The following is a 54438-nucleotide window of genomic DNA, read 5'->3' on the forward strand; positions in this document are numbered from 1 at the left end:
GTCTCAATCACCGGTGACGCGCGCCCTCTCCCTCCTCCTCGTCCTCGCCGCAACGGCGTTGATCGGCGCGCTCGTCACGACGGATGCGGTACCGCCCGCGCAGGCGGGCGAGACCCAGGTGGTCGTCCAGCTCACGGCGCCACCGCTGGCGCTCGCCCCCGACGATGACGCCGGGCGCCGGATCGACGTCGAGCAGCGCCGCTTCGCGGCGTCGCTGCGGAGCTCGATCCCGAGCGCGGAGGTGTACTGGCGCTATCGGCTGGTCGCGAACGGCGTCTCGGTGGTCCTCCCCCGCAACGAGCTTCCACGCCTCGCAGGCCTCCCCGGCGTGCGCCGCGTCTTCGCGGAGGCGACCTACCACCTGCAGGCCGGCCCCGACGCCGCGACGATCCGCGCACGCGAGCTCCAGGGGCCGACGCTCGCCACGGCGGGCGCCGGGATCAAGATCGGCGTCATCGACGACGGAGTCGACCAGCGCCACCCGTTCTTCGACCCGACCGGCTACCCGATGCCCAACGGCTTCCCCAAGGGCCAACCCGCGTACACGACGGCGAAGGTGATCGTCGCACGCGCGTTCCCGCCCCCGCGGGCGACCTGGCGGCATGCCTCCAAGCCGTTCGACCCCGAGCAGTCGGGGCATGCGACGCACGTCGCCGGGATCGCCGCAGGCAACGCGAACACGCTCGCGGAGGGGACGCGCATCAGCGGGATCGCCCCCCGTGCGTACATCGGCAACTACAAGGCTCTGACGATCCCCACGGACGCCAACGTCGGCCTGGACGGCAACTCGGCGGAGATCGTGGCGGCGATCGAGGCGGCCGTCGCCGACGGCATGGACGTGATCAACCTGTCCATCGGGGAGCCCGAGATCGAGCCGTCCCGGGACCTGGTCGCTCTCGCCCTCGACGCGGCGGCTGCCGCGGGTGTCGTCCCGGTCGTCGCCGCGGGCAACGACTTCGACGACTTCGGGCGTGGATCGCTCTCCTCGCCCGGGAGCGCAGCCGATGCGATCACCGTGGGCGCGACGACGTCCGGCTCCGCACCGGCCATGGCGAGCTTCTCCTCGTCCGGGCCGACCCCGCTCTCCCTGCGGCTCAAGCCCGACGTCGTCGCACCCGGGGCTTCGATCCTCTCGGCCGAGCCCGACGGCTGGCGTCTCTCCTCCGGGACGAGCATGGCCGCCCCGCACGTCGCCGGCGCGGCTGCGCTCCTGCTCCAGCGCCATCCCGACTGGACACCGACACAGCTCAAGGCGGCGCTCACCGCCACCGCACGGCCCATCGGCGCCGGCGACGCCGTCGTCGCGCCGACGCGGGCGGGAGCGGGCCTCGTCGACGTGCGCGCAGCGGACCTGCCACTCGTCCGCGCCACCCCGACGGCGGTCTCCTTCGGGCTCGTCCGGCCGGGGGTGGCCGCGACCGAGAGCGTCGCGGTCGAGGACGCAGGAGGCGGAGGCGGGCCGGCCTGGAGCGTCACGGTGGAGACGACCAACCTCCCGGCGGGCACGGCCCTGACCGCGCCTCCGGAGCTGGCCGTGCCCGGCGCCCTGACGCTCGACCTGGCTCCCGGCGCGAACGAGGGCGAGGTTGCGGGAACCGTCGTCCTCCGCCGCGCGGGCATGGCGCGGCGCGTCCCGTTCTGGGGCAGGGTGGTCGCGCCGCGGCTCGCCTTCGAGGAGGCGACGCCGCTCGTCCGTCCCGGGTCGTACGCAGGCAACACGCGCGGCCGGCCGGCTCGGGTCGATCTCTACCGCTATCCCGAGGTGCCGAACGACGGTCCGGTGTCGAGTCGCCTCGCCGGGCCGGAGCAGGTCTTCCGCGTTCGCCTGACGCGGTCGGTCGCGAACTTCGGGGTCGCGATCACGGCGCGTGGGCCGGGCTCCCAGGTCGAGCCGCGGGTGGTGAAGGACGGCGACGAGAATCGGCTCACGGGCTACGCCGCGCTTCCTCTCAACCACAATCCCTACGTCGACGAGTTCGGCTCGCCCGTGCCCGTCGCGGGCGCCGTCCGCCCCACGTCCGGGACCTACTACGTCGTGTTCGACAGCCCGACGCGCGCGAGCGCAGGGAGCTACCGCTTCCGCTTCTGGACCGACGACACGGCTCCGCCGACGGCGGCGCTCGTCCGTCGTGTCGTGCGCAGGGGCGACCCGATCCGCCTCCGCGTGCGAGACGCCGGCTCGGGAATCGACGTCCGCTCGATCGAGGCGACGCTGGACGGCGACGTCGCGCGCGCGCGCCTGGTGGGACCGGAGATCAGGATCCCCACCGCGACCCTCCGCCCCGGCCGCCATCGCCTCCGCATCGCGCTCTCGGACCATCAGGAGACGCGGAACAACGAGAACGTCGCGCGCATCCTGCCCAACACGCGGACGCTGTCGGTCCCGGTCACGATCCGCGCCCGGTAGCCGCCGCCCGACCTCCGGCCGTTCGCGCGGTGCCCCTGTCGGACAAGTGACTATCGTTTCGAGCGCCGCGATGCGACCGACGAGACGCACCGACGCGGCGGCGGCGGCCCGCGGCCCCGGCGCAACCGCGACGACGAAGCTCCGCCCACCGGCGCCACCGGCGCCGCTGCTGCGCCGCGAGCGCCTCGTCTCCCTGCTCGAGGAGGCCCTCCGGAGACGGCTGACAACGGTCGTCGCCGGTGCCGGCTACGGGAAGTCCACCCTGCTGTCCGCGTGGGCGGCCGACGTCAACTGCGCCTGGTACAGCGCGTCCAGCGACGACGCCTCGCTCGCTGCGTTCGCGCGCGGGATCACGGACGCGCTCAGGCTCCGCGTGCCGGCACTCCCCGGCGACGACGCGGGAGCGGTCACGGCCTCTGCGGGCCCCGGCGCCGAGGAGGACGAGCCCGCCCGCGCGCGTGGCTTTGCCGCAGCCGTCTGCGAGACACTGCAGTCGGAGCTCAGGCGGGACGTCGTGCTCGTCGTCGACGACGTCCACGAGGTGACCTCGCCGGGCGCGATCCAGGTGATCGAGTCACTCTGCCGGCAGGCTCCGCCTCAGCTCCACCTGGTGCTCGCCTCGAGGTCCGAGCTCCCGTTCCCGATCGAGAGGCTTCGCGGACAGGGCAACGTGCTCGAGCTCACGAGCGCCGACCTGAGCTTCGGCGTCGACGAGATCCAGACGCTGCTCACGACCGCGACGGGCCCCGGCGACGCAGCGATCGCGCTGGAGCTGCACCGGGCGACCAGCGGCTGGCCGGCCGCAGTCCGGCTGGCGGTGGAGGCGCTGCGCGGCGTGCCGCCCGGCGGGCGGCGGGCGGCCCTCGAGCGCATTCGCCGGCCGGGCGGTCCCCTGATCGCCTACCTGACCTCCGAGGTCTTCGCCCGGGAGCCGCCCGAGGTCGAGGCGCTCGTGAGGACCGTCGCGCCGCTCGAGCGGTTCACCGCAGGGCTCTGCGAGGCTCTGGGCGTCGCGGACGCAGCGGAGATCCTGCATTCGCTCGCGCGGCGAGGGCTCTTCGTCGAGCTCCAGGGCGACGGCGGCGCGGCGGGGTGGTACGCGCTCGGGTCGCCCGTGCGCGAGTTCGCGCTCTCGCGCCCGGACACCGGTGACGGGGAGGCGCGACGTGTGCAGGGCGAGGCCGCGCGATGGCTCGAGGCCCACGACGAGACGGAGGACGCGCTTCGCTGCTTCGCCGCCGCGGGCGAGGTGATCGAGCTCGCCCGCGTCCTGTCGTCCGAGGGCCCCGCGTTGCTGGCACGCGGGTCCGTCGATGCCGTCCTCGAGGCGGTCGCGCTCGTCCCCCGGGAGCTCAGGACGCCGCCGATCGAGCAGCTCGCGGGCGAGGCGTTCCAGGTCCGCGGCGACTGGGACGAGGCACTGCGCTGCTTCGAGCGGGCCGCGGGTGAGGCCGACCCCCTGCCGCCGGGGCTGGCGTGGCGGATGGGCCTCCTCCGGCATCTCGCGGGGCGGCTCGACGAGGCGTTCGCGGCGTACGGACGGGCCGGAGTCGAGGGCGAGCCACGGGACGTCGCGCTCCTCTACGCGTGGCGTGCGTCGGCGCACTGGCTGCGCGGGGACGCGGACGCCTGCAGGGAGGACGCCGAGAACGCATTCGCCGTCGCGTCGGAGGCCGGCGATCCCAGGGCCCTGGCCGCCGCGCACACCGTCCTGGCGATGCTCGCCGCCCTCGAAGGCGACCGCGCCGGGAACGACGCGCACTACCTCAAAGCCCTCGCGCATGCGGAGGAGGCGGGGGACGTGCTCCAGCTGATCCGCGTGCGGACGAACCGTGGCTCTCGTCACGTCGAGGAGTGCGCGTACGAGGAAGCGATCGCCGAGCTCGATCTGGCGTTGCGCCTCGCGGACCTCGCCGGCTTCGCCGCGTTCCGCGCGCTCGCGCTGAGCAACAGAGGCGAGGCCCTCTCCAAGCTCGGCCGCTTCGACGAGGCTGTCGCGGATCTCGAGGCCGCGAAGGCCCTCTACCAGAGGCTCGGCTCGCGCATGGTCGCGTACCCGCTGGAGAAGCTCGGCGAGGTCTACCGCATGAGGGGCCAGTGGGCGCTCGCCCGGGCCTCCTTCGAGGAGGCCGTCGCGCAGGCCGGGGCCTCCGGTGATGCACAGGGGCTCGTCCCTTCGCTGGCCGGGCTCGCCCGGGTGGTGGCCGCGGACGAGCCGGACGAGGCGAAGCGGCTCGTGGAGCGTGTGCTCGGGCTCGGCGAGGGGTTGAGCCACGTCTACGTCCTGCTGTCTGCCGGCTGGGTCGCGCTGGTGCACGGCGAACGGGGTCGCGCCGCCGAACGGGCGGCGGCCGCCGCAGCGACCGCGCGACGTCGCCGCGACCGGGCAGGGCTGGCGGAGTCGCTCGAGCTCGGCGTGCTCGCCTCACGGCACCCGGCCGGCGAGATCGAGCGCCTCGACGAGGCGGCCGCGATCTGGCGAGACCTGCGCAGCCCGGTGGGCGACGCCCGCGTCGCGCTCGAGATCGCCCTGATCACCGGGGACGCTCACGGCACCTCGAACGCCGACGACCGGCTCCGTGCTCTGGGCGCCCGGGGCTATCGGGCGGCGTTCTCGCGGCTCGTCTCCGCCGACGCCTCTCCACGCGTGCTCGTGCAGTCCCTCGGCCGGTTTCGCGTCACCCGGGGCGGCGAGGTCATACCCCTGGCTGCGTGGCAGTCGCGCAAGGCCCGCGACCTGTTCAAGATGCTCGTCGCGCGGCGCGGCCGACCCACCCCGCGTGAAGCCCTGATGGAGGCGCTCTGGCCGGGGCAGAGCGCGGCTCCGCTGGCCAACCGGCTGTCGGTGCTCCTCAGCACCGTCCGGGCCGTGCTCGACCCCGAGAAGCGTCACGAGCCCGACCATTTCGTCGCAGCCGACCGTAGCTCGGCGCGGCTCCAGCCCGAGCACGTCTCGGTCGACGTCGAGGAGTTTCTCACGGCAGCCGGGGAGGCTCTCGCCCTCCGACGGGCGGGGGTCCCCGAAGCCCACGAGCGGCTCACCGCCGCCGAGGCCGCCTACACGGGCGACTTCCTGGAGGAGGACGCCTACGAGGACTGGGCGCTCCCGCTCCGGGAGGAGTGCCGGGCCATGTACACGGAGGTCGTCCGCGCGCTCGCATCCGATGCGACGTCGCGCGGCGACGCGGACGCGGCAGTCCGGTTCCACCTCCGCGTCCTCGAGCGCGATCCCTACGACGAGCCGGCGCACCTCGGCCTCGTCACGACCCTCGAGGCGGCCGGCCGCCACGGCGAGGCCCGCCGCTGCTTCCGCGCGTACTGCGCGCGGATGGACGAGATCGGGATCGAGTCCGCGCCCTTCCCCGGCGCCGACGGCTGAGCCTCACGCGGCTCTAAGCGAACCTGAAACCCCGCCCCGCACGATGCGCCCGTGCAGGAGACCGAGAGGCGATGACGACCGTGGGGAACGAGCCGCCGGCAGGGGGGTCGCTGGCGGAGACGTTCGTCTTGCGCCTGTGGGAGCCACCGCACCTCGTGCGGCGCGAGGCGGAGGCACTGCGCGGTGTCGTCCGGCACATCCGGAGCGGCCGCTCCACGACCTTCGCGGACGGGGAGTCGCTGCTCGCGTTCCTGCGCGCCGAAGGGCGCGCGGACGAACGCGCCATCGGGGGACAGCCGTGAGGCGACGGGCGGTGGGGGTCGCTCCGTCGCCGTCACGGCGATAGCTCGGAAAAGGCTCGGCGGCGTCTAGGGTCGTTTCGAGCGGGGCTCTTCGATGGTCGGCAGCGCGTCCAGGTCCCGCTGGACGCTCTCGACGAAGTCGTCGTCGTCCGTCTTCACCACGCGGAGCTTCGCCTTGCGCCGCTCGCGGTCACGGCGACGTCGCGCGTCGGCGCCGACGAGGCCCGAGACCCTCGGCCACTCCGCGGCGACGACCACGAGGACGCCGAGGGCGAGCAGGACGATCCACGGCCAGCTCACGACACGGATTCTACGTCACACGGGCCGATCGAGAGCGTCCCGGGCGGCTTCGACACGCGGGCGGGCGGCGCAGCCCTCGAGGTGGTCGTTCACGAGGCCCATCGCCTGCATGAACGCATAGACCGTCGTCGGCCCGACGAACGACCAGCCGCGCCGCTTGAGCTCCTTCGCCAGCGCTCGGGAGGCGTCGGTCTGCGCGAGCCCTTGCAGCTCGGCGTGGGTCATCCGGCTGGGTCTGGCCGCCGGCTCGGGCTCGAACCGCCAGACGAACGCGGCCAGCGAGCCCTCCTCCTCGACGAGCTCGAGAGCCCGACGCGCATTGTTGATCGTCGACTCGATCTTCCCGCGGTGCCGCACGATCGACGCATCCTCGAGGAGCAGCTCGACCTCTCGTGCGCCGAACCGAGCCACGCGACGGAAGTCGAACCCCGCGAACGCCTGCCTGAACGCCTCGCGCTTGCGCAGGATCGTGAGCCACGACAGGCCCGCTTGGAACCCCTCGAGCGAGAGCTTCTCGAACAGTCGCACGTCGTCCACGACCGGCATGCCCCACTCCTCGTCGTGGTAGGAGCGGTAGTCGAGCTGCTCGCCGCCGCCCCACCAGCATCTGGTCACCCCGTGCTCGTCCGTGACGAGCCCGGGGACAGACCCCGCGGGATCAGTCCCCACGGACGACGATCTCCATCGGCAGGCCTGCGAGCGGGACGCCGCCCTCGGCGGTGACGAGCCAGGTGTCCTGCATGTACAGGCAATCCTCGCCGTTCGCCGCGATCGCGTGCGGGTGCATGGACAGCACCATGTTCTCCCTGAGCTCCGTCTCGACCCCCTCCCCCACCTTCGGGAACTCGATCATCGTCATCCCGATCGAATGGCCCGTGACGTGGCCGAGGTGGTAGCCGCGGTCGGAGAACCCCTTCGACACGGCCACGTGCACGTCGTGGCAGCTGGCGCCCGCCCGCATCGCGGTCTTCGCGGCCTCGAAGTACTCGTCGTACGCCTCGGCCATGGCCTTCGTGTCCTCCGACAGCGGCGTGCCCTGGGCCGCCACGGCGCGCGAGACCTCCACCCAGTGCATGCCCGGGCCGGCGACCTCGAGGGACGGCAGCACGAAGTCACCGAGAACCTCCTCCTTGCGGGCGATCTTGAACTCGGGCAGCGCCACCCCCGAGCGTCCCGGTGCGGTGAGCACCATGTTCATCGTCAGCCGGCCGCAGCCCTCGGCGATGAAGTACTCCTCCGCGACGGCCATCACCTCCGCCGCGGTGCGTCCGGGCGCGTACGCGTCCGCCCAGATCTCGAAGCCGCGACGGTTGATCCGCACCGAGTCACGGACGCTGACGAGCTCGGCCTCGCTCTTGACCGCACGCGCCAGGTCGAACTCGACGTCGAAGGGCACGATCTCGAAGCCCTCGAGCGGCCGGTAGTCCCGCACGGTCATCACGTAGTCCAGCCCGTAGACCCCGATTCGCCTCCACCGCGCATCTCTCGCGTACGCCACGATCGCGGCCCCCGGGTGCGGATCGAAGCGCTGCTCGATCAGCGCCGTCCCGTGCTCGCCGACGTAGCGGGCCTCCGCGGGGAACACGACGAAGGGATCGCGCTCGGGCGGCACGACGACGTAGGCGTACCGGTGGACGATCTGGAAGCCGGAGAGATACGTGACCGCCCCCTCGAAGCCCGAGTACTCGCTGCCCGCGACGACCAGGCCGTCGAGCGCGTGCTCGGCCATCGCCGCACGCACGTTCGCGAACCGCCGGTCGAGCTCCGCGGAACCGGTGCCGGCGCCGGTCCGCAGCCCGGCGCCCGCGCTGTTCTCCTCTACTGCTGCCATGAGGCTTCAACCCCCTTGATGAGCGCGGTGATGGTGTCGTGGAGAGGGGTCGGCACCCCCAGCTCGCGCCCGAAGCGCGCGATCCCCCCGTTCAGGAAGTCGATCTCGGTCGCCCTGCGCGCCTCGACGTCCTGCAGCATCGAGGCCTTGTGGCCGTACGCCACGTCCGGGCGCGCGGCGTGGTCGATCAGCTCCTCCGGGTCGGCGTCGAGCTCGATGCCCTGCGCCGCGGCGACCGCCTTGCCCTCGTCGACGAGCCCGGAGACGACGGCGCGGAGATCCGGCCGCTCGCACACCCGCCCATGGGTCAGCCCCGTCAGAGCGCCCATCGGGTTGGTGGCAGCGTTGAAGATCACCTTGCGCCACTGGCCCGGCCGCGCGTCTTCGACCGCGACGGCCGGCATCCCGGCACGCGTGCAGGCGTCGGCGAGCGGCTCGATCGCGTCGACCGCGATCGGCCGTGGCTCGAACGGGCCGAAGGTCGTGTCGCCCTTGACGTCCCACTGCACCACCCCCGGCTCGAGCAGCTTGCCCGCAGGGAAGGTCGTCCCGCGGATCACGCGCTCGACGTGCTCGGAGAGCGTCTCCTCGTTCCCGACCCCGTTCATCACGGAGGCCACCGCCCCCGCCGAGAACACGTCGGCGGTGGCGGAGATCGCCGCGGCGGCGTGCATCGCCTTCGTTGCGACGATCCCGAAGTCGCACGGCGGGATCGCCGCAGGGTCGCTCGTGGCGGTCGGGCGGCCGACGACCTCACCCGCTCCGATCAATTGCAAACCTCTCTTTTTGATAGCAGCGATATGCGCTTTGTTCAAATCGAACGCCCACACCTCCACGTCCGCGAGTGTCGCCAGGTTGGCCGCGAACAGCGAGCCCACTGCACCGCACCCGACCACGCAGATCCTCATGTGCCTCCTCTCTCGGGCCGGGCTCGCGCGAGCCGGGCGAACGTGACCTCCTTGCCCGCCGTGATCCCTGTCGGGCGGAGGATCAGGACGAGCGCCATCAGCGCCCCTACCACGACGATCCGGCTGCCGGAGGGCAGGTCGACGCCCATGGCGCCGTTCTCGGCCTCGGCGAGCAGCGAGTCGAGCCCCGAGACTGCGAGCGCGCCGACGACCGCGCCCCACAGGCTCGTCATCCCGCCGATCACGAGCATCGCCAGGGTGATGAACGTCAGGTCGAGATAGACGGCGTCGACGTTGATCGGCAGGTAGTGCACGTACAGGCCTCCGGCGAAGCCGGCCACGGCGCCCGAGAGCACGAAGGCGATCAGTCGCTGACGGTAGACGGAGATGCCGACCGCGCGAGCGGCCGGCGCGTCGTCGCGGGCTGCCCGCAGCTGGCGCCCGTACCTGCTGATCTGGTACGCGAAGGCGACGACGATCGCCACGACGGCGCCGACCGCGGCCTGCACCGTGTCCGTGGTCTCGGACACGGAGGAGAAGACGTTCAGGCCGGGCCCGATCTTCTCGTAGTAGCGCAGGATGTTGTTCGTGATCTCGAGCACCGCGAACGTCGCGATGCCCGCCGCGAGCCCCGAGAGGCGCATCAAGGGCAGCCCGGCGAGGAGCGCGAAGACCCCGCCGGCAAGCGCGGCGAGCAGGAGCGAGGGGACGTTCCCCACCGTCGTGTCGGCCAAGAAGCCGAACAGGGAGGGCATCGTCGCGGGCTTCTCGGCGACGGGGACGGAGAGCACGCCGGCGGCCCAGGCGCCGATGGCGACGAAGCTGATGTGCCCGAACGAGAGAACGCCCGAGTTGCCGACGAACACGTAGAGCGCCACGACCATCGACACGGACACGAGCGCGTTGATGAAGTAGATCTCGGTCGAGCGCTCGAAGAAGCTGCCGACGACGGCCGTCACGGCGACGAGCGCCGCCGGGGCCAGCACCGGCAGGAACGTCGGGAGGCGCCTCACACCCGCTCCACGGCCCCGCCGGCCCGCGTGAACAGGCCGCCCGGCCGGAGGATGAGGATCACGATCACCAGCCCGAACAGGAACGACGGCAGATACTGGCTCTGCGCGGTGGGCAGCGCGCCGCCGAGCAGGCCGGACGCGTAGCCGATCGCGAAGCCGCCGAGTGTCGCGGAGATGAGCCGGTTCATGCCCCCGAGGACGACACCCGCGAGCACGACGATCGTCTCGCGGAGCGCGAACGTCGACGTCACGAGCGGCTGCTGCACGGTCATCATCACCGCGACGACCGCAGCCAGGATCCCCGAGACCAGCACGGCGGAGCCGATCACCCGGTTGGCGCGGACGCCGAGCAGCCGTGCGGTCTCGAAGTCCATCGACGCCGCGCGCATCTGCAGGCCCACCGTCGTCCTCCCGAGGAACAGCACGAGCGCGACCAGGCAGACGATCGCCGTGACGATCGCGACGACGGTGATCTTCCTCACCTCCGTCCCCCAGATCGTCCAGGGCAGGTTCAACTTCGCGAGCGACGCCGCAGGCTCTCCGAGTGTGTCGTCCGACTGGTCGATCAAGAGCGCGACGGCCTGCAGGAGGAAGGCGACGGCGAACGTCGCGACGAGCATGGTCGCCGCCGACTGCGTCCGCAGCGGGCGGAAGACGACACGATCCATCGCGAGCGACAGCGCGATCACGACGAGGAAGCAGAGCGCGATCCCGCCCCAGACGGGCCAGTCGCGGTCCGAGGCGAACGCGAGGGCGAACGCGCCCGCCATGACGAGCTGCCCGTAGGCGAAGTTGACGAGGCGCAGGACGCCGAAGACGAGGCCGATCCCGACGGCCATCAGCGCGTAGATCGAGCCGATGCCGATTGCGTCGACCTGCACCTGGGGGTCGACGGCGGAGCTCAGGAAGTCGGTGAGCCCGCTGGCGAGGAGCCCGGTCACGAGAGGTACGCCTGGATCATCCGCTCCGTGTCCCCGGCGTCGTCGGGCGTCAGGGTCAGCCGCACCTCGCCGTTCGCGAGCACGAGCGAGCGATCCGAGAGGGCGACCGTGCGCTGGGCGCGCTGCTCCACCAGGAGGATCGCCATCCCGTCCTCCCGGATCGTCTCGAGCGCCCCGAAGACGAGGTCCGTCACGGTCGGCGAGAGGCCGAGCGACGGCTCGTCCAGCAGCAGCACCTCGGGAGCCGAGACGAGCGCCCGCGCGATCGCGAGCTGCTGCTGCTGCCCGCCGGACAGGACGCCCGCATGGCGGCGGCGGAACTCGCCGACGACGGGGAACATCTCGATGACGCGCTCGACGTCCTCGGAGGCGCCGTCCTGCGACCGCCGGCCCGAGAGCCCGAGCCGGAGGTTCTCCTCGACGGTCAGCTCGCCGAAGATCCGTCGGCCCTCCGGGACGAGCGCGACGCCGCTCCGCGCGACGGCCTCCGGCGGCCGCCCGCGCAGCGAGCGGCCGTCCAGCTCGACGTCGCCGCCCGAGGGCCGGACGAGGCCCATGATCGCGTGCAGGGTCGACGACTTCCCCGCGCCGTTCGGGCCGATCAGCCCGACGATCTCCCCCGGCCGGACCTCGAGCGAGACGCCGCGGACGGCGGCGACGCCGCCGTAGCGCACCTCGAGGTCGGAGACGACGAGGCGGGGCGTCGCGCTCAGGACAGCCCCTCGTGGACGGCGCTCTCGCCGAGGTACGCGGCCGAGACGTCGAGGTTGGCGCGGATCTCCGTGGGCGTGCCCTCCGCGAGCGTCCGGCCGTGGTCGAGCACGTGGATCCGCTCGCAGACGTCCATGATCAGCGCCATGTTGTGGTCGATCAGCAGGACCCCGGCGCCGTGGTCGTCGCGCACCGAGCGCACGACCGCCGCGAACTCGGGCACCTCGGCCTCGGGAAGGCCCGCGGCGGGCTCGTCCATGAGGACGAACGTCGGCTCCGTGGCCAGCGCCCGGGCGACGCCGAGACGCCGCTCGACGCCGTGCGCGAGCGCTCCGGCCGGAGCGTCCGCGTGGTCGGCGAGCGCGACGAGGTCGAGCAGCTCGTCCGCCCTCCGCCGCGCCGTGGCAGGCGAGGCACCGACCCCGAGCGCCGCCACCTCGACGTTCTCGCGCACGGTGAGCGAGCGGAAGGCATGGCTGTGCTGGAACGTGCGCGCGAGGCCGTGGCGGCCCCGTCTGCTCGCGCTCCAGCGCGTGACGTCACGGCCGTCCAGCTCGACCGTGCCCGACGACGGCAGGTCGAACCCCGTGAGCAGGTTCACGAGCGTCGACTTCCCCGCACCGTTCGGCCCGATCAGGCCGATCACCTCATGGCGGTGCAGGGTCAGAGACACGCCCTGAACGGCGTGGACGCCCTCGAACGAGCGGGAGACGTCGGCGGCCCGGAGTGCTCCTCCGGGCCGCCGGTCTTCCCGCGCCTGGCTCACCGTGTCGATCGGAGGCCGCCCTAGATCTTCGGGACGACCTTCGCGACGACGGTGCCGATGCGCTTGCCCTTGTTGTTCTGGATCTGGATCACGCGGTACTGCCGGCCGAACACGGTGTGGAACGACGGCGAGAAGCTCACGAGGCCCGACAGCGTCGGGACCTTCCTGAACCTCTCCATCGTGGCCGCGAGGCGGGCGCCGTTCGTCGAGCCGCCCGACCGCCGGATCGCCGTGGCGACGCCGTCGATCGCCGCCGAGCCGGTCACGAACCCGCCCGTGCCCGCCTTGAGGGTCTTCGCGAGCGTGTTGATCCCCTTGACGGGATCGTCGCCGAAGATCGAGGCGAACGTGACGAAGTAGTAGTTCGTCACCTGCGGCTCCTTCGTCACCCAGTAGACCCCGTCACCGGCCCACGAGTTGAGAACAGGCGTGTTGTTGCCGAGCGTGCGGAGCCCCGAGATCATCTGCGGGAGCGCCCCGAATGCCCCGGCCGTCGCCGTCACGATCACGTCGGCGCGGCGGCCGTTCAGCCGCGTCACCGCGTTCGTGATGTTCGTCGAGCCGAGCGACTGGTAGCTCTCCTCGGCGACGATCTTCCCGCCGAGCTGCGTGTAGCGGGCCTTGAAGGCCTTCACGACATCACGGAAGTAGACGATCACGGTGTCGGTCGCGAGGCTTGCGTTCCGCCACCCCTTGCTCCAGGCGTACTCCGCCATCGCGGACCCCTCGTCCTGCGCGACGTTGCCGAACGAGAACGCGAGCCTTCCCTTGGCGCCGAAGCGCTTCGGGCCCATCTGGTCCGTGCCGATGCACGGCGCGACCGCGAGGACGCCCCGGTTGATCGTCTCCTGCACGACGGGAGCGGCGAAGTCGACGTCGCAGGTCGTGAACATCACGTGCGCGCCCCGCGAGAGCAGTCTCGCCGCGCAGGCGCGGGCGATCGCGGGCTTGTTGCCCTGGGTGTCGCACGTCGCGATCCGCAGCTTCCTGCCGTTGACGCCGCCCTTGGCGTTGACCTGGTTCACGCGGATCTTGGCGGCAGCGAGGGCCGGGCCGTCGAACGGCGCCATTGCACCGTTCCCGTCGAATGCCCAGCCGATCACGATCGGGCTGGATGGTGCCGCAGTCGTGGTCGCCGCGGTGATCGCCGCGACCACGGCGAGCGTCGCGAACAGCGCCGCGAGCGCCCCTGTCTTCCTGGGTGTCATCACGCCTCCTGGTGCGCTTGACTTGTTGACTCCGATTCCCGCCAGGGCGCCTCCTTCGCCCGGACGAGGCGGTACAGCGCCGTGTGCAGGGGCACCGGCACTCCGTGCCTTCCGGCCTCGCGGACGAGCGAGCCGGTGATGAGGTCGATTTCGGTCGGCCTGTGCAGTTCGACGTCCTCGAGCATCGACGGATAGTGCGCCGAGCCCCGCCGGGTCGCGAGGACGTTCATCTCCCACGGGTCCTCGTGGAGCTCGATGCCGGCGGCGTCGGCCACCGCCTTGCCCTCGTCGACGAGGTCGTGGACGAGGTGCCCGAGGTCGGTGGGCTCGTCCTCCGCGGCGAAGTGGAAGTCGTGGCGGAGGCCGGTGAGCGCTGCGACGGAGTTGACCGTCGCGTTGAAGATCAGCTTCGACCACTGGGCGGGCCGCAGGTCGGGCAGCACCTCGGCCTTCAGCCCGGCGCGGCGAACCAGCTCACCGGTCTCCTCCACCCGCTCGAGGGGCGTGTCCTCGTAGGGCCCCATCCAGGTGGCGGTGTCGAGGATGTACTCCACCTCGGTGTCGGAGTGCTTCGTGCCGGACATGAACGTGACGGCGGAGACGAGCGGCCAGTCGCCGTGCGCGCGCACGACGTCCTCGGCGCCGAGGCCGTTGAGCGTCGTCATCAGCATCGCGTCCGGGAACCGGCCCTCGAGGGAGGCGGCCGCCTCCTCGAGGCCGTTCGCCTTCGTCGCGATGATCCCGAGGTCGAACGGCTCCAGCTCCTCCGGGTCCGCCGCCGCCGTGACGTCGGCATGGAGGTCGCTGCGCCCGGTGACCCGCAGCCCGTCGCGGTTCAGCGCGTCTGCGTGCTCGCGGCGACGCGTCAACACCGACACCTCGGCGACCTGTGCGAGATGGCCGGCGAAGAGGCTCCCGATCACCCCGGCACCGATCACGCACACCCGCTCGATCACCCATGCCCCTTCCGGAGATACGGCCTCGTGGCGCTGGAGCGCACTGCCCGGGGTGGCACTATGCGACCTGAGCCACTCCGGCCGGGGCCGCCGCCTGGACGCGCGGGATCACCTGGGCGGCGAAGATCTCCTGGTTCTTGATCGCCATCCAGTGCGGGGCGCCGCCTGCGTTGACCGTGATGCCGATCTCCGAGATCCCGGGGCAGATCTTGGTGGTTTCCTCGATCCGCGCGACGATCTCGTCCGGTGTGCCGACCCAGACGTAATCCTCCTCGACGAGCTGCTCGAAGGGCACCTCCGCCAGCTGCTCCATGATCCCCGACGCGTAGAAGCCGTAGCCGGCCTTGCCGAGAGCGTCCGCCGCCGGCTTCTCGTACTCGAGCAGCGGTGAGCTGTTCCCGTAGATGAACTTCGTGACCCAGTCGCGCGCCTCGCGCATCGCGGTATCGCGATCCTCGTCGAGATGACAGGCGTGGATCCAGACGATGTCGGGCTCGTTGCCGTGCTCCGCGCACTTCGCCCGATAGAGGTCGAGCTGCTCCTCGAGAGCCTTGTACGGCAGGAGCGGCGGCACGGCCACGCCCCAGCCGTGCTCTGCGGCGAGCTCGTAGGTCCTGTCCGAGGTGCCGCCCAGGAAGATCCTGAACCTGCGCGTGGGGAACGGCACGATGTGCGAGTCGGCCACCTCGAAGTACTCGCCCTTGTGCGAGAAGCGCTCCTGGCCCAGCGCCGTGAAGAGCAGGTCGACAGCCTCCTCGTAGCGGGGCCGGGCGTGCTCGTCGAGCGGGACCCCGGCCTTCTCGGGGATCCACCCGTGGCCGCGTCCGACGCCCCACTCGTAGCGACCGTCGGTGAGGATGTCGGTGACGGCGATCTCGGACGCCAGCACCATCGGGTTGTGGTACGGCAGGGCGTGCAGCATCGTGCGGAAGTGGATCTGCTTCGTCCGCTGGGCCGCGGCTGCGAAGAGCGCGGTCGGATGCGCCGAGACGGAGAACTTCGGGAAGAAGAAGTGCTCGATCGACGCGTAGCAGTCGTACCCGAGACGGTCGGCGTTCTCGATCTGCTCCAGCACCTCCCCGTAGAGCTGCTGGGGGCTCTTCCCCTCGTGGAGCTGCATCTCCGTGTACAGGCTGAACCGCATCGACTGTCCTCCCCGTGGTGACATGTCAAGTTGACCGAGTATCCCACCCGGCTGACATGACAGTCAACGCCGGGTCTGTTCGCGAGCAGGATTCCGCAGGACGGAATCCTGCCGCTCGGATCCCCGCCTGCGGCGGGGCAGATCCCTGAACAACCATGGGTTCCCCCACATCGAGAAGGAGGGGGCTCGTGCGGGAACCATGGGGCTCCCCCACGTCAGAACTCGGCTCCCTGCCACCGGAGGTCCCGGGCGCTGACCTCGATCGCCGGGATCCTCACGGGGTCGGGCTCCTCGGCCTCGTGCACCGGCGACCAGACGCCCCACGAGCGCCGGTAGTAGAGAAGCGGGGGACCGAGCTCCGGCTGCACGCCGCCGTCCTCGACGAGCGCGAGGAGCACGACGTGATCGCCGACCTCGTGCTCCTCGATGGTCGTGCACTCCGCCCAGGCGAGCACGTCCTCGTGGAGGAGCGGGAGACCCTCCTCCGTCGGCCGCCAGGCGACCTGGGCGAACTTGTCCTCCGCCTTCGACGCGAACAGCAGGCACAGCTCGCTGCGCCCTTCGCCCATGAAGTTCACGACGAAGCCCCGCCGCGCGCGGAGCGCCGCCAGCGTGCGGGAGGCCAGGTCGACGCACACGAGGATCGTGGGCGGGTGCGCCGAGACGCTGCAGACCGCAGTGGTCGTCAGCCCGCGGGGGACGCCGTCGTCGGAGAGGGTGGTGACGATCGCAACCCCCGACGGGAACGACGCCATGACCTCGAAGAACGACTGGCGGTCGAGCGGCATCGCGTCCCCTGGCTTCGCTCGAGCGGCCTCAGCCCGAGACCGCTGTGCACTCGATCTCGATCAGGCAGCCCGGGACGGCGAGCCCGGTGACCCCGACGATCGTCTGTGCGGGGTGCTCTGCGCCCCCCGTCACCTCGTCGATCGCCTGCGTGATCACCTCGTACGCCGTCGGCTCGGTCGTGTAGATCGTGCGCCGGACGACGTCGTCCCACGCGACGCCGGCCGCCCGCAGCGCCACCTCGACGTTCCGCATCGCCTTCACCGTCTGCCCGTGGAGGTCCTCGGCGGCGAGGGAGAAGTCCGCCTCGAGGCCGAGCTGACCCGCGCAGTGGACCACCCGTGTCCCCTCGGCGATCGCGACGTGACTGAACCCCGGGGCGGGATGCAGCTCCGGTGGGTTGACGAGCTCACGTGCCATCGGCACCTCCTGTCGTGCGTCTCACGATTCGGCGCAGCTCGGTGTCGGTCACGAGCCGCTCCTTCTGCGTGCCCAGCTTCTTCACCGCGGCCAGGATCTCGGGGTGGCGGTCGGCGGGGACGTCCAGGCCCAGGCGGTCGAGCGCGATGCGGATCGAGTCGATCCCGCTCTTCTTCCCCAGCACGATGCCACGCTCTGCGCCGACGAGCTCCGAGGAGTACGGCTCGATCGCGGGAGGGTCGTGGAACTGGGCCGCCACGGCGCCGGACTCCCTCGTGAAGAGCGCCTCGCCCGTGACGGCCTTCCACGGCGGCAGCGGCGTGCCCGCGCGCTCGGCGACGAGCCGGGAGAGCGCGCGCGCCTGGGTCAGGTCGAGCCTCGTCGGGATCCCGTACAGCGCCTCGAGCGCCAGCGCGACCTCGACGAGGTCGGCGTTGCCGGCGCGTTCGCCCATGCCGTTGACCGTCCCCTGGACCCAGCTCGCGCCTGCCTGGACGGCGGCGATCGCGGCCGCCGTCCCGAGCCCGAAGTCGTCGTGGCCGTGCCAGTGGACGGGGAGGTCGAGCCGGTCGACGGCCCGCGAGACGAGGAATGCGGCCGCCTCCGGCGTCGCGATGCCGAGGGTGTCGACGACCACCACTTCCGCGGCGCCCGCCTCGACCGCGGCGGTGTACGCCCGGTCGAAGAACTCGAGCTCCGCGCGGGAGGAGTCGACGCCGAAGAAGGCGACCCTGATGCCGTGCTCGGTCGCGAACGAGACCGCGGTGCGGATGCGCTCCAGCATCACGTCCCGCGAGACTCCCAGGGCCTCGAGCTTGCCCTCCGAGATCGGGCTCTCGATCACCGAGGCCTGCACGCCGAGCTCCACGAGCGCCTCGACGTCCGCCTGCACCGCGCGCGAGAAGCCCCACACCTCCGCCCGTAACCCCGCGTCGGCGATCATGCGGACGGCCTCGAAGTCCTCCTTCGAGACGCGCGGGAACCCCGCCTCGATGCGGTCGACCCCGGCCGCGTCGAGCGCGCGGGCGATCTCGAGCTTGTCGTCCGGGGTGAGGACGACCCCGATCGTCTGCTCCCCGTCCCTGAGCGTCGTGTCGTAGAGGCCGACGGTCGCCCGAGGCTGCGGCTCGAGCGCCTGCTCGTTGATCGAGCCCGTCCACACCTTCGAGCGGTCAAGCGTCACGCCGACCCTTCCTCGTGGTGATTCGACACAGGCGTCACGCCTGAACGATGCCGTCGGGGAACGGGCTCAGCTTCTCGGGGCCCGCTTCGGTGATCAGGAAGTTGTCCTCCAGGCGCAGGCCGCCACCGCCCTCCCAGTAGCATCCTGGCTCGATTGCAAGGACCATCCCGGCCTGCACCTCGCCACCGCCCGCCTGGTGTGCGTACGGCGGCTCGTGCGCGCGGGCTCCGACGCCGTGGCAGATCGGATGCGTCGGCTGGCCCGGGTAGCCGATCCGCTCGACCCCCTCGCGGATCCGGCGGTCGAGCTCCGCGAGGCTCGCGCCCGGGGCGCAGAACGCGACCGCGTCGTCGTAGACCGCGCGCAGCCCGGCCTCGAGGTCGGCATAGGCCTCGGTGAGCTCGCCCACCACGAGGTTCTTCGTGTGGTCGGCCCAGTAGCCGTCGGCGCAGACCCAGATCTCGAAGAGCGTCGGCTCGCCCTCGACGACGGGGAGGTTCGACGTGGCGGTGAAGGTCTTGATCCCCGTTCCCGCCCACACGAGCGAGAAGCCGAGCGCCAGCTCGACCTTGCCCCCCCAGCCGGTGCCCTCGCCGTGGACGAAACCGAGCCACTCCGCTGCGATCTGCGCCTCGGTCATGCCCGCCCGGATCACGCCGCGGACGTGATCCATCGCCGCCGCGGCGATCTCGTTGGCGAGGCGCACGCGCTCGACCTCCTGCGGGGTCTTGACCGCTCGTGCGCCGTTCAGGAGCTGCGTCGCGTCCACCGCCCCGGGGAACGCGTCGAACCACGCCTTCGTGTACGTGGTCGGCTCGCCGACCATCCGGTCGGAGGCCTGGGTGCCGAGCGAGAGCTCGAGACCCACGGTCCCGTGCTCGCGGGCGAGCGCCGCCGCGAGCTCGAGCGTTCGCACCACGGGCGGGCGCGGGTCGGCAGGCAGGTAGCCCTCGACCAGCCGCACGTCGTCGGTCCACGCCGTCCGGGCAGCGTCGTCGGCAGACGCCTCGAGGCAGAAGAGCGTCGGCTCGCCCTCGCGCGGGAAGACGACGGCATCCCAGCCCTTCATCCCCCAGAAGTCGGTCAGGTAGACGACGTTGTCGGGGGCGCGGGCGACGATCGCGTCGAGCCCCTCGTCCGCCATCAGCGAGCGGACGCGCTCGAGCTTCGCGTCGTCACGAGGCCAGGCCACGAGGTGATCCTATTGACATGTCAGTGCAGCGTCAGGCGCGGTCGACGCCGACGTAGTTCTCCGCCAGCGATGTCGCGGCGACGCGCGACGTGCGGAGGTAGCGGAGCTGCGACTGCTGCAGCCGCAGCATGAACTCGTCGTCGTCAGGGCTCCTGTGCAGCATCGTCGTCATCCACCAGGAGAAGTGCTCCGCGCGCCAGACGCGGCGCAGGCACGTCTCCGAGTAGGCGTCGAGCCTCGCGGCATCGCCGTCCCGGTACCACGACGTGAGCGCCCCCGCGAGAACCTGCACGTCGCGTACCGCAAGATTGAGCCCCTTCGCGCCCGTGGGCGGGACGATGTGGGCTGCATCCCCGGCCAGGTAGAGCCGACCCCATTGCATCGGCTCGACCACGAAGCTCCGCATCGGTGTGACTCCCTTTTCCAGGATGGGCCCCTCCCGGAGCGTCCAGCTCTCCACCCCGAGCCGTGCCTGGAGCTCGGCCCAGATCCGCTCGTCGGGCCAGCGTGCGAGATCCTCGTCCGGCGCGCACTGCAGGTAGAGGCGCGAGACCTGGGGCGAGCGCATGCTGAGGAGCGCGAACCCGCTCTCGTTGTGCGCGTAGATGAGCTCGTCGTTCGAGGGCGCGACCTCCGCCAGGATCCCGAGCCAGCCGTAGGGGTACTCGCGGTGGAACTCGCGCAGCACGCTCGGCTGGATGCTCGCTCGCGAGATCCCGTGGAAGCCGTCGCACCCCGCTATCACGTCGCACTCCAACTCCTGCTCCTCGCCCTCGTGCCGGTAGCGGATCCGCGGGCGCTCGCCGTCGATGTCGTGGAGCGAGACACCCTCGGCCTCGAAGTGGAGCCGCCGGCCGCTCGCCAGGCGCGCCTCGATCAGGTCCTTCACGACCTCGGTCTGGCCGTAGACGACGATCGTCTTGCCGGTCAGCTCGTCGAACGCGATCCGGTGCCGCTCGCGGCCCGACTGGAGCTCCACTCCGGTGTGCACGAGCCCTTCGCGCCGCATCCGCTCCCCCACGCCGGCCCGCTCGAAGAGGTCGGCCACGTCGTGCTCCAGGACGCCCGCCCGGACACGGGCCTCGACGTATTCGCGGCTGCGGCTCTCCAGGATCACGGAGTCGATCCCCTCCAGGTGCAGCAGGTGCGCCAGCGTGAGCCCCGCGGGCCCGGCGCCGACGATCCCGACCTGTGTCCGGGTCATGCCCCGGGCTCGTCGCCTGCGACCGCGCTCTCGATCACGCGCTGGGCGACGGCGAACGCACCGTTCGCCGCGGGCACGCCGCAGTACACCGCGCACTGGAGGAGCACCTCGCCGATCTCGTCGGGCGTGAGCCCGTTGCGGAGCGCCGCCCTGACGTGCATCTCGAGCTCGTGCTCGCGCCCGCTCGCAACGAGTGCGGTCAGCGTGATGCAGCTCCGCGTGCGGCGGTCGAGGCCCGGACGGGACCAGATCTCGCCCCACGCATAGCGCGTGATCAGGTCCTGGAAGTCCTCCGTGAACGGCGTCGTGCGCTCGATCGCGCCGTCGACGTGCGCGTCTCCGAGCACCGCCCGCCGTACGCCCATGCCGCGGGTGTGGATCTCGTCCCGTCCCTCTCCGGTCATGCGCCCTTCCCGACCGGGCCCAGATGGCGCAGGAGCGCCGCCGTGACGAGGTCCGGCTGCTCGACGTTCGCGATGTGGGCCGCGCCCTCGACGACGACGTGTGCCGCCTCCGGGATCGCGGCGGCGAGCGCCTCGCCGGCGGCGGGCGGTACGGCAGGATCCTCTGCGCCGGTGATGACGAGCGTGGGAGCCGCGATCGCGCCGAGGCGGCCGGTCAGGTCGGCGTCGGCGAGCACGTCGCAGCAGGCGGCGTAGCCCTCGGGCGGGGTCGACGCGAGCATCGCCCCGAAGCGTGTCACGACTCCCGAGTGCGTGTCGTGGAAGACCGGGCGGAACCATCGTGCGAGCACGGCCTCCGCGATCGCGCGCACGCCGTTCGCCCGCACGAGTGCCGCCCGCTCGACCCAGGTCTCCCGCGGAGAGAAGGACGCCGCCGTGCACGCGAGGACCAGCCGCTCGACCCGCTCGGGCCGGTTCAGGGCGAGCCACATCGCCTCCAGACCGCCGAGCGACAGCCCGCAGAACGACACGCGCTCGAGGCCGAGCTCGTCGAGCAGCTCGACGATGTCCGCACCCAGGTCGTCGAGAGTCGTCGGCCCGTCGACGACCGGCGAGCGACCATGGCCGCGTCGGTCGTAGCGGACGACCCGGAAGCGCTCGGAGAGGGAGCCGATCTGCGGCTCCCACATCTCGTGCGTCGTGCCGAGCGAGCTCGCCAGCACGGCGACCGGCGCGTCTGCAGGCCCGTCGAGGACGTGGTGCAGCCTCACCCCTCCCGCTCCTCCTCGGTGCGCTCCGCCTCGTAGCGTGCGAGCGCGCGATCGACGAGAGCCCCGGCGGAGCCGAGGTACGTGGCCGGGTCGAGCGCGGCGCCGAGCTCGTCGGCGGTGAGCCCGGTGTCGCGTTCGGCGAGCTCCTCGGAGAGGGGGCGACCCGAGTCGCTCGCCCGGAGCGACACGTCCCGCACGAGCGACCGTGCTGCGATGCGCCCGAGACGGTCTGTGAGGATCGCGGCGAGCCGCTCCGTGAGGACGGCGCCCCCGCTGAGCTCGAGGTTCGTCCGCATCCTGGCCGCGTCCACCTCGAGCCCCTCGAGCGAGCCCGCGAGGGCAGAAGCGGCGCCACCGGTGGTCGCGAGCGCCCCCGAGAGCGCGTCCCACTCCGCCTGCCACGCGCCGCCCGCGCGCTCGTGCTCGGCGACGAGGGCGGCCGTCAGCACCGACGCGTGGCCCCGGACGAGCGCGGCCCCGGCCCGGGCCCACATCGCGCCGACCGGGTTCCGCTTGTGCGGCATCGCGGACGAGCCGCCGCCCTCGCCGCCCTCACGCACCTCTCCCACCTCCGTCTGCGCGAGGAGCTCCAGATCGAGCCCGACCTTCCCCAGCACCCCGGCGGCGATCTCGAGCGCGGCGCCCAGCTCCGCGATCCGGACGCGGTTCGCGTGCCACGGGAGCGTGGGCTCCGCGAGGCCGAGCTCGCGTGCGTACAGCGCGGACAGCTCGAGCCCACGGTCACCGAGCGCCGAGAGCGTCCCGGCCGCACCGCCGAGCTGCGCGGCGAGGCCCCTCTCTCGAAGCTCGACGAGCCGCGCGCGTGCGTCCATCACCGCGACGAGCCACCCTGCGGACTTGAGCCCGAACGTCGTGGGGACCGCCTGCTGGAGGAGCGTCCGCCCGGCCATCGGTGTGTCGCGGTGCTCGCGCGCCAGCCGCGCACAGGCAGAGGTCACGCGGGCGAGGTCGCCGAGGACGAAACCGAGGGCTCGACGCGCAACGAGCATCGCGGCGGTGTCCAGCACGTCCTGGCTCGTGGCGCCCAGATGCACGTAGCGCGCGTCGTCCTCACCGACGCGGGCGACGATCGCGCGCACCAGCGGCTCCGCGGGATTGCCCGAGCTTCGACCCTCCTCCAGGAGCTGGTCCCAGTCGTAGTCGCCCGAGCACGCATCTGCGATCGCCGCCGCCGCCGGCTCGGGCACGAGGCCGGTCGCGGCGCCCGCTTTCACGAGCGCCTTCTCGGCATCGAGCATCGCGGCGAGCCAGGATCGCCCCGCGACGGCGTCCGCCAGCGCTGCAGGGACGAACAGGGCCTGGAACGGCGTCACACAGCGAAGAATCTCAGAACGCCGTCACACCGCGAAGAACGTCGTGTGCCCGGCCCCCTGCAACCGAACGTCGAAGCGCAGCCCGCCGTCCTCGGCGACCGCCACCAGCGTCTCGCGCTGCGCGGGCGCGAGCCGGGAAAGCACCGGATCGGCCGCGTTGGCCTCGTCCTCGTCCGGGAAGTAGATGCGCGTCACCGCGTGCTTCAGGAGCCCGCGCGCGAACACGGCCACCTCGATGTGCGGCGCCTGTGCGCCACCCTCCGGCCACGGCACCGGCCCGGGCTTGACGGTGACGAACTCGAACCGGCCGTCGTCCTCCGTCCCGGAGCGCCCGAACCCGAGGAAGCCGTCCTCGAGCGGCGGGTCGACCCGGTCGTCCGAGGGGTGCCGGTAGCGGCCGGCGGCATTCGCCTGCCAGATCTCGACCATGCCGTCCGGCACGCCGTCACCCGCCCCGTCGGTCAGGCGTCCGCGGATGCGGATCGCGCGGGGATCGTCCGGCTCGACGAGCGTCGGCGTGATCAGCTCGCGCAGCAGGCCGATTCGCAGGTACGGCCCGGCGGTCTGGGCAGGAGTGAGGCCGACGTCAGTCATCGTGCGGCTCCTCGAGCGGCGTCGCTGTGCGCCCCCCGACGACGATGTCCCAGCGGAAGCCGAGCGCGTGCTCCGGCTCGGTCAGCTCGAGGTCGAACGCGCTGATCAGGCGCTGTCGCGCCTTCTCGTCGCGAACCGAGTTGAAGATCGGGTCGAACGGGAACAGCGGGTCGCCGGGGAAGTACATCTGGGTGACGAGGCGCTCCGTGAACGCGCGACCGAACACCGAGAAGTGAATGTGGTTCGGCCGCCACGCGTTGGGATGGTTCTTCCACGGATACGCACCGGGCTTGACCGTCACGAAGCGGTAGCGGCCTTCGTGGTCGGTCAGGCAGCGGCCGGCGCCGGAGAAGTTCGGGTCGAGCGGCGCGTCGCCGGTGTCGACCTCGTGCCGGTAGCGACCGCCCGCGTTCGCCTGCCAGATCTCGACGAGCTGGCCGCGCAGGGGCTTGCCGTCGCCTCCGAGGACACGACCGCTGACCACGATCCGCTGGCCCTGCGGCTCGCCTGCGTGCTGGCGTGTGAGATCGGCGTCGAGTGGTTCGACCGGCGACTCCCCGTACGCCGGGCCCGTCACCTCCGTCAGGGTGGCGGGGATGATCACGAGCGGCTCCTTCGGAGCCCGCAGCCGGGTGCCGACGTAGTCGTGGTGGTCGTAGGGCGGGTCGACTCCGGCGCGGTCGGCGTCGATCACCTCGGCGAACGGACGCACGTCAATGGACATGGCTCTCCTCCAGGGCGACGACGAACGGGGCGGTCGTGACGGCGGCGACGTCGTCGACGGTCGCGCCGTCGAGCAGCTCGGTCAGGCGCAGCTCGCCGTCGACGCGGCGGAACACCGAGAGCTCGGTGACGATGACGTCGACCGCGCCGGACGCCGTCAGTGGATACGTGCAGGCGGCGACGACCTTGGGCTCGCCGCGGGACGAGGTGGCCGTCATCGTGACGATCACCCGCCGTGCGCCCACGACGAGATCCATCGCGCCGCCCACGCCGAGCACGTCCTTGCCGGGAACGGCCCAGTTGGCGATGTCGCCGTCCCCGCTGACCTCGAGCGCGCCGAGCACGGCGACGTCCACGTGGCCGCCGCGGATCATCGCGAAGCTCGCCGCGCTGTCGAAGTACGCGGCACCCGGCAGCGCCGTGATCGGCTGCTTCGCCGCATCGATCAGGTCGGGGTCCAGCTCGTCCCCGTTCGGCCGGGGGCCGACCCCCAGGAGACCGTTCTCGGTGTGGAGGACGACGCCGGTCTCCGGCCCCAGGAAGCTCGGGATCAGGTTCGGGATGCCGATTCCGAGGTTGACGACCTCGCCCGGCTGGAGCTCCAGCGCCGCCCGCGCCGCGATCCGTGTCTTCACGTCGTCGCTCATGTGCTCGCGACCAGGTGATCGACGTACAGGTGCGGCGTCACGACGGACTCCGGCTCGAGCGTTCCCACCGTGACCACCTCGCCAGCCTCCGCGATCGTCACGGTCGCGGCGGTGGCCATGAGCGGATTGAAGTTGCGCGCAGTTCGCCGGTACCAGAGGTTGCCGAGCATGTCCGCGCGCGCCGCGTAGACCAGCGAGACGTCTGCGCGGATGGGCTCCTCGAGCACGTGGCGCACGCCGTCGATCATGCGCTCTTCCTTGCCCTCGGCGAGCAGCGTGCCGGCGCCGACCGCCGTGAAGAAGCCGCCGATGCCCGCACCGCCGGCGCGGATCGCCTCGGCGAACGTCCCCTGCGGAACGAGCGTCGCCTCGATCTCGCCGGCGTTGACGGCCGCGACTGCCTCGGGGTTCGACGTGAAGTACGACGAGATCCCACGGCGGATCCTGCCCTGCCGCAACAGCCTCCCGAGCCCACGGCCGGGCTCGCCGATGTTGTTCGAGACGACCGTGAGGTCGGTCGCGTCGGAGTGGTCGACGAGCGCGTCGATGAGATCGAGCGGAGCCCCGACGAGCCCGAAGCCGCCGACCATCACCGTGTCTCCGGTCTTGACCCGGGCGACCGCGTCCTCGGCCGTGATCAATTTGCTCGCCCTCATGCGACTTCGGGTCCGTCGCTGCTCACGAGCCGGCCTCTCGGCGCCGCTTCGCGCCCGTCGGCGCGCAGGGACTCGGCGTGTTCCATTCGTCAAGACACTAGTCTAGTATCCGGGACGTGAAAAATGGAGCCGAAGCGTCGCGCAGACGCCAGACGCACCGCACGACCGCTGTCGGACCGGTCTAGCCAGCCAGGGTCGCGACTCGAGAGGCCGAGGGAGAGCATGCGTTCGATCCCTTCCCCGACGCCGCCGGCGAGCCGCTCGGCGATGTCCGGTAGGGCGACCATTCAGCGGAGGCCGGCTCGGAGCCGCGCCCCGGGTGGCATTCCGAGACGAGGAGGGTGGTACGTGACGAGATCCTGATCGGGAGGCGTGTGCGGCGCGTCCGCCGCGAGGTTCGGTCAAGCGAAGCTCGAGAACCCAACGGAGGAATCCATGAGATCGACGAAGATCAAGGTCGGCGTCGTGGGCGCAGCGGTCTGCGCCTTCACGCTGATGCTGGCCGGATGGGCTACCGGTGCGCAGACCGCGGCAGCACCGGTCGGGTCTGGAAAGGCGTCCGCGACGAAGTCGATCTGCGGCCTCGGCACGGGCAAGAAGGCGACCGGCAGGCCGATCAAGCTCGGCGGGATCGCGATGCTGATTCCCGGCGTGGACTTCACCACGATCGGCAAGGTCGCGAAGGCGTACTTCGACTGTGTCAACGACAACGGAGGCATCAGGGGCCGGCCGATCCAGTACGTCCTCTACAACGAGCAGCTGAACCCGGCCCAACAGGCGTCACTCGCTCGGAAGCTGGTCGAGAGCGACAAGGTCGTCGGCATCGTCGGCAACACGAGCTTCACCGAGTGCGGGACGAACTGGAAGTACTACAGGTCGAAGGGCTACACCGTGATCGGCGCTGGGGTCCAGGCGGAGTGCTTCGGCACCCCCACGTTCGTCGAGACGAACATGGGACCGCGGTACTCGAACATCGGGGCCGCGCAGGCTCTGGTTCGCGCTGGGGCGAAGTCGATCGTCGTCGCGTCGCCCTCGACGATCGCCGCCTACGCGGACGGAGGCGCGCTGAAGGTCGCCGAACGGGCAGGGCTCCCGAACAGGAGCTTCCCCGTGACGCTGCCCGTGACCGACGCCAACACGATCATCCGGCAGCTGTACCAGGCCGCGGGCGAGGGCGGCGGCATCATCCTCGACTTCACCCCGGACACCGCGCCCGCCCTCATGAAGGCCGCCATCGCCCAGGGGCTCGTCGACAAGGTGAAGTGGGGCTCGTCGACTCCGATCGCCAACACCTTCATGGCGGGGCAGTTCCCGGAGTTCGACGGGAAGCTGTTCGTCAACTCCGAGTTCGGCCTGCTCGACGCGTCGCAGGGCCCTGACACCCGGCTGATGCTGGCTGTTCTCAAGCGGTACACGAAGATCGATCCGCAGGCGTTCGCCCAGATGGGCTTCATGGCAGGGAAGTTTGCGACGCAGGCGCTGCTCAACGTCAAGGGCGCCGTCACCGCGAAGTCGTACAACGCGGCCGTGCGCGGGCTGAAGAACGTGAAGACGGACATGCTCTGCAAGCCGTGGTACGTCGGCAACAACCTGCCGTACCACATCCCGAACAACTGGGACATCACCGTCGACTACCGGGACGGGAAGGTCGTTCTCAAGGAGAAGTGCTTCGCGATCGCGGCCGTCGACCAGGAGCTCGTCCGGACACGCGTCTGGGAGAAGAGGTTCAACCTCAACACGGCGAAGTAGGTGACAGCTCCAGTAGAGATCAGGGTGCTCCGGAGGCTCGATGGATAGCGTCGTCGCGTTCGCGGTGTTCGGCGTCGACTGGGAGTTCATCAAGCCGTACATCGTGCTGGGACTCGCGCTCGGCGGCGTCTACGCGCTCTCCGGCGTCGGGATCGTCGTGCTGTACCAGGCGACCGGCGTCCTGAACCTCGCTTTCGGCGCGATCGGCGCTGCGGGCGCCCTGATCGCCTACTGGATGATCAACCACACGAGCTGGCCGCACTGGCTCGCGTACGTCACCTGCGTCGCGTTCGGCGGGGTCGTCAACCTCGCCTACGGGCTGCTGTTCGGCCCCGCCTTCGCGGCGCGGGATCCCCTCGTCAAGATGATGGGCACGCTCGGCCTTGCGCTGATCCTGCTCGGGCTGATGGCGTGGCGCGCCCCCGTCGGCGGCGCATTCGCGCGGTTCCTGCCGCTCCCGAGCTCGAGCCACACCTTCACGCTCTTCGGCGCGTTCGTGAACTGGACGCAGGTGATCGCGCTCGCGTTCGCCGTCGGGCTGACGCTCTGGACGACGCTCTTCCTCAAGTACACCAACCTCGGGACCGCCTACCGTGCGATCGCCAACGACCGCGAGATCACCGCCACGCTCGGCGTGCCTGTCCGTCGCGTAGAGGCATCTGCGTGGTTCGGCTCCGGGCTCGTCGCCGGCGCGGCGGGCCTGCTGCTCCCCGATCTGATCACCTCGCTCGACTACGCCGCGCTGACGTTCCTCGTGATCGCGGCGCTCGCGGCGGCGCTGATCGGGCGCCTCACGTCGCTGTGGGCGACCCTCTTGGGGGGCCTCGCGGTCGGGCTCGCGCAGGCGATCTTCGCGCCCTACGAGTCGATCACCCGCTACCGCTCGGCGGCGCCCTTCGTCCTCGCCATCCTCGCGCTCCTCTGGCTGTCTCGGCATCGCGTGGTCACGATCACGCGGACGGCGCGCTAGCTTGGACACCACGCCGACACCCGGCCGGGGGGCGGCCGCCGCGGCGCGCGCCGCGCTTCCCCTCGACCGGGGCACGCTCGTGCGCGTCGTCGCGATCGTCGTGTTCCTGGCGATCGCCCTCGTGTTCCTCCCGACGATCGGTTCGGACTGGACGACGACGTTCACCAGCGTCGCGATCTACTCGGTGATCACGCTCGGCCTCGGGATCCTCTACGGCCGGGTGGGGCTGATCTCGCTCGGGCAGGTCGCGCTGCTGGTCGTCGGTGTCTGGACCGGCACACGCCTCAACTACGCGCTCGACCTGCCGTTCCCGATCCTGCTCTTCGTCACCGGCGCGATCACCTGCGTGGTGGGCGTCCTGATCGGGCTGCCCGCGCTGCGCCTCTCCGGGCTCCACCTGGCGCTCATCACCCTGATGGCGGCGGGCGCCGTGAACGTCGTCCTGGTCGCGATCAACTTCCCGAACGGCGGCGGGGGGTTTACCGGCCGGACGGACACACCGGACCTCTCGGGGCTCGAGCCGGTGCGCAGGCCGTCCATCGCCGAGGGAGACACCGCCTACTACCGCTATGTCGTGATCGTCGCCGCAGTGATGTTCCTGGTGGCACTGCTCCACGTCCGAGGCAAGCCCGGCAGGGCGTGGGCGGCGATCCGCGAGAGTGAGCCCGCCGCGCTCGCGGCGGGCGTCAACATCGTCTTCTACAAGCTCTGGGCCTTCGCCCTCGCGTCGTTCATGGCCGGTGTCGCCGGCTGCCTGCTGGCGGCGCAGGTGGGCCAGCCGACGGCGCAGTCGTTCCAGACCCAGGACTCCCTGACCCTGCTCGCGGTAACGCTGATCGGAGGGATCTACAGCCTCTGGGGCGCGGTCGTCGCCGGATGCTTCAGCCAGCTGCTGCCGTTCCTCTTCCAGGTGCAGTGGGGGATCAACCCGAACTTCGTGCTCATCCTCTTCGGCGCGGGCCTGCTGCAGGTCCTGCTCACCGCGCCGGGCGGGCTTGCACAGCAGTTCCCCAAGGACATGGCGAACCTCGGCCGCCTCGTGTGGCGCGGTCTCGGGAAGGTGACCGGTGGAGGGGCGCCGTCGACATGATCGAGGTCGAGCGTCTCACCGTCCGCTTCTCCGGCGTGACCCCGATCGACGGGATGAGCGTCACGTTCCCCGGCGGGACGTGCGGCCTGATCGGGCCGAACGGCGCCGGCAAGACGACGTTCTTCAACGTCCTCAGCGGCTTCGTCAAGCCGGCGTCCGGGTCGATCCGCGCGTTCGGCGAGGATCTGCTGAAGATGGCCGACTACCGGCGCGCCCGCTGGGGCCTGCGACGCACCTTTCAGACCGAGCAGGCGATCGAGCAGCTCTCGGTCTTCGACAACGTGGCGATGATCTACGAGCACTCCGGCGTGAAGGGCGCCGGCCGGCGCAGCGAGGTGGAGGCCGCGATCGAGTTCGTCGGCCTCGAGACGCCTCCGAGGAGGAGCGTCGGCGGCCTCGGAGCCCGCGAGCGGCGCCTCGTCGAGGTCGCGCGGGCGGTGGTCGGGCGCCCCCGGGTGGTGCTGCTCGACGAGCCGGCCGCCGGCCTCCCCGAGGAAGAGACCGAGCACCTGAGCAGCGTGATCAAGGCGATCCCGGAGCGGTTCGGCGCGCTCGTCGTCCTCGTCGACCACGACATGAGCCTCGTCCAGGCCTGTTGCGAGACGACCGCCGTGCTCGACTTCGGCAAGCTGATCGCGTCCGGCCCGACGGCCGAGGTGCTGCGGGACGAGCTCGTGATCCGCGCGTACCTCGGCACCGAGGAGGTCCTGTGAGCACGGCAGCATCCCCCACGCGACCCGCGACCCTGTCGTTCGAGGGCCTCTCGGTCGCCCGCGGCGGGCGGCCGGTGCTCCGGGACGTCTCGCTCTCGATCCCCCCGGGCGAGGTGACGGCGCTGCTCGGCCCGAACGGAGCCGGGAAGTCCACCCTCGTCCTGGCGGTGGGCGGCGTCCTGCGCCCGACGGCCGGCAAGGTGAAGCTGGGCGACCTCGACCTCACGCGGCGGCGGCCGGAGCAGATCCGCGCCGCAGGCGTGGCCATCGTCCCGGAGGGGCGACAGCTCCTGCCGAACCTCACGCTCCAGGACAATCTGAGGGTCGCCACCTACGCGCTCAGCCGGGCCGACGCACGTAGCGGCATCGCGTACGCGCTCGAGCTCTTCCCCGAGCTCGAGAAGCGCTGGCACGTGGCGGCCCGGTCGCTGTCGGGCGGCGAGCAGCAAATGGTCGTGCTCGCCCAGGCCCTCGTCTCGCGCCCCAAGATCGTGCTCGTGGACGAGCTCTCGCTCGGCCTCGCGCCCGTCGTCGTCCAACGCCTCGTCCCGACGCTGCAAACCGTCGCAGAACGCGGGGTCGGGGTTCTCCTCATCGAGCAGTTCGCGCACGTCGCCCTCGGCCTCGCACAGACCGCCTACGTCCTCGAGCGCGGCCGCATCCACTACCACGGCACCGCCCAGAGGCTCAGGGACGAGCCCGAGCTCCTCCAGTCGGCGTACCTCCTGCGAGAGGTCGACCCGGGCGGAGAGGCACTGGAGACGCTCTCGTAGCGAGGAGCGTCTCGTCGGGTGACCTCGTGAGAGACCTCGTGCGGCTCGGCGTCGGCGACGCGGCGGCTCTCCTCGTCGAGCGCCAGGTGTCGGCGTCCGAGCTCGTTGCGGCACTCCTCGCGCGCATCCGGGCGCGCGACGGCACCCACAGCCACGACGGTGACCCGCGCTCTGTCAACGCCTGGGTGCGCGTCTACGAGGAGGACGCGCTGGCGGCCGCCTCGCGGGCCGACGAGCGCCTGAGCGCGCACGGCATCCGGCGCGAGGGCGCGCCTCCGGCGCTGACCGGCGTCCCAATTGGGCTGAAGGACCTGTACGGCGTGGCAGGCAAGCCTGTCACCGCGTCGTCCCGGCTGCTCGCGGACGTGCCCGCCCAGGACTGCGACGTGTGGAGGCGTTTGCGTTCGGCGGGCATGGTCCTGCTCGGGCACCTCCACACCCACGAGTTCGCCGCCGGCGGCACGACCGACCAGGTCGGCAACCCCTGGAGCCTCGAGCGCTCGGCAGGCGGCTCGAGCGGCGGATCTGCGGCGGCGCTGGCGGCGTGCATGGTTCCCGCCGCGACGGGCACCGATACCGCCGGCTCGCTCCGCATCCCGTCAGCCTGCTCCGGCACCTCGACGATCAAGCCCACCCGCGGCAGGGTCTCCCTGGGCGGAGTCGTGCCGCTCTCCTGGAGCCTCGACCACGCCGGGCCGATGGCCCGCTCCCTGGACGACTGTCGTCTGTTGCTGGCGGCGATGACAGGCCCCGACCGTCGACGGCCGGAGAGCGCCCTGCAGACGCCCCCAGCCGAGCCTGCGGCGAGGCGTGCATCGCCCAAGCCGCTCGCCGGGGTGCGGCTCGCCGTCTCCCCGCGTCTCGGGATCGCCGAACTCGACGCCGACGTGGCCGCCGGCTTCGACCTCGCGCTCGACGCGTGCCGCCGGCTCGGCGCCGAGCTCGTCGCGCCCCCGCCCCCGGGAGTGCCGGCCGAGGTCGGCGACGACTTCGTCGCCGTGCTGACGACCGAGATGCTCGCCTATCACCGTCGCTTCGACGACGGGCGCGCGCTCTACCGGCCGTCGATTCGGGAGTGGGTCGAGGAAGGCGAGCGGCGTGCGGTTTCCGGAGAGGCCTACGTCGCCGCCCAGGAGCGGCGGAGAGAGGTGACGGGGGTCTGGGCCGCCTGGCTGGCCGAGCAGCGCCTCGATGCGCTCGTGGAGCCCACGATCCCCGTCGTCGCCCCCGTGCGTGGAGAAGGGTACGACCACGCGGGCACCGACTACGCCCTGATCTCGCTCACGCACCTGTGGGACTGGACCGGTTTTCCCGTCGCCGCCCTTCCGGCCGGTGTCGGGCAGAGGGGCCTGCCGGTCGGCGTGTCGCTGATCGGCCCGGCCGGAGCCGACTGGGAGCTGCTCTCCCTCGGCGTGGCGCTCCAGGCCGAGCTCGGCGTGCCCGAGCCGCCCGATCCGCCCCCCGCCTGACTCCGCAGGTCGGGGCCCGGCCGGGTCAGGGCACGAAGCTCTCGTCCGGCGCGATCACGACCTCCAGCAGCAGCGGCTCGTCCCGGTCCGCCAGCCCGGGGACCACCTCGTCGAGGACCCCGAGCAGGTCGTCGTGCTCGCGCACGGTCCGGGCCGGGCACCCGAACGCGACGGCGAGGCCCGCCACGTCGACCCCGAAGCCCGGCCAGGGGGCGGTGCCGCCGTGCTGCTCGGTGAGCCGGTCCATCACCGCGTAGCCTCCGTTCGAGAGGATCACGAACAGTGCTCCGGCGCCGTACTGCGCCGCGCTCCAGAGCGACTGGATCGAGTAGAGGGAGGAGCCGTCGCCGACGAAGGCCACGACCGGCCGGTCGGGGCAGGCCATGCGCACGCCGGTTGCGGCCGGGAGCGCGAACCCGAGACCACCCATTGCCGGGCTCAGCAAGCCGAGCGGCTGCCGCGCCGGTAGCCGGGCGAGCAGCTCGGGCCGGTTCGACGGCGACTCCTCGAACACGACCGCGTCCGGGGAGAGGCGCTCCGCGACCGCGGCGAAGACGTGGCCGGCGCGCAGCGGCTCGCCACCTGCGGGTGGAGGCGGCGGATCCGGCGGGACGAGACCGCCGGCGCGGGCTCCGTCGCGTCGCGGCACGACGCGGGTGAGCTCGGCGCACACCGAGGCGGGCGGCCCGAGCACGGCGAGGTCGGCGGTGCTGCGGTGCACCTCCGCCGGATCCTGGCTGACGACGGCGACGGTCGTGCCGGGCTCCACGAAGGGCCCCGGGGCGAATGCGTACTGGCGGAACGCAGGCGCGCCGAGGGCCAGCACGACGTCGTGCGGGGCGAGCGCCTCGCGCAGGCGGGCTCTGTCCGCAGGCAGGTGGCCGGCGAACAGCGGGTGATCCTGGGGAAAGCCGGCTCTGCCGCTGAAGGACTCCTGCCAGACGCGGCACCCGAGCTGCTCGGCAAGCGCGACGGCCGCGGCCCAGGCCTCGGCGTCGTCGAGCCCCGCCCCGACGACGATGACAGGGCTCCTCGCGCCCGCGACGACCTCTCCGAGCTCCGCCACGCGCCGCGGGTCGGCCCCGCCCGCCCGCACGACGCGGCGCGGGGCGGCGCGCTGCGTGACCGGCTCGGCTTCGGCCGACCAGTCGTCCATCGGGACGATCACCAACGCCGGCCCCCGCCCCGTGGCCGCTTCGTGGTACGCGCGCGCGATCGCGCCGGGCACGCCCTGGGCACGAACGGGCTGGTCGACCCACACGGGGTACTCACCGGCGAGCCCGTGCAGCTTTCCCGTCAGGAACGGCTCGCTGGCGAGGTGGCGCCGGTCCTGCTGGCCGACGACGACCACGAGCGGGACCCGGTTGACGCGCGCCGTGGCGAGCGCGCTGACCGCGTTGCCGAGGCCAGGGGTCGTGTGCAGGATTGCGAGCGCGGGCTCGCGGCGACCGAGCGCCCAGCCGGTCGCCATGCCGACGACCGCGCTCTCGTGCAGCCCGAGCACGAACCGCAGGTCGCCCGGCAGGTCCGAGAGCAGCTCGATCTCCGTCGAGCCGGGGTTCGCGAAGAGGGTGGTGAGCCCGTGCTCGCGCAGGACGTCGAACGCCGCGTCTCTGACCGTCACGGTCACCCGACGCAGCCTACGGGAGGCAGCTTGATTCTTCGGGGCGAACTCGGGACGATGGCGGTCGTGCAGGTCACGGTCACAGGCTGCAGGTCGCTGCGGCGGTGAGCGGGACGTTCGGCGACTCACCTGCCCCGCGCACAGCCCCAGGCGACATCACGGCGCTCGCCGTCGCGAGCTTCGCCGGTTGCTCCGACGCTCGCCTCGGACAGCTCCTGCAGAGCCTCACTGCTCATCTCCACGCATTCGCCGCGGACGTGAGCCTGACGCGCGAGGAATGGGAGGAAGCAATCCGGATCCTCACCGAGACCGGCCGACTCACGGACGACCGGCGCCAGGAGTTCGTCCTGTGGTCGGACACGCTCGGGCTCTCGATGCTCGTCGACACGCTCGCGAGCGTGTCCGACCGAGCCACCGAGTCGACCGTCCTCGGGCCGTTCTACGTGCCCGGCGCTCCGGCGCGCGCCTACGGCGAAGCCATCTTCGAGGGACCGTGCGGCGCACCCGCGTGGGTGCACGGCGTCGTCTCCGACGTGGACGGCGTGCCGCTCGCGGGAGCCGAGCTGGACGTCTGGCAGAACGGCGACAACCGCCTCTACGCGGTCCAGGACCCCGATGCCCCGGAGGAGCACCTCCGTGGTCGCTTCTCCACCCGCTCCGACGGGACGTATGCGTTCCTCGCGGTTCGCCCCGTGCCGTACACGATTCCTGCTGACGGACCTGTCGGCCGGATGCTCGCCGTCACGGGGCGGCACCCGTGGCGACCAGCTCACATACACCTGATCGTGCGTGCGGACGGCTACGTCCCCGTCACCACCCACATCTTCGATCGGGAGAGCCCATACCTCGAATCGGACGCGGTCTTCGCCGTCAAGCCCTCGTTGCTCCGTGACTTCGTGCCACGGTCCGACGACGACCCGGCGCTACCCGCCGGGGTCGAGGGGCGCTGGTTCTCGGTCCGGAACGACATCGTCCTTGCACCGGCAGGAGAGCTTCGTGCAGAGCCTGCACCGGGAGACTGATCAGCGGTCGAGCGGCTCTCCGCGCAGCCAAGCGGCTCCCGCTCCGGTGCTCGACGAGCGCGCGGATCTCGAGGGGATCCGTCCTCGCTCACGGCGGCATCACCAGCCCTCGCACCGCCGCGACGACCTCGTCCGCACCCGGGAGGTAGGCGTCCTCCAGCGGGGCGCTGAGCGGGACCGGCGCGAACGGGGCGCCGATCCGCACGACCGGCGCGTCGAGGAAGTCGAACGCGGCGCTCTGGACCTGCGCAGCAATCTCGGCTCCGAAGCCCCCGTGCGCCACCGCCTCGTGCGCGACGACGAGCCTGCTCGTCCTCTGGACCGACTTCACGATCGCCGCCAGGTCGAGCGGGACGAGCGTGCGGGGGTCGATCACCTCCGCCTCGATCCCGTCCTCGGCGGCCAGCCGCTCCGCCGCCGCGAGCGCATCGTGGACGAGACGCGAGAGCGCGACGATCGTGACGTCGCGCCCCTCGCGAAGAGTGGCGGAGACGCCGAGCTCCACCGCCGGGAGCTCGTCGGGAACCTCCTCGCGGCGGAAGTACAGGGTCTTGTTCTCGATCAGCACCACGGGGTTCGGGTCCCTGATCGAGGCCGCCAGCAATCCCGCTGCGTCGACCGCACGGCTCGGCATCACGACCTTGAGGCCGGGGACGTGCGTGAGCCAGCTCTCCAGGCTCTGCGAGTGCTGGGCGGCGCCGCGCTGGCCCGCGCCACCCTGCGTCCGCACCACCATCGGCACGGTCAGCTGGCCGCCGGACATGAAGTGCGCCTTCGCGGCGGCGTTCACGAGCTGGTCGAGGGCCAGCGTGACGAAGTCGACGAACATGATCTCGAGCACCGGGCGCATGCCCGACTGCGCCGCCCCGATCGCCACGCCGGTGATCGCTGCCTCCGAGATCGGCGTGTCGATCACGCGCGCGGTGCCGAACTCCTCCGCAAGGCCCGCGGTCGCCGTGTAGGGCCCGCCCTCCGCCACGTCCTCCCCCAGCACGAAGACCCGGTCGTCCGCGCGCATGGCCTCTGCCAACGCCCCCGTGATCGCCTTGACGTACGTCGTCTCAGCCATCGGCGTACACGAGCTCCTCGAGCAGGTCGGCCGGCGGGAACGGGCTGGCGCGCGCGAAGGCGACCGCCTGATCCACCGCGTCGGCGGCCTCGGAGCGGATCGCCTCGAACTCGCCCTCGGCGGCCCAGCCCTCCGCCGCGGCGTGGCGCTGCAGCCGCACAATGGGGTCCTTCGCCTGCCACTCCTCGGCGGCGAGAGCCTCCCGGTACGCGGCCGGATCACCTTCGTAGTGGCCGCCCAGGCGATAGGTGAGGCACTCCAGCAGGAACGGGCCGCCTCCCGCACGCGCCGTGGCGAGATAGCGGCCGAAGGCGTCCCACGTGGCGACGACGTCGTTGCCGTCGACGGTATCGCGCGCCAGCCCGTACGGGGCGACCACGTCTGTCACCCGCTCGACGTTCGTATGCGCCGAGCGAGGCGTGAACTCGGCGAAGCCGTTGTTCTCGCACACGAGCACGAGCGGCAGCCTCCACAGCGTCGCGAGGTTGACCGTCTCGTGGAAGTGGCCGGCCTGCACGGCGCCGTCCCCGAAGAACACGACCGCGACCGTGTCGTCACCGCGCAGGCGCGCGGCCAGCGCGCTCCCGAGGGCGATCGGCACGTTGCCCCCCACCACTCCCGTCGCGCCCATGAAGCCATGCTCCACGTCGACGAGGTGCATCGACCCACCGAGCCCCCGGCAGAGGCCCTCGTCGCGTCCCAGCAGCTCGGCCATCGTGCGGTCGAGCGGCGCGCCCTTGGCGATCGCGTGCCCGTGGGCGCGGTGCCCGGAGTACACGGGGTCGTCGTCGCGGAGCTGCGAGCAGACCGCTGCGGCGATTCCCTCCTGGCCTACGCTCGTGTGGATCAGCCCGTGGGCCTCGTCGGCGCGAGCAAGCCGGCCGACGGCCTCCTCGAAGAGCCGGATCCTCCACATCGTGGCGAGCAGGCGGAGCGCCTGCGCGCCGTCGAGAGGTGGCTCCACCACCTTCAGGGGGTCACCGGCGCCGTCCCGGCTCCGGCCCCACGACCTGCTGCACAGCGGCGACGCGCTCGTACGGGTCGCGCGCGAGCTTCGACGGGGCTCTCGACGGACTGCACCACGCTGTCGACGGTCGGGCGAATCATGGCGTCGATACTGCCCTCTCGAGAGGGCGCCGGGGTGCGGCATCCGAGGCGAGCGTGTCGGCCCCCGAGGGTGAGCGCGAGGACCCTGGCACCGGGCTGCCCGTTTGTCAAGACGGTGTTCCGGTTGATGAAACAAACGCGCTACGATCGCCGCATGCCGGAGACCGGGACGGGCACCTCGCAATCGCTCGAGCGGGGCCTCGCGATCCTTTCCGCGTTCGACTCCGACCGCCCGCTGATCGGCGTCAGCGAGCTCTCCCGCGAGCTCGAGCTGAGCCGGAGCACGGCGCACCGCTACATCGCGACGCTCGCGCAGCTCGGCTACCTGCAGCAGGACCCCGACTCGAGGCGCTACCGGCTCGGCCCCAAGGTGCTCGACCTCGGCTTCTCCGCGATCAACTCGATGGATGTGCGCGAGATCTCCGCCCCGCACCTTCGGCGGCTGAGCGACGAGACGGGGCACACCGTCAACCTCGCGATCCTCGACGGCACCGACGTCGTGTACATCGAGCGCTGCCGCACCGCCCAGCCGGGCCAACGTGAGATCGACCTCAACCTCCACGTGGGCGCACGCCTCCCGGCGTACTGCACGGCCATGGGGAAGGCGATCCTCGCCTTCCTCCCGGAGGAACGTCGCGAGGAGATCATCGCAAGAATCGAGTTCACGCCGCGGGGGCCGAACACGATCACCGAGCCCCGAGCGTTCCGCGAGGAGCTCGAGCGAATCCGCATCGCGGGCATCTCCGTGAACGACGAGGAGCTGGCCTACGGGCTGCGGTCGATCGCGGCGCCGATCCACGCGCACTCGGGCGAGGTGCTGGCCGCGCTCAACCTCGCGGTGCATCGGACGATGGTGTCGATGGACGAGCTGATCGCGCGCTTCGGCCCCGCGGTCACCCAGACGGCCACCGACATCTCGCTCGGCATGGGGCACCGGCTCGTCCCTGCCTGATCGCGCTCACCGGCAGCCAGGCGCCGCGTGCATCCCCGGGCGCGCGTCCGCTCCGACACACCCCTGAGCCGGGTCAGCCCCGCCGTCGGGACGGGCGGTCGTCCGGCACGCGCCGCGCGACCACTTCGGAGACGCCGACCTCCTCGACCAGGAAGCGAACGCGCCCGTCGCGGTCCAGCTCGGAGGCCGAGAGCGCGCCGTTCGGCCCGAACGTGAACCGTTGCCCCAGGGCGACGGCCAGGGTGATCTCGTCGCGCAGCACCCTCGCGTTCAGCTGGTGGTTGAACGGGCCCCAGTCGACCGTCCGCTGGTGCAGTGCGTCCCACTCGGCGGGCTCCGCGCCGATGCGGTCGATGCGGCACGGAAAGCCGTCGGGCGCCCTCGGCGCACACCAGACCACGGCGGGCTGGTCCTCCAGCCAGGCGAACCGGGGTAGAGCACCGTCCTCCGCCTCCTGTCCCGGAGAGGGAATCCGGATCGGCGTCCCGCTCAGGATCGACGCGTCGGCGATCCAGCGCTCCCCCTCGAGCGTGACGATCACCGACCCGTGGTTCGGGCCGACCGCGCCGGGCGACGACAACATCGTCGCGATCGCCCGCGCGACGTCGAACCCGAGCGCCTCGAGCAGGTCGTGGAGAGCACCGTTGCCCGACCAGCAGGTTCCGCCGGTGCCGTGCTCGAGCCAGGAGTCGAAGAACCTCTCTGCCGACGAGCCCGGTAGCGGCCACGTGCGGCCCTCGGCCAGGTGGATCAACTTCAGCGTGTTGTCGAAGGGGACCGCGCCGCACCAGGCCGCATAGACGGCTCGCAGCCCATCGAGATCCCGCGCCGGCGCCTCGATGCCGAGCCTGTCGAGGACCGCGGCGACCGTCACTCGCCGCAGAGCCATGTCCTCAGCCCTCCTCGCGGAGCTGCTCGAGCCACTCGGCCGCGGCCGAGGCGATGCGGGGGTCGACGCCGAGCTCCTCCAGGTACGCGGCGGCGGCCCACATCTCGTCGACCCTCCGGGCGGCATGGGCCCGGGACCCCGAGAGAAGCCGCTCCAGCAACGGCTCGCCGATGACCGAGGCGAGGTCGGCCCGGACGCGCTCCTCGGCACCCGCCGCTCGCGCTGCTTCGAGGCTCTCGATCGCGGCGGCCGCGATCCCTTTCAGGAAGACGCTGCGCAGCAGCTTGAACCCGGCGGCGTCGCCCGGGAACGCGCCGACCACCTCGACGGGCATGCCGAGCGGCCGGAACAGCTCGGCGAAGCGCTCGCCCCCCGTGCCCGACGCGAGCGCCGGCGTCCCCAGCCCGGAGACGGGGACCGGGCCCATCAGCGCGACGTCCGCGAACAGCCCGGGCACGGCTGTCGCGAGCTCACGCTTGAGCGCCGGCGAGGACGTGTTCAGGTCGGCGAAGACAGCGTCCACAGCGAGGGAGGCGGCAACGGACTGCGCGGCGTCCAGAGCCACGGCCGCCGCGTTGACGCTGAGCACGACGTCGGCGCCTCTGACCGCGCTCGGGGCGCTCGAGGCGCTGACGATGCCCTCCCGCGTCCCGGCAGGATCCCAGCCGCGAACCGTGCAGCCGGCTGCTGCGAGGTCCTCGGCGAGCCTGCCCCCCGCCTCGCCGAGGCCGAGCACGGCGACCTCCATCAACCCTCCACGGCCTCCCGCAGCCCTTGCAGGTCGTAGGAGAGCTCGCCCGCCGCGTAGCGCTCCCGCATGACGCGCTCCCGCTCCTCACGCTCGAGGGCGCGCGGCAAGACCTCCGGGATCCGCTCGCGCGGTACCGCCACCGCCCCGTCGCAGTCCAGCACGACGAGGTCGCCGGGCCGGATCTCGGCCCCGCCGACGACGACGGGGACGTCGAGCTCTCCCACCTCGCCCTTCGTCGCGCCCTGCGCCCGCACGAACCGAGCCCAGACGGGGAGGCCGAGCTCCTCGAGCTCGTCGACGTCGCGCACGGCACCGTCGACGAGGATCCCGGCGACGCCGCGCACCTGCGCCTGCGTCGCGAGGAGATCCCCGATCAGCGCGACCGGAGCAGGCTCGACGCTCGTCAGCACGAGCACGTCGCCCCGATTCGCGTGCGCGATGAGCGCGTGCACCATCGTGTTGTCCCCCGGCGCGCAGAGCGCGGTTCGCGCGGGGCCCGCGACCCGGGAGCCCCGCACCACCTGCGTGAGCGCCATGTCCACGACGCCGGTCCGGCCCGCAGCTTCGTGGACGGTGGCGACGCCGAGGCGCGCGAGGGCGGCATAGTCGGTCACAGCGCGTCCACGACGACCGGGAGCTGGCGTTGGAACGCCTCCGCGTAGCGGATCCCGCCGCGCCCGGAGATCCGCCGTGCGTGGTTGGCGCGGTGCTCCGCCCGCTCCGAGTAGTACTGCTTGAGGTACGCCTGCGCCCCCATCGCGTCCATCGCGGCCACCTTCTTCTCCCATACCGGCGTGATGTCAAGGAACGTGGTCGGCACGAAGCCGCAGAGCTCCGGCTGGTGCGGCTCGAAGGTGAGGAGCTCGGGGGGCGGGATCGTCACGAAGGCGCTCGCGACGCCCGCTCCGCTCGCCAGCTGCCGGGCCTGGACGGTCGCATCGTGCGCGACGCCGTGGTCCGGGTTGAAGGGGTCGAGCGCGGCATGGGTGAGGACGAGCCTCGGGGCGAGCTCTCGGAGCAGGTCGGTGAGCCTGTCGACCGCCGCGGCGTCCATCACGAGCGGGTAGTCGCCCAGGTCGAGGCTGCGGAAGCTCGCGCCCAGTGCCTCCGCCGCCGCCTGCGCCTCGCCGCGACGGATCTCCTTCACGCGCTCCTCCGTCTGCCCGGGCTCCTTCCAGAGCTCACCCGACTCTCCGCGCTCGCCGTACGAGAGCGCGACGACGTGGGCCTCGGCGCCCCGCTCGACTGCGGTCGCGATCGCGCCTGCGGCGCGCCACACGAAGTCCGCGGAGTGCGCGCTCACGACGACAATGGCTTCAGGCACCGGCGAGCATCCTCGTGTTGACGACCGCCATCGTATGCACCTCGTCCTCGGTGAACCCCGCCTCGAGCAGCCGGTCGGCCATCAGGGCGAGCCCGTCCTCGACCGGCGGGTTGGCGAGCTGGCCCAGATCCGTCGAGAGCACGTTGTGCTCGGGCCCCGTGGCGCGGATCGCCTCGAACGTGGCCTCCCACGAGACCTTGCCCGTGTAGACCGGCGCGAAGCAGCGCTCGAGCATCGCTCCGCGCTCGGCCAGCTCACGCTGCTCGTCGACCGGGACGCCCTGTGTCGGGTAGTCGGGATGGGTCACGATCACGCGGGAGAGGCCGACCGCGAGCGCCGCGGTGACGACGGCCACGATCTCGGCGCGGCCCAGGTGACCGGTGGCGAGGGCGATGTCGTGGCGCGCCACGACGGCGAGCACGCCGTCGAGCCCCTCCTCCGTCACCCGCACCGGGGCAGCGGCGACCCCGGCGGCGGCGAGCTCGTCCTGGATCACGCGCCACACCGGCTGCTTCGCAGGCTTGGGGCCGTCCTCGGACGCCTCGTTCTCGGCGTCCACCGTCGGCAGCCAGACGACGCGCGCTCCGGCGCGCGCTGCGATCTCGACAGCCTGTGCGTTGAGCCCGCCGATGCCGTTGTTGAGGCTGATCGCGCCCAGCGCGTCGACGCCGGGCACGGCGCCGCGCACGACTGCCGCCCGCTCGGCCGTGGGCGCGTAGTGCGACTTGAGCACGAAGCCGGCCAGCCCGAGCTCGGAGAATCGGCGCGCGAGGCCCAGGTCGTCGATGCGGCGGGTCGCGAGGTCGGGCTCGACGTGGACGTGGAGGTCGTACGCCCCGCGGACGAGCTCGCGCGCGCGGGTCGACGGCTCAGTGACCTGCTGCGGCAAGCAGCTCCGCCTCCTGCGGCACGGGAGGCGTCCCCTTGACGTGGAAGGTGGCCACGGTCTGCATCCCCCAGGCCTGTCCCTTCGCGCGCTCCGTCTGCGTCCAGACGATCGGCTCGTGGTCGGGATCGAAGATGAGGTAGCCGCCGGAGCAGACCTCGATCCGGTTCCCGCCGGGCTCCCACGTGTAGAGGAAGAACGTCTGCTGGATGGCGTGCTTGTGCGGCCCGGACTCCATCACGATCCCTGCCTCGAGGAAGATGTCCGCCGCGCGAAGGACGTCCTCCCGCTGGTCGACGAAGAACGCAAGGTGGTGGAGCCGGCCGCGGGTGCCGGTCATGTCGCGGGTGTAGGTGAGGTCGTAGGACTTCTGGTTGGAGGCGAGCCAGACGCCCGCCTCGCTGCCGTCGTCGAGGACGATCTGCTCCGTCAGCCGGAGCCCCAGGTGCTCCTCACCGAACGCCCGGTTCTCGGCCGGATCGACGGCGAGGAAGTTGACGTGGTCGAGATGACGCACTCCGGCGCCCCGTCCCGGGTAGCGCTGCGGCTGGTTCTTGAGCGCGGGCCGCAGCTCGGGTGGAGGCTCGTAGCGGTCCGACTCCCAGAAGAGCTCGAGCCGGTGCCCGTCGGGGTCGAGGAAGCTGTACGAAGGCCCGTGGCCGAGGTCGCCGTCGATCCAGGCGCCCTCGACACCCGCCGCCTCGAGCGCGGCGACGCGGCGTGCGAGCGCCTCGGGGCTCAGCGTCCGGTACGCGAGGTGGCCGATGCCGGGCTGGCCCGCGGCCGTGAGCTTGAGCGACGACCGCTCGTAGTCGCCGAACCCGCGGAGGTAGACCGCGTCGCCGCGCTCGCCGGCCACCTCCATGCCGAGGAGCTCGCGGAAGTAGGCGAGGCTCTCCTCCGGCTTCGGGGTGTAGAGCTCGACGTGTGACAGATGCGCGAGGTCGCGAATCCGCTCGGTCATGCCGGTCCTCCGGGGGGTCTCACGAAAGGTCGCCGTCGAGGTGCTCGGCCCGGCTGCTCACGAGCGACATCGTCCTCGGCGACGGGTTGACGGAGAGCGTGCGCGGCGCGAGCGAACCGTCGCCGACGCACAGCCGCTCGACGTCCCACGCCTCCTGGCACCGGACGACTATACGCCGTCGGTTCCGGGCCGACGAGCCGAGCCGCACACTCGACGGCGCCTCCGGCTCCAAGCCGCCGTCCACGAGCGCGCGCAGGCGTAGGATGCCGCCTCCCGTCGAAGCCGCCGGAAGGAGAGACAGGCATGCGCGAGCCCGTGTTCACGGAGACGCTGCAGATCGCGATGGTGGTGCGTGACCTGGAGGCGACGATGCGGACGTACGTGGAGGACTACGGCATCGGCCCCTGGCAGATCTACGAGTTCCGCCCCGACAACGTGGCACGGCTCGGGGAGGACGGGCCCGAGATCGACTCCGCGTGCCGACTCGCGTTGACGAGGGTGGGCAGCGTGTTCTGGGAGCTGATCCAGCCGCTCGACGACCGGAGCATCTATGCGGAGTTCCTCGCCTCGAAAGGCGAGGGAGTGCACCACGTGGCCGTCGGAGGGCGGGGATTCGAGGAGACGCTCGCCGTGGCGCGCGCCAACGGGCGCAGAGTGATCCACGGGGGCGTGTACGACGGCGCGACGTTCGCGTACCTCTCGACCGACGAGGACCTGAAGGTCGTCACGGAGATCTTCGACTGGCCGGATGGGCTGGAGCAGGAGCCCGACGCCGTGTACCCCCCGGCGTAGCGAGCGCGCCACCGGGGTCGAGCGAGCCGCCGACCGCCGGCGCGTGCTGGCCGGCAGCGCACACGTCGGTCATTCCTCCGAGGGCTGCAACGCCGGTTTCTGGCGGCGGTGGCCCACGAGCCGGTTGTAGAGGGACACGACGGCGCTGACCACGCCGTGCCGGAAGAAGAGGAAGATCGCGATCACGAAGACGCCGTAGAGGACCTCCCGTAGCTCGAGGCTCGTCGTCAGCCTCTCGTCCAGGATTGCGAACACCCCGGCGCCGATCACCGGGCCGAGCAGGGTCCCGAGGCCGCCGAACGCGACGAGCACGAGCACACGCACGTCGACGCGTTCGAACCCGTACGTCGACGGGCTGATGAACCCCGCGCTGTAGGCGAGGAGCGCGCCCGTCAGCCCGATCATGGCCGAGCCGATCGTCGCGGCGTAGACCCGGTAGCGCGCCACGTCGACGCCCGCGAGCTCCGCGGCGACTTCGTCGTCACGTAGCGCGCGGAACGCCCAGCCGACGTGCGACAGCTGGAGCGCGCGAAAGACCAGCAGGAAGGTGACGAGCAGACCCGCGAAGAGGTAGTAGCCCCCGACGCGATCGTCGGCGAGATCGGCGGCGGCCGACGTGACGACGAGACCGGTCTCGGCACCCGTCAGGTCGCCCTTCCCGAGGAGCAGGTTGTGGAACGCGAGCGAGAACACCAGCGTGACGATGCCGGTGAAGATGACGCCCAGCGACCGCCGCACCGCGATCCAGCTGAGGAGGCCGCCGACGATCGCCGCGCCGGCAGTCCCCACGACGATGCCTGCCGCCATGGGCAGCGAGGTCTCGTCGATGAGGATCACGGCGCCGTAGCCGCCGACCCCGGCCAGGGCGCCGACGCACAGGAAGAGCTGGTTCGTGCTCCCGAAGATGAGGTTGAAGCCGACGCCGTACGACGCGAACACCAGCGCCTGGACAGCCAGCGACGTCGTGTACGGCGAGTCCCCGAACCAGATCGACGGGAGGATCGCGAGGATCGCCGCCGTGACGACGATCGGCAGGAGCGCCCGGCCGACCCTGCCCCCCACGGCACGACCCGGACGCGGCTCGCTGCTCGTCTCCGCCATCGCAACTACCGTCCGAGTAACCCGCGTGGACGGATGAGGATCGTCATGGCGGCGGCGCCCAGGAGGATGATGGTCGTGATGTACTGACCGATGTAGTGGGCGCTCAGTGAGTTCACGACTCCGAGGAGCACGCCGGCGAGGAACGCCCCCGCGACGCTTCCGAGGCCGCCGACAACGGTGACGATCAGCGCGAAGGTGGTGAGCTCGAACCCCGCGTTGACCGTCAGCGGCCCGCTCATCGACTGCGTGATAGCGACGATCCCAGCGAGCGCGCCGCTCAGCGCGAAGATGACCGTGCGGACGAACGACGGGTTGATGCCGACGAGCCGCGCGCCGGTCTCGTCCTGGATGATGGAGCGGACGCCGCGCCCGAACGTGGTGAGACCGAAGAAGAGCAGGAGCACGGCGGCGACCGCGAGCGCGATCACCGAGGCCCAGATGCTCCCCACCGCCATCGGCACGCCGATGATCGAGACCGGTTCCCCGCTGACGTTGATGTAGAGAGCGCCGGCCGGATAGCGCCAGCTGAGCAACCCACCGATGACGAAGGCGGCTCCCAGGGTCAGTAGGAGCCCCAGGAGCGTCCGCTCCTCACCGTGCTGACGGTAGACCGGCCGCATCAACGTGAGGTCGAGCAGGACTGCGACGCCCGCGGCCGCCAGGATGCCAACGAGCGCCGCCAGGAACGTCGCGACCCCGTCCTCCATCACGAGCATGACCACGATCGCGCCGAGGACGACGATCTGGCCGTAGGCGAGGTTGAGGACGCCGCCGAGCCCGTAGACGAGCGTCATCCCGACGCCGAGCAGGCCGAACGCCAGGCCGAGCACGATCCCGTCGAGAACGACAGCCCTCATGTGTGCCCCGCAGATCTCGCCTCTGGACGAGCAGATCCGCGAGCGCGAGAATCGCCGAGGCGGGCGCCGGCGCGGCCGGGACAGACGATGGACGGGATTCGAACGATGGTCCGAAGAGGCTTCACGCGACACCCAGGTACGCGCGGCGGACCTCGGGGTTCTGATCGAGCTCGGCCGACGACCCGCTGAGCGTGATGCGGCCGTTCTCGAGCACGTAGCCACGATCCGCCACGGAGAGCGCGAGCGGCACCTGCTGCTCCGCGATCAGCAGCGTCATCCCCTCCTTCTTGAGCTCTTCGAGCGCCTCGAACGCGATCTGCGCGATCTTCGGCGCAAGGCCGGTGGTCGGCTCGTCGAGCATCAGCAGCCGGGGTCGCGCCATGAGCGCGCGAGCCACCGCCACCATCTGCTGTTCACCGCCGCTCAGCGTTCCCGCCTGCTGGCGCTGTCGCTCCTGCAACCGCGGGAAGAGGTCGTACACGAGCTCCAGCGTCTTTCGATCCGGCCGCTTCGGATAGGCCCCGAGAACCAGATTGGACTTCAGGGTCATTGCCGGGAACAGGTGCCGCTCGGCCGGGACGTAGGCGATCCCTGCCCGCGAGATGCGATGAGCCGGACGGCGGGTCAGGTCCTTCCCGTCGAAGAGCACGCGGCCTTCCATCGGCTGCAGCAACCCGGCGACGGCCCGGAAGAGCGTCGTCTTTCCGGCGCCGTTCGAGCCGACGATCGCCACCGCCTCCCCGGTGCGAACCTCGACGTCGATGCCGGCGATGACGCGCTCCCCGAGGTAGCCCGCCGCCAGTCCGACGACCTCAAGCAACGCGTGCCTGCCCGAGATAGGCGTCGACGACCTGTGGGTCCCGCATGACGACCCCGGGCGCGCCCTCCGCCAGGAGCTTGCCGAAGTTGAGGACGATCGCGCGCTCCGCCAGCTGGATCACGGCGCTCATCACGTGCTCGACCCACAGGATCGTCGTTCCGAACCGGTCGCGTAGGTTTCGGACGATCTCGACGGAGGCTGCGAGCTCCGATTCGTTGAGTCCCGCCATCACTTCGTCGAGCAGGAGCAGCCGCGGCTCACCCGCCATCGCCTTGGCCAGCTCGAGGAACCGCAGCTGATGGAGGTTCAGGCTCGACACCGGCTGGCGGGCCCTTTCCTTCAGGCCCACGAACGCCAGCGCCTCGGCCGCTCGCCGTCTTGCGTCTCGCTCGCCGACCACACCGTGGCCGGCACCGAACATGGCGCCGAGGATCGCGTTCTCGAGAACCGTCATCGAGCCGAACGGGAGTGGTCGCTGCATCGCCATCGCGATCCCCTTGCGCCTCACGCGATGAGCGCCGAGCCCGTCGATCCGCGTGCCGTTCAGGCGGACGCCACCATGTGTGGGCCGCTCGAGGCCGACGATGACCTTCAGGAGCGTGCTCTTCCCGGCCCCGTTCGGACCGACGACGGCGACGATGTCGCCGTCGTCGATCCCGAACGTCACGCCGTCGACGGCCGGGAGACCGCCGAAGCGCTTCGTTATGCCGTCGACCTCGAGGAGCAGTTCGACCTCCGGCTACGACGGCGGACGATAGGGAGGCAGCGGCCGCGACTTGAACACCACCCTTGGCCAGAAGGTGGGAGACGCAGTGTTCAAGCCGGCCTCGGGCGGAGCGCCCCTCGTCAGGACGGCGAACTGCACCGTCGGCCGGTCGAGCTCACCCCACGCCGTCCACCGCAGGGGGAACGCGTACCCGGGGATGTTGAACGTCGTCCTGTGGACGTAGGCCGCGATCGCCTGCGGGCTCGTCCCGACGTTCTGGATCGCCTGCGCGACGATCTTCACGTACGCGTAGCCGGCGAGCGCGTCATCCTCGAAGAACTCGTTCTGCGGGAACGTCCGTAGGTAGCGCTTCGCGAGAGCCTTGTACCCTCGCGAGCCGGTCGCCATGCACTTGAAGTCGCTCCACCGGCCGTACGCGGCCGCCCCCGCGTTCCTCGCAGTGAGTGAGTATGGGGAGTAGGCACCGATCACCGGCGCCTTGATCCCGAGCTGCCCGGCCTGCGCCAGAATCAGCGACGCCCCGGGCGGATGACCCGTCCCGACGAGCAGTGAGACGTCGCCGAACGCGCGGAGGTACGGCGTGAAGTTCGTCGTCGGCACCGGCGCAACCTGGATGTTGAACCTGATGTTCGGCACCGCTTTGGCCGCATCCTCGAGCGACGACTTGAACGACTGGCCCCATGCGTAGTCGGCGATCATCACGCCGACGCTCCTGATCCCGCGTCGCTGCGCAAGCTCCACGACCGACGTCGCGACCATGGAGGCAGCAGGCAAACAGGTCCGGAACGTGAAGCGGCTGCTCGGCGTCAGGATGTCGTTGTTCCCGGACTTCACGAGGAACAGCGGTACCCGGGCCTCTTCGGCGAGCCGGGAGGTCGCCAGCCCGATGCCGCTGTCGATGATGCCCCCGATCGAAACGACGCGTTCCTGCTGCGTCAACCGCCGGAAGCCGTCGATGGCAGCGCTCGTGTTCCTGGACTGATCGTCAGCGACGACGAGATTGAGCAGCCGTCCCTGCCCGCGCCCCTTGACGCCGCCCGACCTGTTGATCTCGTTCACCGCAAGAGCCATCCCCGCGCGCGCTTGAAGACCCCAGGGCGCGAACGGGCCGGTAAGCGGCGTGATCGCCCCGACCTTGATCGGGGCGGCAGCGCTCTCCGAGCTCGATCCGCCGTATGCGGTCGACCCGCCCATAGCCGCCGTGAACGCCGCCAGGGCGCCGACGGCCGTCACCAACCAGAACCGCTTCACGGGACCTCCTCCTTCGTTGCCGTACATGTCCCACACCCCGTGCTTGCCGACCGCTCAGCCACGATTGCCCCTGGCTCGACCCTCCTTGGCTCGCGCGACCGTTCGGTCGATCACCGGATGAGAGTAACCCGGCAAACGTCGATCTGTCGAGACATTGTTCGACTATTCAGAATGGTCGAGGCCGTCCGTCTGGCTCAGCGTCCCCAGACCTCGTCCGCGACCTCGACGATCAGCGCGAGCTTCGCCACCTGCTCGTCGTAGGTCAGGGCGTTCCCGTCCACCGTCGAGGAGAAGCCGCACTGCGGCGACAGGCAGAGCTGCTCGAGCGGCGCATAGCGGCTCGCCTGCTCGATCCGGCGTGTGAGGTCGTCCTTCGTCTCGAGCGCCCCGCGCTTGGTCGTGACGAGCCCGAGGACGACCTGCTTCTCCCCCTTCGGCAGCAGGCGGAGAGGCTCGAAGCCGCCCGAGCGCTCGTCGTCCCACTCCATGAAGTACCCGTCGACGTCGAGCTCGTGGAAGAGCGCCTCGGCGACGTGGTCGTATCCGCCCTCGGCCACCCACGACGAGCGGAAATTGCCGCGGCACATGTGCGTCGTCACGCTCATGCCGTCGGGCCGCCCCTGGAGCGCCTCGTTGATGTGACGGATGTATTCGACGTGCTGCTGGTCGGGATCGCCGCCGATCGAGGCGACGTACCGTCGCTGCGCCGGGTCGTTCAGGTACGCGAGGCTCGTGTCGTCGAGCTGGAGGTACCTGCATCCGAGCTCGCCGAGCCGGCGCACCTCCTCGCGGTACGCGGCCGTCAGGTCGCTCCAGAAATCGTGGATGTCCGGGTAGACGGTCGCGTCGATCGCCGCCCGACCGCCCCGGTAGTGGACCATGCTCGGCGAGGGAATCGTCAGCTTGGGCACCGCCGTCGACGTGCACCCCTGGAGGAACGAGAACGCGTCGCCGAAGATCGTCTTCGACACGCCGACCTTCCCGTCGACGTGCAGAGCCGCTGCCATGAACTCGATGTCGCCCCGCTCGTTGTGGAAGGAGACCTTGACCTTGTCGTCGGCGGTCGAGATCCCGTCGAGCTCGTAGATGAAGTCCATGTGCCACGATGTGCGGCGGAGCTCGCCGTCTGTCACCGAGCGCAGCCCCACGTCCTCCTGCATGCGGACGGCGGCGCGGATCGCCTCGTCCTCGCGGGCGCGAAGCTCGTCCGCCGTGATGCGCCCGGCCGCGACGTCTTCCCGCGCCTGGAGCAGCTCCGGCGGCCGAAGCAGGCTGCCGACGTGGTCGGCGCGGAACGGTGGCGTGGTGCGAAGGGCCATGCTCTCCTCTCTCGACTCGACTCGGCGCAGGCTATCGAGTGGATCCGGACACGGTCCTCTATCATCGAGTCCCCTCGTGAGCAGCTTCGACCTTCACGCGCGTCCCATCACGGAGCCTCGGCTCGACCGCTTCGGGCCGGCAGAGAGAGACGTCTGATGGCAGTCGTCCTGAAGGCGACGTGGACGGCGAGCTCGGGGGCAGAGGACACAGTCCTGGACGCGCTGACGAAGCTCGCACCCCTCTCCCGGCAGGAGCCCGGCTGCCGCTTCTACCAGGCGTACCGCGACCCCGCCGAGCCGAGCGTGTTCCACATCTTCGAGATCTACGACGACCAGGACGCGGTGGCCGCGCACGGTGCGTCGGAGCACTTCGAGCGGTACGCCGTGGGCCAGGCGATCCCCTTGCTGGAGAGCCGCGAGCGGGCCTTCTTCGAGACGATCGACGCGTAGCCCTACCCGCGCCGCGCGTCAGGTCACGCGTCGCCCCAGGGCCGGATGCGCGGCGGCGCAGGCGCGCCGTGACCTTCCTGCCAGGAGATCACGGGGTTGCGCAGGACGCCGATGCCGTCGATCTCCGCCTCGATCACATCGCCCGGCTTGAGGTACAGGCGCGCCCGCTCCTCCGGCGACTTGAACCCGGCGACACCCGAGACCGTCCCGGTCGAGAGCACGTCACCGGCCGAGTACGTGAGGCCCGAGAAGTTGGAGAGGATCTCCGCGATCGTGACGGCCATGCGGCTCGAGTGCGACTCCTGCCGCACCTCTCCGTTGACGCGGAGCACCATCGCGAGGTCGTGCGGGTCGGGGATCTCGTCGGGCGTCACGATCCAGGGCCCGAGCGGGCAGAAGGTGTCGATCGCCTTGCAGAAGCTGAACACGCCGGACTTCATCTCGCCGCGCTGGATGTCGCGGGCGGTGATGTCGTTGAAGATCACGTAGCCGCCGACGTACTCCATCGCCTCCTCGGGCGAGAACCACTTGCCTGCCTTCTTCAGCACGACGGCGAGCTCGAGCTCGTAGTCGAGCTCCTCGGTCAGGTGCTCGGGGTAGATCACCGGCTCGTCGGGTCCGACGATCGCGTCGACGTTCTGGAAGAAGTTGATCCACGGCGCGATTGCGTGCGACCAGTCGACGTTCTTCGACTCGTCCTCGTGCTCGCGGAAGTTGCCTGCGGTGTGGAAGAACTTCTTCGGGACGATCGGCGCGCGGAGGCGCGTTTCCGCCAGCGCCACCGTCTCACCGGTCTCGTCCGCACCGCCGCGCTCGAACCACTCCCGCATCGTCGGCACGCCGAGGACGGCGATCTCCTCGCCGTCGAGCACCCCGACGCGCCCCTGCCCTTCACCGAACGTCACCAGCTTCATGCGCAGCCCTCCTGCGGCGTGGCTTCAGCCTCGCCGCTCTTCATGCGACGCCGCAGACCCGCATCGCGACGCGTGCGTACACCTCGGCCATCTTCACGAGGCCCTCGATCTCGAGGTTCTCGCCCAGCTCGACGTCCATGAGGCCGGTCGAGGTCCCGTAGTTGACCGTCGGGATGCCGTACCTCGTGAGCGCGGACGCGTCGGAGAACCAGCGGGTCACATCGCGGCCCGGCGACTCGCTGAAGACCTCCTCGTGCGCGGCGTCGATCGCTCCGACGAGCTCGTGACCCTCGTCGATCTCCGCTCCCGGCGCAGTCACGTAGACCTCGCCCTCGACGCCGAAGTCTCCGAAACGCTCCGCGAGCCCGCGCACCATGTCGAGCACCTCACGCCTCGCCACGGCCATCGGCTTCGTCGGCGGCACACGCACGTCGAGGAACAGGTCGGCGTGGTGCGGCGTCCGCGACACGCGCCAGCCGAAGCCGCCCTCGATCGCACCGACGTTGACGATCGCCTTCGCGCCGCGGTAGCCGTTGGACGGATCGCCCTCCCAGGTCGGGATCCACTCCTGCACTGAAGCGAGCACCTCGTGCAGGCGGAGAATGGCATTCCGGTCGCGCCGGCCCTCGCTGAACGCGGTGTGGACGAAATCGCCGTGGACGCGGATGCGGAGCCATAGCGTCCCGTAGTGCCCGAGCACGACCTTGCCCTCGGTCGGCTCGCCGAGCAGGCACATGTCGGCGACGCCGCCGTGAGAGACGAGATAGCGGGTCCCCGCGGCATAGCCGCGGTACTCGGCGCCGACCGCGTCACCGTGCTGCGTCTTCTCGATCTCGCCGCAGACCGCGGCGATCAGCACCTCGCCGCGCAGGCGGACTCCTGCGTCCGAGAGCGCGCGCACGGCCTCCACGTAGCAGGCGAGCGCGCCTTTCATGTTCGAGATGCCCAGCCCGTAGAGCCTCCCGTCGCGGACGAACGCCTCGGGCTGGAACCCGGGCACGTCGCGCAGCCACGGCTCGCGACCGGAGTAGGAGGTATCCATGTGACCGTTGAACATCAGGCTCTTCCCGCCACCCGCCCCCTCGAGGACCCCGAGCGCGTTGGCCCGCCCGTCCTCGACCTGCTGCCACTGGCAGCGCAGGCCCATCTCCTCGTAGAGCGAGGCCATCAGCTCGGCCATGGCCTGCTCGTCGCCGGTGAAGCTGTGCACTCCCACCATGCGGCCGGCGGTGTCGACGAGCCGGTCGCGGTCGATGGCGACGTCCGTCATCCCTGTTCGAGGTTGAACTCGACGTCCACGACGGCCACCACCGACAGCTCGCCTGCCTCGACGGGCATCGCCTCGGCGGTCGCCGCCGCCATCCTCATCATCGGCCGCGGCTCGGGCGGAGCGATGCGCGCGTCGCGGGCAGATGCGACGGAGCCGAGCCGCCCGCCGAGCGCCTCGGCGAGCGCCTCCGCACGCACCCGCGCGTCCTGCGCCGCGAGCCGAGACGCCTCCGCGTGGGCCGCGTGCTCGGGGAGGAGCCGCCAGTGCGGCCCCTCGACGGTCGCGCCGACGCGATCGACCGCTGCGGTCAGGAGCGGCCCGATCGAGGCGACGTCACGGATCCGCGCGGACACGCGGTTCGCAGCCCGGTAGCCGCGGTGCTGCCAGCGGCCGTCCTTGTCGTGCTCGCCGTGCTCGGCGACGGTGACGCCCATTGTCGTCACGTCGCCCTCGCCCAGACCGAGCTCGCGGCACAGCGCCACGAGAGCCGCAGAGCGCTCCGTCACGTCTGCAAGCGCCTCGGCCGCCGTCGGCCGCACGGCGTCGACGCTCAGGCCGAGGGTCGCCTCGTCGGGCGTCCCGTACGCCGTGCCGGTACCGCGAACGGTGACCGTTGCCATCAACGAGGCTCCCTGCCCGAGGCCGAATCGACGGACAGCGGCACATCGAACCCGGCCTCGAGCGGGCCGAGCGCGGCGTCGTCGTAGTCGCTCACGACCTGAAGTATGGGAGAACCGACTCGCCGAAGAGGCGGATCTGCTCGTGCCGGTCCTCACCCCAGAGCTCGAGCATGACGTGCGTGCAGCCGGCGTCGCGGTACTCCTCGATCGCGGCAATGCAGTCCGAGGGCGTGCCGGCGATCGGCTTGCACTTGTCGAGCAGCGCATCGGTGACCTTCTCCTTCGCGGCGAGGCGGCCGCCGTGCTCCATCGCCTCCGCGACCGGCCGGATCTCGTCCATCTCGATCCCCGCCAGGTCGAGCAGCGTGTCGGCCGCGCCGGCGATGTTCTGCACCTTGTTGGCGAGGTACATGCCCGCGATCTCGCGCGCGCCGTCACGCCCGGAGTCTCGGTCCGTGTCGTGGATCGAGGCCACGACGGTGCAGCCGATGTCGATGTCGGCGGCGACGTTGTCGCGCGTGTAGCGGACGAAGTCGGGAGTCGTGATCGAGGGCGTGAGGCACCCGTCGGCGATCTCGCCCGCGAGCGCCTGCATCTTCGGCGCCGTCGCCGCGACGTAGACCGGCGGCACGCCACGCGGCGTGTGGGCATCCGCCGACAGCGCGGGCACGTCGGCGCTCCACGTGTCGCCGTCGTAGGAGAACGCCCCGCCCGACAGCACGCCGCGGACGATCTCGACCGCGTCGCGCATCGGACCGAGCGTCTTCTTCGTCTGGCCCTTGATGTTGTTCAAGAAGATCTTCGAGGTGCCGAAGCCGAGCAGGAACCGACCGGGCCCCGCGGCTTCCTGCACGACGCGCGCATCCATCGCGACCTGCACGGGGTGGCGCGTCCAGGGCGAGATGATCCCCCAGCCGATCGTCAGCCGCTCCGTCTCGCGCGCCATCAGCGCGGACACGACCGTGGACGAGCGCGCCTCCATCCCGTGCTTGCGCCACCACGGGTAGGCCTCGGCGAGCCAGATGGTGTCCAACCCGACCCGGTCCATGACCTCGGCGGCCGCGAGCATCTCCGCGAGCGGCTCCATGGTGAGCTGCATCACGCCGATTCGCAACGGGGGTGGCAGGGGTGGACCTCCTTGGCGTTCGCTTTGAGCTCCGCAATCTTGGCAGCATTTGATCAAATG

General features: G+C 71.3%; 55 protein-coding genes. 13 read left to right on the forward strand and 42 right to left on the reverse strand.

Annotated features, from left to right (window positions below; translation table 11 throughout):
* Positions 1–13: 13 nt before the first annotated feature.
* The 3 genes from VFO26_RS14225 to VFO26_RS14235 all read left to right on the forward strand — a co-directional run bounded on the left by VFO26_RS14225 (position 14) and on the right by VFO26_RS14235 (position 6088).
* Positions 14–2407 (forward strand): S8 family serine peptidase, encoded by a 2394-nt coding sequence (locus VFO26_RS14225; protein WP_325115697.1) that lies wholly within the window; start codon positions 14–16, stop codon positions 2405–2407.
* 70 nt (positions 2408–2477) lie between these two features.
* Complete coding sequence (locus tag VFO26_RS14230) at positions 2478–5786, forward strand: tetratricopeptide repeat protein (protein WP_325115699.1); 3309 nt, start codon at positions 2478–2480, stop codon at positions 5784–5786.
* Positions 5787–5857: 71 nt separating this feature from the next.
* Complete coding sequence (locus VFO26_RS14235; protein ID WP_325115700.1) at positions 5858–6088, forward strand: hypothetical protein; 231 nt, start codon at positions 5858–5860, stop codon at positions 6086–6088.
* 66 nt (positions 6089–6154) lie between these two features.
* On the opposite strand, the gene VFO26_RS14240 is transcribed toward VFO26_RS14235, so the two are convergent.
* From VFO26_RS14240 to VFO26_RS14350, 23 genes are all read right to left on the reverse strand, one after another.
* Positions 6155–6388, reverse strand: a complete 234-nt coding sequence (locus tag VFO26_RS14240; RefSeq protein ID WP_325115701.1) for a hypothetical protein — start codon at positions 6386–6388, stop codon at positions 6155–6157.
* Between the two features lie 15 nt (positions 6389–6403).
* Positions 6404–7003 (reverse strand): DNA-3-methyladenine glycosylase I, encoded by a 600-nt coding sequence (locus VFO26_RS14245; protein ID WP_325115702.1) that lies wholly within the window; start codon positions 7001–7003, stop codon positions 6404–6406.
* 43 nt (positions 7004–7046) lie between these two features.
* Entirely contained in the window at positions 7047–8219 is a 1173-nt protein-coding gene (locus tag VFO26_RS14250; RefSeq protein WP_325115703.1) for a M24 family metallopeptidase, read from the reverse strand.
* Positions 8207–9127, reverse strand: a complete 921-nt coding sequence (locus VFO26_RS14255) for a 2-dehydropantoate 2-reductase (RefSeq protein ID WP_325115704.1) — start codon at positions 9125–9127, stop codon at positions 8207–8209. Before VFO26_RS14255 ends, VFO26_RS14250 begins: the two co-directional genes overlap by 13 nt.
* Positions 9124–10140, reverse strand: a complete 1017-nt coding sequence (locus VFO26_RS14260) for a branched-chain amino acid ABC transporter permease (protein ID WP_325115705.1) — start codon at positions 10138–10140, stop codon at positions 9124–9126. Before VFO26_RS14260 ends, VFO26_RS14255 begins: the two co-directional genes overlap by 4 nt.
* A complete protein-coding gene (locus tag VFO26_RS14265; RefSeq protein ID WP_325115706.1) occupies positions 10137–11081 on the reverse strand; it encodes a branched-chain amino acid ABC transporter permease in 945 nt (314 codons plus the stop codon). Before VFO26_RS14265 ends, VFO26_RS14260 begins: the two co-directional genes overlap by 4 nt.
* Positions 11078–11755, reverse strand: a complete 678-nt coding sequence (locus VFO26_RS14270) for an ABC transporter ATP-binding protein (protein ID WP_325115707.1) — start codon at positions 11753–11755, stop codon at positions 11078–11080. Before VFO26_RS14270 ends, VFO26_RS14265 begins: the two co-directional genes overlap by 4 nt.
* Positions 11756–11790: 35 nt before the next feature.
* Entirely contained in the window at positions 11791–12558 is a 768-nt protein-coding gene (locus VFO26_RS14275) for an ABC transporter ATP-binding protein (protein WP_325115708.1), read from the reverse strand.
* A 20-nt stretch (positions 12559–12578) separates the two neighbouring features.
* Positions 12579–13766 carry an ABC transporter substrate-binding protein gene (locus VFO26_RS14280; protein ID WP_325115709.1) on the reverse strand — a complete coding sequence of 396 codons (1188 nt, stop codon included), beginning with the start codon at positions 13764–13766 and terminating at the stop codon, positions 12579–12581.
* Entirely contained in the window at positions 13766–14722 is a 957-nt protein-coding gene (locus VFO26_RS14285; protein WP_325115710.1) for a 2-dehydropantoate 2-reductase, read from the reverse strand. Before VFO26_RS14285 ends, VFO26_RS14280 begins: the two co-directional genes overlap by 1 nt.
* Positions 14723–14780: 58 nt before the next feature.
* A complete protein-coding gene (locus tag VFO26_RS14290) occupies positions 14781–15866 on the reverse strand; it encodes an LLM class flavin-dependent oxidoreductase (RefSeq protein ID WP_325115711.1) in 1086 nt (361 codons plus the stop codon).
* 215 nt (positions 15867–16081) lie between these two features.
* Positions 16082–16654 (reverse strand): flavin reductase family protein, encoded by a 573-nt coding sequence (locus VFO26_RS14295; RefSeq protein ID WP_325115712.1) that lies wholly within the window; start codon positions 16652–16654, stop codon positions 16082–16084.
* Between the two features lie 28 nt (positions 16655–16682).
* Positions 16683–17072, reverse strand: coding sequence for a RidA family protein (locus VFO26_RS14300; protein WP_325115713.1), 390 nt, complete (start codon positions 17070–17072; stop codon positions 16683–16685).
* Positions 17062–18255, reverse strand: a complete 1194-nt coding sequence (locus VFO26_RS14305; RefSeq protein ID WP_325115715.1) for a homocitrate synthase/isopropylmalate synthase family protein — start codon at positions 18253–18255, stop codon at positions 17062–17064. Before VFO26_RS14305 ends, VFO26_RS14300 begins: the two co-directional genes overlap by 11 nt.
* Positions 18256–18289: 34 nt before the next feature.
* Positions 18290–19447 (reverse strand): Xaa-Pro peptidase family protein, encoded by a 1158-nt coding sequence (locus VFO26_RS14310; RefSeq protein ID WP_325115716.1) that lies wholly within the window; start codon positions 19445–19447, stop codon positions 18290–18292.
* 31 nt (positions 19448–19478) lie between these two features.
* A complete protein-coding gene (gene pobA, locus VFO26_RS14315; RefSeq protein WP_325115717.1) occupies positions 19479–20651 on the reverse strand; it encodes a 4-hydroxybenzoate 3-monooxygenase in 1173 nt (390 codons plus the stop codon).
* Positions 20648–21055 carry a 4-carboxymuconolactone decarboxylase gene (gene pcaC / locus VFO26_RS14320; protein ID WP_325115718.1) on the reverse strand — a complete coding sequence of 136 codons (408 nt, stop codon included), beginning with the start codon at positions 21053–21055 and terminating at the stop codon, positions 20648–20650. Before pcaC ends, pobA begins: the two co-directional genes overlap by 4 nt.
* The gene (pcaD, locus tag VFO26_RS14325) at positions 21052–21825 is read right to left on the reverse strand and encodes a 3-oxoadipate enol-lactonase (protein ID WP_325115720.1); all 774 of its coding nucleotides are present in this window, start codon (positions 21823–21825) and stop codon (positions 21052–21054) included. Before pcaD ends, pcaC begins: the two co-directional genes overlap by 4 nt.
* Positions 21822–23159 (reverse strand): 3-carboxy-cis,cis-muconate cycloisomerase, encoded by a 1338-nt coding sequence (gene pcaB / locus VFO26_RS14330; RefSeq protein WP_325115721.1) that lies wholly within the window; start codon positions 23157–23159, stop codon positions 21822–21824. Before pcaB ends, pcaD begins: the two co-directional genes overlap by 4 nt.
* A 24-nt stretch (positions 23160–23183) precedes the next feature.
* Positions 23184–23753 carry a protocatechuate 3,4-dioxygenase subunit alpha gene (gene pcaG, locus VFO26_RS14335; RefSeq protein ID WP_325115722.1) on the reverse strand — a complete coding sequence of 190 codons (570 nt, stop codon included), beginning with the start codon at positions 23751–23753 and terminating at the stop codon, positions 23184–23186.
* Entirely contained in the window at positions 23746–24477 is a 732-nt protein-coding gene (gene pcaH / locus VFO26_RS14340; protein ID WP_325115723.1) for a protocatechuate 3,4-dioxygenase subunit beta, read from the reverse strand. The genes pcaG and pcaH overlap by 8 nt, the downstream gene beginning before the upstream one ends.
* The gene (locus tag VFO26_RS14345) at positions 24467–25123 is read right to left on the reverse strand and encodes a 3-oxoacid CoA-transferase subunit B (RefSeq protein WP_325115724.1); all 657 of its coding nucleotides are present in this window, start codon (positions 25121–25123) and stop codon (positions 24467–24469) included. The genes pcaH and VFO26_RS14345 overlap by 11 nt, the downstream gene beginning before the upstream one ends.
* Positions 25120–25779, reverse strand: a complete 660-nt coding sequence (locus tag VFO26_RS14350) for a CoA transferase subunit A (protein WP_325115725.1) — start codon at positions 25777–25779, stop codon at positions 25120–25122. Before VFO26_RS14350 ends, VFO26_RS14345 begins: the two co-directional genes overlap by 4 nt.
* Positions 25780–26214: 435 nt before the next feature.
* Here VFO26_RS14350 and VFO26_RS14355 point away from each other — a divergent pair, with 435 nt between their 5' ends.
* The 6 genes from VFO26_RS14355 to VFO26_RS14380 are packed head-to-tail and all read left to right on the forward strand — an operon-like array spanning position 26215 to position 32543.
* Complete coding sequence (locus tag VFO26_RS14355) at positions 26215–27528, forward strand: ABC transporter substrate-binding protein (RefSeq protein WP_325115726.1); 1314 nt, start codon at positions 26215–26217, stop codon at positions 27526–27528.
* Positions 27529–27568: 40 nt separating this feature from the next.
* Positions 27569–28498: a branched-chain amino acid ABC transporter permease gene (locus VFO26_RS14360; protein ID WP_325115727.1), complete on the forward strand. Its 930-nt coding sequence runs from the start codon at positions 27569–27571 to the stop codon at positions 28496–28498.
* Position 28499: 1 nt separating this feature from the next.
* Positions 28500–29588, forward strand: a complete 1089-nt coding sequence (locus VFO26_RS14365; protein ID WP_325115728.1) for a branched-chain amino acid ABC transporter permease — start codon at positions 28500–28502, stop codon at positions 29586–29588.
* Positions 29585–30301, forward strand: coding sequence for an ABC transporter ATP-binding protein (locus tag VFO26_RS14370; RefSeq protein WP_325115729.1), 717 nt, complete (start codon positions 29585–29587; stop codon positions 30299–30301). The genes VFO26_RS14365 and VFO26_RS14370 overlap by 4 nt, the downstream gene beginning before the upstream one ends.
* Entirely contained in the window at positions 30298–31074 is a 777-nt protein-coding gene (locus tag VFO26_RS14375; protein ID WP_325115730.1) for an ABC transporter ATP-binding protein, read from the forward strand. The genes VFO26_RS14370 and VFO26_RS14375 overlap by 4 nt, the downstream gene beginning before the upstream one ends.
* A 26-nt stretch (positions 31075–31100) precedes the next feature.
* Positions 31101–32543, forward strand: a complete 1443-nt coding sequence (locus VFO26_RS14380; RefSeq protein WP_325115731.1) for an amidase — start codon at positions 31101–31103, stop codon at positions 32541–32543.
* Positions 32544–32568: 25 nt separating this feature from the next.
* On the opposite strand, the gene VFO26_RS14385 is transcribed toward VFO26_RS14380, so the two are convergent.
* On the reverse strand, positions 32569–34173 hold the full coding sequence (locus VFO26_RS14385) for a thiamine pyrophosphate-dependent enzyme (RefSeq protein WP_325115732.1): 1605 nt from the start codon (positions 34171–34173) through the stop codon (positions 32569–32571).
* Positions 34174–34271: 98 nt separating this feature from the next.
* Here VFO26_RS14385 and VFO26_RS14390 point away from each other — a divergent pair, with 98 nt between their 5' ends.
* Positions 34272–35189 (forward strand): dioxygenase, encoded by a 918-nt coding sequence (locus VFO26_RS14390; protein WP_325115733.1) that lies wholly within the window; start codon positions 34272–34274, stop codon positions 35187–35189.
* Positions 35190–35277: 88 nt separating this feature from the next.
* Here the strand turns inward: VFO26_RS14390 and VFO26_RS14395 are convergent, their stop codons facing one another.
* Together VFO26_RS14395 and VFO26_RS14400 are read right to left on the reverse strand one after the other, a co-directional pair.
* Complete coding sequence (locus VFO26_RS14395; RefSeq protein WP_325115734.1) at positions 35278–36258, reverse strand: alpha-ketoacid dehydrogenase subunit beta; 981 nt, start codon at positions 36256–36258, stop codon at positions 35278–35280.
* Positions 36251–37225 (reverse strand): thiamine pyrophosphate-dependent dehydrogenase E1 component subunit alpha, encoded by a 975-nt coding sequence (locus VFO26_RS14400; protein ID WP_325115735.1) that lies wholly within the window; start codon positions 37223–37225, stop codon positions 36251–36253. The genes VFO26_RS14395 and VFO26_RS14400 overlap by 8 nt, the downstream gene beginning before the upstream one ends.
* A 294-nt stretch (positions 37226–37519) precedes the next feature.
* Here VFO26_RS14400 and VFO26_RS14405 point away from each other — a divergent pair, with 294 nt between their 5' ends.
* The gene (locus tag VFO26_RS14405) at positions 37520–38317 is read left to right on the forward strand and encodes an IclR family transcriptional regulator (RefSeq protein WP_325115736.1); all 798 of its coding nucleotides are present in this window, start codon (positions 37520–37522) and stop codon (positions 38315–38317) included.
* 73 nt (positions 38318–38390) lie between these two features.
* On the opposite strand, the gene VFO26_RS14410 is transcribed toward VFO26_RS14405, so the two are convergent.
* From VFO26_RS14410 to VFO26_RS14435, 6 genes are read right to left on the reverse strand one after another with little or no spacing between them, the layout of a single operon-like run.
* Complete coding sequence (locus VFO26_RS14410; protein WP_325115737.1) at positions 38391–39206, reverse strand: arylamine N-acetyltransferase; 816 nt, start codon at positions 39204–39206, stop codon at positions 38391–38393.
* Between the two features lie 4 nt (positions 39207–39210).
* Positions 39211–39954: an NAD(P)-dependent oxidoreductase gene (locus tag VFO26_RS14415; protein WP_325115738.1), complete on the reverse strand. Its 744-nt coding sequence runs from the start codon at positions 39952–39954 to the stop codon at positions 39211–39213.
* Positions 39954–40571: a 4-carboxy-4-hydroxy-2-oxoadipate aldolase/oxaloacetate decarboxylase gene (locus VFO26_RS14420; RefSeq protein ID WP_325115739.1), complete on the reverse strand. Its 618-nt coding sequence runs from the start codon at positions 40569–40571 to the stop codon at positions 39954–39956. The genes VFO26_RS14415 and VFO26_RS14420 overlap by 1 nt, the downstream gene beginning before the upstream one ends.
* Entirely contained in the window at positions 40568–41281 is a 714-nt protein-coding gene (locus VFO26_RS14425) for a PIG-L deacetylase family protein (RefSeq protein ID WP_325115740.1), read from the reverse strand. The genes VFO26_RS14420 and VFO26_RS14425 overlap by 4 nt, the downstream gene beginning before the upstream one ends.
* Positions 41274–42170 (reverse strand): DUF6282 family protein, encoded by an 897-nt coding sequence (locus VFO26_RS14430; RefSeq protein ID WP_325115741.1) that lies wholly within the window; start codon positions 42168–42170, stop codon positions 41274–41276. Before VFO26_RS14430 ends, VFO26_RS14425 begins: the two co-directional genes overlap by 8 nt.
* The gene (locus VFO26_RS14435; RefSeq protein ID WP_325115742.1) at positions 42151–43131 is read right to left on the reverse strand and encodes a VOC family protein; all 981 of its coding nucleotides are present in this window, start codon (positions 43129–43131) and stop codon (positions 42151–42153) included. Before VFO26_RS14435 ends, VFO26_RS14430 begins: the two co-directional genes overlap by 20 nt.
* 303 nt (positions 43132–43434) lie before the next feature.
* On the opposite strand from VFO26_RS14435, the gene VFO26_RS14440 reads away from it, so the two are divergent.
* Positions 43435–43923 (forward strand): VOC family protein, encoded by a 489-nt coding sequence (locus VFO26_RS14440; protein ID WP_325115743.1) that lies wholly within the window; start codon positions 43435–43437, stop codon positions 43921–43923.
* 69 nt (positions 43924–43992) lie between these two features.
* Here the strand turns inward: VFO26_RS14440 and VFO26_RS14445 are convergent, their stop codons facing one another.
* The 6 genes from VFO26_RS14445 to VFO26_RS14470 form a co-directional block, all read right to left on the reverse strand.
* Complete coding sequence (locus VFO26_RS14445; protein ID WP_325115744.1) at positions 43993–45024, reverse strand: branched-chain amino acid ABC transporter permease; 1032 nt, start codon at positions 45022–45024, stop codon at positions 43993–43995.
* 5 nt (positions 45025–45029) lie between these two features.
* Positions 45030–45881 carry a branched-chain amino acid ABC transporter permease gene (locus tag VFO26_RS14450; protein ID WP_325115745.1) on the reverse strand — a complete coding sequence of 284 codons (852 nt, stop codon included), beginning with the start codon at positions 45879–45881 and terminating at the stop codon, positions 45030–45032.
* Between the two features lie 121 nt (positions 45882–46002).
* Entirely contained in the window at positions 46003–46701 is a 699-nt protein-coding gene (locus VFO26_RS14455) for an ABC transporter ATP-binding protein (RefSeq protein ID WP_325115746.1), read from the reverse strand.
* Positions 46694–47368: an ABC transporter ATP-binding protein gene (locus VFO26_RS14460; protein WP_325115747.1), complete on the reverse strand. Its 675-nt coding sequence runs from the start codon at positions 47366–47368 to the stop codon at positions 46694–46696. The genes VFO26_RS14455 and VFO26_RS14460 overlap by 8 nt, the downstream gene beginning before the upstream one ends.
* Before the next feature lie 72 nt (positions 47369–47440).
* Positions 47441–48679: an ABC transporter substrate-binding protein gene (locus VFO26_RS14465; RefSeq protein WP_325115748.1), complete on the reverse strand. Its 1239-nt coding sequence runs from the start codon at positions 48677–48679 to the stop codon at positions 47441–47443.
* A gap of 194 nt (positions 48680–48873) precedes the next feature.
* Positions 48874–49998, reverse strand: a complete 1125-nt coding sequence (locus VFO26_RS14470) for a 5-methyltetrahydropteroyltriglutamate--homocysteine S-methyltransferase (RefSeq protein WP_325115749.1) — start codon at positions 49996–49998, stop codon at positions 48874–48876.
* A gap of 156 nt (positions 49999–50154) precedes the next feature.
* Between VFO26_RS14470 and VFO26_RS14475 the strand changes: the two genes are divergently transcribed.
* Entirely contained in the window at positions 50155–50448 is a 294-nt protein-coding gene (locus VFO26_RS14475; protein WP_325115750.1) for a putative quinol monooxygenase, read from the forward strand.
* Between the two features lie 23 nt (positions 50449–50471).
* Here the strand turns inward: VFO26_RS14475 and VFO26_RS14480 are convergent, their stop codons facing one another.
* The 4 genes from VFO26_RS14480 to VFO26_RS14495 form a co-directional block, all read right to left on the reverse strand.
* On the reverse strand, positions 50472–51362 hold the full coding sequence (locus tag VFO26_RS14480) for a fumarylacetoacetate hydrolase family protein (protein WP_325115751.1): 891 nt from the start codon (positions 51360–51362) through the stop codon (positions 50472–50474).
* Positions 51363–51402: 40 nt separating this feature from the next.
* Positions 51403–52632 (reverse strand): M20 family metallopeptidase, encoded by a 1230-nt coding sequence (locus VFO26_RS14485; protein ID WP_325115752.1) that lies wholly within the window; start codon positions 52630–52632, stop codon positions 51403–51405.
* On the reverse strand, positions 52629–53252 hold the full coding sequence (locus tag VFO26_RS14490) for an SIMPL domain-containing protein (protein ID WP_325115753.1): 624 nt from the start codon (positions 53250–53252) through the stop codon (positions 52629–52631). Before VFO26_RS14490 ends, VFO26_RS14485 begins: the two co-directional genes overlap by 4 nt.
* 91 nt (positions 53253–53343) lie before the next feature.
* Entirely contained in the window at positions 53344–54351 is a 1008-nt protein-coding gene (locus VFO26_RS14495) for an LLM class flavin-dependent oxidoreductase (protein WP_325115754.1), read from the reverse strand.
* Positions 54352–54438 lie beyond the last annotated feature (87 nt).

Source organism: Gaiella sp., from assembly GCF_035710885.1.
GTDB lineage: Bacteria > Actinomycetota > Thermoleophilia > Gaiellales > Gaiellaceae > Gaiella.

Coding starts and splice junctions, on each gene's coding strand:
- VFO26_RS14470 (WP_325115749.1), bottom strand. CDS start 49,998: ATGGCCCTTCGCACCACGCCACCGTTCCGCGCCGACCACGTCGGCAGC.
- VFO26_RS14490 (WP_325115753.1), bottom strand. CDS start 53,252: ATGGCAACGGTCACCGTTCGCGGTACCGGCACGGCGTACGGGACGCCC.
- pcaG (WP_325115722.1), bottom strand. CDS start 23,753: ATGACTGACGTCGGCCTCACTCCTGCCCAGACCGCCGGGCCGTACCTG.
- VFO26_RS14405 (WP_325115736.1), top strand. CDS start 37,520: ATGCCGGAGACCGGGACGGGCACCTCGCAATCGCTCGAGCGGGGCCTC.
- VFO26_RS14450 (WP_325115745.1), bottom strand. CDS start 45,881: ATGAGGGCTGTCGTTCTCGACGGGATCGTGCTCGGCCTGGCGTTCGGC.
- pobA (WP_325115717.1), bottom strand. CDS start 20,651: ATGACCCGGACACAGGTCGGGATCGTCGGCGCCGGGCCCGCGGGGCTC.
- VFO26_RS14480 (WP_325115751.1), bottom strand. CDS start 51,362: ATGAAGCTGGTGACGTTCGGTGAAGGGCAGGGGCGCGTCGGGGTGCTC.
- VFO26_RS14235 (WP_325115700.1), top strand. CDS start 5,858: ATGACGACCGTGGGGAACGAGCCGCCGGCAGGGGGGTCGCTGGCGGAG.
- VFO26_RS14255 (WP_325115704.1), bottom strand. CDS start 9,127: ATGAGGATCTGCGTGGTCGGGTGCGGTGCAGTGGGCTCGCTGTTCGCG.
- pcaC (WP_325115718.1), bottom strand. CDS start 21,055: ATGACCGGAGAGGGACGGGACGAGATCCACACCCGCGGCATGGGCGTA.
- VFO26_RS14355 (WP_325115726.1), top strand. CDS start 26,215: ATGAGATCGACGAAGATCAAGGTCGGCGTCGTGGGCGCAGCGGTCTGC.
- VFO26_RS14485 (WP_325115752.1), bottom strand. CDS start 52,632: ATGACGGACGTCGCCATCGACCGCGACCGGCTCGTCGACACCGCCGGC.
- VFO26_RS14290 (WP_325115711.1), bottom strand. CDS start 15,866: ATGCGGTTCAGCCTGTACACGGAGATGCAGCTCCACGAGGGGAAGAGC.
- VFO26_RS14280 (WP_325115709.1), bottom strand. CDS start 13,766: ATGACACCCAGGAAGACAGGGGCGCTCGCGGCGCTGTTCGCGACGCTC.
- VFO26_RS14370 (WP_325115729.1), top strand. CDS start 29,585: ATGATCGAGGTCGAGCGTCTCACCGTCCGCTTCTCCGGCGTGACCCCG.
- VFO26_RS14495 (WP_325115754.1), bottom strand. CDS start 54,351: ATGCAGCTCACCATGGAGCCGCTCGCGGAGATGCTCGCGGCCGCCGAG.
- VFO26_RS14410 (WP_325115737.1), bottom strand. CDS start 39,206: ATGGCTCTGCGGCGAGTGACGGTCGCCGCGGTCCTCGACAGGCTCGGC.
- VFO26_RS14360 (WP_325115727.1), top strand. CDS start 27,569: ATGGATAGCGTCGTCGCGTTCGCGGTGTTCGGCGTCGACTGGGAGTTC.
- VFO26_RS14250 (WP_325115703.1), bottom strand. CDS start 8,219: ATGGCAGCAGTAGAGGAGAACAGCGCGGGCGCCGGGCTGCGGACCGGC.
- VFO26_RS14345 (WP_325115724.1), bottom strand. CDS start 25,123: ATGAGCGACGACGTGAAGACACGGATCGCGGCGCGGGCGGCGCTGGAG.
- pcaH (WP_325115723.1), bottom strand. CDS start 24,477: ATGTCCATTGACGTGCGTCCGTTCGCCGAGGTGATCGACGCCGACCGC.
- VFO26_RS14440 (WP_325115743.1), top strand. CDS start 43,435: ATGCGCGAGCCCGTGTTCACGGAGACGCTGCAGATCGCGATGGTGGTG.
- VFO26_RS14415 (WP_325115738.1), bottom strand. CDS start 39,954: ATGGAGGTCGCCGTGCTCGGCCTCGGCGAGGCGGGGGGCAGGCTCGCC.
- VFO26_RS14435 (WP_325115742.1), bottom strand. CDS start 43,131: ATGACCGAGCGGATTCGCGACCTCGCGCATCTGTCACACGTCGAGCTC.
- VFO26_RS14475 (WP_325115750.1), top strand. CDS start 50,155: ATGGCAGTCGTCCTGAAGGCGACGTGGACGGCGAGCTCGGGGGCAGAG.
- VFO26_RS14445 (WP_325115744.1), bottom strand. CDS start 45,024: ATGGCGGAGACGAGCAGCGAGCCGCGTCCGGGTCGTGCCGTGGGGGGC.
- VFO26_RS14230 (WP_325115699.1), top strand. CDS start 2,478: ATGCGACCGACGAGACGCACCGACGCGGCGGCGGCGGCCCGCGGCCCC.
- VFO26_RS14295 (WP_325115712.1), bottom strand. CDS start 16,654: ATGCCGCTCGACCGCCAGTCGTTCTTCGAGGTCATGGCGTCGTTCCCG.
- VFO26_RS14300 (WP_325115713.1), bottom strand. CDS start 17,072: ATGGCACGTGAGCTCGTCAACCCACCGGAGCTGCATCCCGCCCCGGGG.
- VFO26_RS14395 (WP_325115734.1), bottom strand. CDS start 36,258: ATGGCTGAGACGACGTACGTCAAGGCGATCACGGGGGCGTTGGCAGAG.
- VFO26_RS14350 (WP_325115725.1), bottom strand. CDS start 25,779: ATGAGGGCGAGCAAATTGATCACGGCCGAGGACGCGGTCGCCCGGGTC.